Consider the following 57,671-nt stretch of genomic DNA (forward strand, 5'->3'; position numbering starts at 1 on the left):
AAGGGAGGGAACATTATGAAAAACTTGAAATACTCCCGTGTGATTATCAATGCTATTATCGTTGCTTCTGTCGTAATCGCTTTGACTTCCGGTTACAAAATCGGGGGCTAGTCACCGATAAGATAAAAAGGGAAGCACAGGCTCAACAAAACAGGCTGGATTCCGGCCTGTTTTTTCATGTGAAATTTTCGATTACAAAATTGTAAATTATCCCATTCACCCCTGGTAGCTTTGACATCAAGATACGACAAGGCAGGAGAAAAAATGATGAGTATATTAAAAAAGCTGCAAGAACGGGTTACCACGACGGGAATATACGTATTTTTCATGTGTATGGTAGGCCTGATCGTCCTCTTGTATACGAACCATTGGTCCTTTTTGCACTATTCAACGACAGAGTGGGTCACGATCTATTCCTTATTGGGAGCAGTTCTGATTTTGGAGCATTTTACATTCCAGTTGCCACCAGCCAGTAACAAGCAGTCCATGGATTCCTCCGTGTACCTCGCTTGTATTTTTGTGCATGGCACTGAAATTGCCATTTTGATTTTGCTGTTCAATGTGATTATTGCTGCGTTTCGGCATACAGAACTGTCCTGGTGGAAACATGCAGTCAATTTTTCCATTTACGCACTTTCCATTTTCGTATCGTCAACCGTATTCGAACTAAGCGGCGGAACGCAGGGAGCCTTAAACGAGGACCATTTTACTTCCTACCTGCTGGCATTGATCTGCTACTTTACGGTGAACACAATCACCCTCGGCATCTACTTCTATATCGCATATAAAGGGTCGTTCAATGAGCTCAAACAGGCTTTTTTGGCTGAATCCCTGCTTGTATACTTATGTACACTCATCCTGTCTTTGGTGTTGACCACGCTGATTTATTACAACGGAATTTTAGGACTTTTGCTGTTCCTGGGCCTAAGCATGCTCTTATCCCACGCGTTCAAGCAAATGTTCACGATGTATCGTGAGATTGAAGAAAAAGCCAACACGGATCGCAGAACAGGGTTGTACAATCACAGCTACTTTGAAAATACGCTTGAAGCTGAACTTAATATATCCAGATCGCAGAATATTCCCCTAAGTCTGGCGCTGATTGATATTGATGATTTCAAAAAATACAATGATCATTTCGGTCATCTCAAGGGTGATCAACTACTGGGGTTTCTCGGTGAGTTTCTGAAAAAGGAAACGTTCGGTACTCACATTACCGTATCCCGCTATGGTGGAGAAGAATTCACTCTGCTTATGCCCGATCATACCGCTGAACAAGCTTATGAAAAAGTCAATGCTATCCGAAAAAGACTGAATGATTCCCGTTACGAGGGAGTCGAAATTTTCCCACACGGGTGCCTGTCCTTTTCCGCAGGCATTGCACAAAGCCGCATTGACATCTACGACAAATCACAGCTGGTCGATCTGGCGGATAAAGCACTGTACTACGCCAAGAAACAGGGCAAAAATATCGTTCATACACACGGCAGTCTAAATGAAGTGGAACGCGAGGTCGATCTGGGACAAGATATCCGTGATCTTGAGCAGCAGCTCAATCTGTTCTTGTACAAGGATATTAACACCTTCAAGCATTCCAAACGGGTATTCAGGTATGCAGCGGACATGAGCGATGTGCTTCAGCTCGGTCCAAAGGATAAACGGCGTTTTTTACTGGGAGCACTCATTCACGATATTGGAAAACTGGAAATTCCCTGGAATATTCTTAATAAAAAAGAGAAGCTGTCCAGCGAGGAATGGCGGATGGTACAAGCTCATGTCATGTGGGGCAAACGTATTGTCGAAGCCAACGAAAGATTCATAGATTTAGTTCCTTTTGTGGAGCTGCATCATGAACGTTATGACGGGGGAGGCTATCCGTTTGGCTTCAAGGGCGAGCAAATCCCAAGGCTGTGTCGGATGCTGACAATCATCGACTCTTTTGATGCGATGACAACCGAGCGTCCCTATCAACCGACCAAAACATTCGAGGAGGCCATCGAAGAATTGCGTACTTGTTCGGGAAGCCAATTCGATCCCGAACTAACGGCTATTTTTATCCAATATATTCAACATAAGCAACCTGCTTTCACGCAGTCTATAGAAGCAGGCCTCTAATGTCTCATACACTATTCCTCTTTATCCCTACCGCGAATGAAATCCAGGCGATTTCATTCGCAGTAGGGATTTTTCATAGGATTCGCATTCTGCATGATGCTTATTATTTCAAATTTCATATAAATGTCATAATTCGTTCCATCTATTCACGCTATATGCACTATGATTAAGATAGAAATTGGTTTGTCCGTATAGAATGCTACAAATGAGGATATCCTCGCTTCAAGTAATCGAGAGAAGGTGACTTCACAGGCATGTTGTACCTGTCCAGACCAGCCCGTGTGGCTTGTCTTTTATTGCTGTGCCTCCCTCTTCTGCTCCTGTTTCCTCACTCATCGTGGGCTCATGCATTTGTCGTTGAATCCAGTCCGACCGAAAATCAGGTTTTGGACAAGTCTCCTTCTCAGGTGACTATCACTTTCAACGAAGATTTGCAATCTGCCTTCATGTCCATCAAAGTGACCGATGAAACAGGCAAGCGGGTCGACACAGGAAAAGCACAGCTCAACCCAGAGCACCCATCCACCATGGAAATCCAATTGATTCCGGGGATGAAAAATGGAATTTACACCATCACTTGGAGAGCTTTGTCCGCAGATGGACATCCAGTCAATGGAGTGATTCCATTTCAAGTAGGTAGCGGTTCCAATGCGTATACCGATCAAGCTACCCCTTCTGAAAGCTCTGGGACATCACGAATCGACTTAATCGCTGTCCGTTGGCTCCTTTACATAGGGCTATCGCTGCTTTTTGGAGCGATTTGTTTCCGACTGTTCCTCTTACCGAGCATAAACCGAGACAAGAATCGCAGTGAGCAGAAGATGCTTAGTCAGCAGCCCTCTGACACATTACCCCGTTGGACTAAGTTGCTATGGAGCGGCTATGGCATAACGTCTGCTGCCATTTTAATCAGCCTACCGCTTCAGGCGTCTTGGGATGCCGGAGTTTCCATCAGGGAGGGCTTCTCACTCCCCATTATGGGAGAAGCGCTTCAATTTACTGGAGCAGGGAAAATCTGGTTTGTCCAGATGATTCTCGTGCTGCTTCTGAGCGTAACGTTAATTTATGCGATTGATCCCAGCATTTCTGATCGCCAGCGCCGTGTATGGGGCTACAGCTCCGTTCTACTAACGCTGAGCCTCATGCTATCCAAGGCCTTTGTTGGGCATCCGGCAGCAGCTACCCATCCGGCTCCAGCCATTGTGGCAGATTTCGTCCACCTTGCAGCGTCAGCCTTTTGGATCGGCTCACTTACCGTCATGGTGGTGTGCCTGCCTGTTGCCGGATCGGAGCTGCCTGTATCCAAGCAGGCAGCTCTGCGACAAATCGCCCTGCGCCGCTTTGCTGGCTGGGGCATTGCTATGGTGGCGGCGCTACTCGCCACTGGTATTTATGGAGCGGTGCTGTACCTTCCATCTCCCTCCATGCTGCTGAACACGTCCTATGGACTCGTTCTGCTCAGCAAAGCAGCGCTACTGCTAGTTATGCTGGTCTTTGCAGCCAGCCAGTTCCGTAGCGCTCGACAAGCGGCAGCGAGCAAACGAGCCGCCGGAGGATTGCGTGTCGAGCTGTCCGTCGGCCTGCTCGTGATGCTGTTGGCAGCGGTGCTCACTCACATGTCACCTGGCCAGGCACCTGCTGTACCGTTTGAGGAGACTCACACTACTGGCGAATACAGCGTTACACTGGCAGTCAGCCCCAATGCTGTGGGCAGCAATGAATTTAAGGTATCCGTTCAGGATAGCAAGGGTACTGCCGTTTCAGGTATCCAGCAAGTCACATTGACGCTTACCCCAGCTGATCCTGACCAAGATCAACAGGAATTTGTTCTGCCCGTGAAGCAGCAACAGCCCTTCCGCAGTCAGGAATTGATAACCTCCGAAGGAACATGGGCGGTAAAAGTACATACCCTGACGGCATCACTCGATGCGGTTGATGCTGAATTTACTCTGCATGTAGGCGGTAAAAAATAATTATTTTATCTAATAAGGAGCGAAATGAAGATGAATATAACGATTCAAACAGCAAAATCCAGGTTTTCCAGGTTCACAACCTCTATAGGTATAATTGCGGCTGGTGCCTTGCTTTTTGCAGGTATGGCCAGTGCGCATGTGACGGTCAAGCCTTCCGTTTCACAACCTAATGCGTGGGAAACGTACACGTTGAAAGTGCCTGTGGAAAAAAACATTCCAACCACCAAAGTCGCTTTAAAAGTTCCTAAAGAGGTCGTTTTCAAACAATACGAGCCTGTACCGGATTGGAAGGTAGCCACCGAAAAAGACAGCTCTGGCAAAATAACCACCGTCACATGGACGTCTGAAAAAGACGGCATTCAAGCGGGACAGTACCAACGCTTCAGCTTTGTAGCACAAAATGCAGACCAGAATACCGCGGCAGCCTGGGACGCCTTCCAATATTACAGTGACGGAAGTATTGTGGAATGGACAGGCGATGAAGGAAGTAACAATCCTCATTCCATTACCAAAATTACGGCAGATGCCACACCCGAAACTTCTGCTCCTGCCGCAGACAGCGGACATGATTCGGCAGGCACCGCAGAGGGCCATGCGAGCACAGATACGGCCAAAGATAACAGCAGTGCAGCGCCGACCTCGGACAATGCTGCTGAGGCTACGCCTGCCGCTTCTGCTCCAGCCAGCTCTGCTGCACAAACAACAGCACTTGTCCTCTCGATCATCGCAGTCGTGCTTGGTGCCGCAGCAGTAGGCATTGCACTCAAGCGTCGCAAGTAATCTGAGTTACAAACAACAGAGCCTTACATGTAAAAAAGCTGGTGCCATTCATTCAGGCACCAGCTTTTTTTATCGTTATCTCATCCTATCATTTTACATTCACCTATCTATCATTTTTTTGGTAAAATGATAGAAACCTCACGATTCTAACATGATAGCATTGCAATCTATTGAGCATAGGAGATCATAGGATGAAAATCGTAAATAAGGCTCTGTTATCTAGCGTTATCTTTCTGAGTACCGCAGCGGGCATCTATAGTCCCTTGGCACAAGCGGAGGCGGGTAAGGTCAGCATCATGCTGGACGGATATCCATTGCCGTTCCCTGTACAGCCTGCCATGATGAACGGCACGACGATGGTTCCCTTTCGCGCTATTTCTGAGGCTCTGGGCATTACAGTGAAATGGGATCAAGCCAGCCAAAGCATCACCGCTACCAAAGCGCAAGGCAATGCAACCAAGCAGGTGGTTCTCAAAATGGGGAGCCGCAATGCCACCGTAGATGGACAAACGGTTCAACTAACAGCAGCACCGCAAACCGTACGCGGCAGCACGATGATTCCGCTGGGCTTTTTCGGGCAACAATTTGGAGCCACAGTGAACTGGAACCAGGGAACACGGACGGTCTCTATCACATCGCCACGTGAAGCTATGTACACTGTAGGCTTCTATGCACTGTCTTCCTTTGACCAAAAATCCAAAATACCGAATTTTAATGCCGTTGCCTTCGGCTGGAGCCGAATTGATACGAACGGACAGTTCACAACGACCGGCAAAGAATATAAATGGCCTCAAGCTGCTGGAGCTGTAACGCCCGAGTCTATTCTACAGGAGGCAGATAGCCAGGGGACTTCCCCTTACCTGATGGTTTATTCTGTCGACGGTAATCATGAGCTAACCAAGGTTTTGGAAAATGTGCAGCTTCAAGAACAGACCATTTCTCAAATCGTCAGCACTGCCACCGATAAGCAGTTCAAGGGCATTACGTTAGATCTTGAAGGATTAGGCTGGAGCGGTGATAAGGCCAAAGCTCGCTCCGACTACAACGCCTTTATTAAAAAGTTATCAGCCAAAGCACATCAAGCCGGGCTCAAGCTTACCGTCGTTCTGCATCCGCTGAATAGCTCTTACACTGGCTATGATTACAAGACGCTAGGCAATCTGGCGGACGATCTGATCATCATGGCCTATGATTACGGACAAAAATCTACGCCTGAGCCACTGGATAAAGTGGACGAAGCCATAAAGCTGGCGTTGAAGGAAACCTCGCGGGACAAGCTCATTTTGGGAATTTCAATGGGTAGCGAAAAAGACAGCACCATTAACGCCAAGATCGGTTTAGCCAAACGTTATGACCTCAAGGGAATCGCCATCTGGCGTCTGGGTATTATTGGAGAAACGGCCTGGGCGAAGATGAACGAATCGATCGAGTTTAAATAGTGTCCATTTTGTAAAAGGAATCCGTCCTTATTCCGCCCGCTAATGATTTTCATGTGTTTTCTATGAAATCATCGGTGGGCTTTTCTCATGTCTATCTTAGCAAAAATGCTTGCCTGACTTGGAAATTGTCGCCACAGGCTCGCATCCCTGTTCTCCGTAGAAGATCCCCCAGTCTCTCATAAAATCCAGCAACGGTCTTAACGTATCTCCCAACGGGGTAAGCGAGTATTCCACACGTGGTGGGTTCTCGTTATAAATTTCACGGTGCACAATGCCATCACGCTCCAATTCGCGTAGCTGCAAGGTTAGCATCCGCTGTGTAATATTAGGCAAGGTCCGTCGAATTTCATTATAGCGCCGCGGTCCTGTGGTCAAATGATATAAAATGACTCCCTTCCACTTGCCTCCAATCACCCCAACAGTTTTCGCTACCGGACATCCAAAATTAACGCTAACTGTATGTTCCATCTCCTGTGCCATGTATTCCCCTTCTTTCTACAGGATGTAGGCTAATAGCCTTCAGACCTATAACAAGGAACAAATATGTGCGTACTTGTTCCCTGCAAAAACTTTCTATATGATAACTATATATTCGATATTAGCTCTCAATATAGTAGCAGAAAACCCATAGAGTACCAACTAAACCCATATCAAAAGGAGTACATTTTATGTCCAATACATCAGCTAAAAAGCAGGAAATTCTGGATGCCTTTTTATTCAGACATGCCACGAAGGAATTCGACCCCGATCGCATCATACCTGAGGAAGATTTTCAATTTATTCTCGAAACCGGACGACTTTCCCCAAGCTCCGTAGGATTTGAACCGTGGCAGTTTGTGGTCGTGCAAAATCAGGCATTGAGAGAAAAGCTGGCGGCGGTTTCCAGTGGTGGTCAAAAGCAAATTCCTGCGGCCAGCCACGTCGTCCTGATCTTGGCACGTAAGGATGTTCGTTATGATTCTCCTTACGTGGAGTACATGTATAAAGAGGTTAAGGGGATGTCTGACGAAGACTTTGCCTCCCTACCAGGCCGCTATAAGATTTTCCAGGGTGAAAACCAACGCCTGCTGGAAAACGAACGCACGTTATTTGACTGGGCCTCCAAGCAAACCTATATTGCCTTAGGCAATATGATGACAGCGGCAGCTCAGATCGGCATCGATTCCTGCCCGATTGAAGGCTTTAACTATGATCAGGTACATGCCATTTTAGAGGAAGAAGGATTGCTTGAGAACGGACTGCTGGATATTTCAGTCATAGCCGCCTTCGGTTATCGTGCTCATGAACCCAAGCGGGAAAAATCCAGACAACCCCTGGAGAAGGTCACACGCTGGGTCCTGTAAATATTCGTCCAATACTGTTAGTCAATCTTTAAGTTTGACACAATTTGAACAGGCGGGCTTGCGATCACTCATCTTAACGATGGCCCATCGCAGCCCGCCTCTTTATTTAAATTTTTTTCTTCTACAACTGTTTGCTTATAGCCGTAGTCAAGTTATCCTATATAATAAGATGTATCTGCCTACAAAGGAGTACAGTACACGTGGAAAGATCAGAGATATTGACAAGGATTGTTATTGTCGATGATGAAGAGTTAGCTTTGGATTATATGAAGCGTCTGCTTGGCGAGTTACAAGGCATACATATTGCAGGAGCTTTTACGAATCCATTCGTGGCTAAGGACTATATTCTACTTGATGATATAGATATAGCTTTTTTGGATGTAAGACTTCCAGGGATCAGCGGAATTGAATTAGCACATCAAATTTTGGAGCACAAACCCCATATTCAGATCGTTTTTGTTACAGCTTACGATAAGTACGCTATTCAGGCCTTCGAGCTTAACGCACTGGATTATCTGCTCAAGCCGGTCACGACAGAACGTCTTATCAAAACCATGAATCGCATTCTGAAGCGTGACGATCAAGCTGCCTCCATGCCTGAGAATCAGCCTTCTGTTCTCCAGTTACAGGTTTTTCAATATGTCGTCTTTACATTACCGGATCAGCAACCCACTGTTATTCAGTGGAGGACTAAAAAGACCCAGGAGTTGTTTTTGTACTTGCTCCAGAATCATGACCAATGGGTTCGCAAATCAGCCTTGATTGAATTACTATGGCCAGAATATGAAGAAGATAAGGCCTACTCTCTTTTATATACAGCCGCTTATTACATTAGAAAAACGATAGCGCCGTATCATTCCTTTTTAGAGATTTCCAATACTAATGGCGGTTATATTTTGCACACGCAAAACGTTCTGTTAGATACAGAAAGATGGGAGTCTCTCCTGGCATCCGCTCCACAGATGAACAAGGAATCCATCCCATATTATGTAAAAATGATGGAGCTTTACAAAGGGGACTATTTACAGGAATATGATTTTTGGTGGGTTGAAAGTGAACGCCAAAGGCTGCATAAAATGTGGTTATCCATATCATTAAAAATGGCAGAATGGTATAGAGGGAACTCCCAGCCTGAAGAGGCGATCTCTATTTATGAGGGCATCTGTAGTCGTCACCCCCAAGAAGAGGAAGCCTACTGGGGATTAATGAAGACCTATGCTGAGATGAATAAAAATAGCTTAGTGATCAAATGGCATGATTTATTATCATCCGTCTTATGGGAAGAGCTTCATGAGAAGCCCAATGAACAAATTACAAATTGGTTTAAAGAGTGGCAAATGGCTCATGCCTAATTTCACGACTGGGAATCATTCTCCGTACCCGTAGAGTCCCCATTAGAAGCGTCACTTACTTCGCCTCGTTCTGTATAGAGGACCTACGGGACAGAGATATTATGTTCCTTATCTTTGTACCTGGGGAACATGGAAGCTTACCGTTGTACCCTGGTTGGGAAGACTGCTAATAGATAATCCTTTACCGTATACTTGCTTCAAACGTCGATCTGTATTCCGTAATCCAATCCCGCTATCCTGTTCTTGATGAGGACTCAGCAGACGGTCCAGTTCCTCTTGACTCATGCCCACACCATCATCAATGATCGCTATTTCTGTTCCATCCTCCCGCTGCTGAATACGAATGCACAATGTTCCTCCATCTATCCGATTCATGATACCATGCCTGATTGCATTTTCTGCAAGTGGCTGAATCGATAACGGTGGCAATAGCAAGTTTATCTGTTCGTCTACTTCCCATACAATATCTAGTCTATTGCCAAAGCGTTCCTTCTCTATATAAAGATAAGATTTCAGGAGAGCAAGTTCATATTCCAGTGATACGACTCTATCCAGATTTTGAGGGTTAAAGCTTGATCTTAAATATTTGCCGAATTCTTCAATAAGATTCACCATTCTGGTGTGATCCACATGACTTAAAGATGCAATGGTATTCAAGGTGTTAAACAAAAAATGAGGTTTGATTTGTGCCTGTAACCACGCAGCCTCCATCCAAAGCCTCTCCCTTGCGGACTTTTTAACATCAGTCAAGGCACGGACCCTTGATTTCAATTCCATAGAATCCACAGGCTTCATAATGTAATCGTTGGCCCCTGCAAGAAATCCCGTATATAAGTCCTCCTGCTGACTACGTGCTGTCAACAGCAACACAGGCAGCTCGGAAATGCTAAAGTATTCCCTCACACGCCGAGTTAACTCATAACCCGACATTTGGGGCATCATGACATCGGCTATAATTAAATCCCATTCCCGATGATCCAGCCTATGTAAGGCATCCTGGGCACTGGTTACAGTGACAAGTTCGTAAGGCTCCGACTCCGAGGCGAGAATGCCCTCTAACACTCTTAAATTGACCGGATCATCATCTACTGCGAGTATGGCAGATCGTGCAGAGCCTACCGCAACTTGCATCACAGCTTCATTCTGTAGAGCTATAAAATCAGTACCTGCTTCTTCATCCATACATACCTGCTCGTTATCTCGTGATTCGTCTGGGGTAGGTGAGGGATCGAGCGGTAGTGTGAAAGAAAAGGTTGAGCCTTGACCAAGTTCAGAACTTACACTCAAAGATCCTCCATGAAGCTCCACCAATTGCTTGCTGATACTCAACCCAAGTCCAAGCCCATCCCCAATAACCGTCAAATGAGAATTTCCTTGTTCATATGGACGAAATATTCGCTTTTGCGTCTCCTCATCTATCCCAACGCCAGTGTCACGCACCTGAATACTGGCCATTTCGCCTTGGATGTGTGCGTGAACGGAAATAGTCCCCTCAGCAGTATGTTTAACAGCATTGTGAAGGAGATTGAACAGGATTTGGATTACTCGGTTTTCATCCGCTAATACATTTGGAAAATCAGCAGGGATGTTAACTACCATGTTTAAAGGTTTCCCATCTGTCATGAATTGAAGCATATCCAATACACCCGAGGCTACAGCCTTGGGCTTCAGGCTTCTTTTTTCCAGAATAATATCCTTTTCACGTAGACGTGTAACATCCAGCAAATCATTCAATAATAAGGACATACGGCGGCCGACCGTAACAAGCAATTGCATGTTTCTCCTGTTGGGTTCATCCAGGGCGCCGCCCCGGTTCTCCAGCACAGTCTGTGCTATATTGATCATCCCATGTAGAGGATTTCGCAGCTCATGAGAGGTGTTGGCTAAAAATTCATTTTTCACCTGATCAGCGCGCTGCAATCTGTCCGACAGCCTTCTCAGTTCAGCATTCGTATTAAAAAAACGCTTGAACCAATAGGATGCAAATGCCACAAAAGCCAGCACAATATCCCAAGGGTAATAAGGGAGATCATTCGTCTTGAAAATGCCCCACAGCATGCTGGATGCGATGCTAATGGATGCTAGCAACAGAAAAACAGCCTCTTTTTGCCCTCTGAATGTTCTAAGAAAAGCAAGGGAGGGAACTGTAGCACATAGAGTAATAGCCGGTAATGCGATAAGAACCATAAGAAATGCATACAGGCTGGATGCAGGTGCAAGTAACACCAAAATCGCAAAACAACAGTGGCCTATAAAAACAATCTGAATGATTCGGGATCGAACCAACAGAGACTGCGCCAGCTTCAGTACACACATGCCTATTCCAATATAGGAAAGGGTGGTTATCTTTAACGAAAGACCCAGATTAATGGGGAACCAGTCCAATAAAAGCTTGTCATCGTCTGTCAGGATGGATAATACCGTGCAGATTACAATTCCCGTAAAATACAGAAGCGCCTTCTTTTGTGGATTCATAAAAAATATAACGACTATATATAACCCGTGAAGCAGCAAAATAATACATACCATAATTTGCATTGCGATCGTGAAGTTGGTTCGGCTATTCACAGCATCCGCGCTTCCAAAAATGATAGGCTTCATAATTCCTCCACTAGCAGAGAAATCAAAATTGGATACTTGGATGACAATCTCAATGGCCTGCCTGTTCGCATCAAACATAGCAGAGAATGGAACAGTCGATCCTATATGCTGTTCGACCTTGCTAGAGACCTGACCACTATGACTAATTAAACGACCGTTCACAAATATGTTGGATGCCGTACTGATCTTTCCAATCCGAAGTCCGTATAGAGTGTCCTCCGACCTGTCACTCAAAATAAGCAGCCGATAGGTTCCAACGCCATATGCCTTATGATCTACAGGAGATACCGACTCACTCCATAATCCTGGTACCTGAATGGTCTGGCGCTGCTTCTGCATAAGTAAGGATTTCAGTTCGGCAGGAGAAGATAAAGTCCCAGGATAAAACTCCCACTCCCCATTTAATGGCAGGGTCTTTATCTCCTGCAGATTCAAGCCCCTCAGATCCAGAATTCCCGCCTTGGCCCGGGGATAATCCTGATTGTGGTAATAATCAAACCACAACAAACGCAAGCCGATAATCACGATCAGAAATGACAGCGTAATTAAAAAAAAGTTCCGCTTATTCATCTACTGGTGATCCGGCACCATACATCAACGTACCGTTGCCGGGCTCTCATCTGAACCAGCAGCATTGGATGGTGACCAATCCTCATAGTTTCACAACCTTATCTACACAAATTTCATTTATCGTTCCTCAGATTGTCCGTGCTACTCAAGCAACATACGAACCCCAGTAAGCACAATTCCAATCAGAAAACCTGTAAGCGCACCGTTAATCCGAATCCATTGTAAATCCTGCCCCAGCTTGTCCTCCATTAAAGCGATCAGTGAGGTATCATCCATTCGATTTACATTTTCTCGAACCAGATTACCAATTTGGCTATGGTTTGCTTCCACTACTCCGGTAACACCTGCTACGATCCACGAATTGATCTTGTCCAGCAGCTCCGTATTTCTCCATAAATCAGACAGCATTTGATCCAGCAAAGGTACAATGTACACCGTTACATAACTGGCATCTTCCATGTAATCCAGCAGATTACGACGAAGCTCTTCGAGCTTATCGGATATAGCTGCATCACCTTCCCAAGAATCAATAAAGGTGTTTTTCCAGTGATTCAGCCCCTCCCTGACCGTATCTTTGGCTGCCAGATGAATCAGCTGTGTGTTGAACCCATCCAGGACGGCCTGACGACGCGGATGTCCTTCATCTCGAAGCTCCGCTACGCGGTCCAGCAAAAAGTGACGAATCATCTCGCCCATACGCTCCTCATTCAAATAGCCAAGGAAAGCGTTCAGGGCAAACTGCATAAGCCCGCTGACCTGCAAGCCGCTAACAGCCTGCATCCCCAAGGTGCCTAGCGTAACCCCGGTGTCTGACCGCATTAGCCAGGACTCCGTCTGCTCCAGCGCATAATCCAACGCCCGTTGGTCATACTTTCGCTCGCCAGCTTGCCGGGCAAGCACCTCTAGCAATGGTCCTATATCGAATTCAGTCGCCTGTCGCTTAACCCCGGTTGCGATGGCCGGGGCCAGCTCTGCCAGCGGAATCGAACGGACAAGTTGCTTGGCAAGAACATCTATAAAAGTGACCGCTTCGGGCGTACGTATTCCTTTTTCCACACTTTTCAGCACCAGCTCTGCCAGTCTAATCTCGGCAATTTTAGATGCAATACTTTCTTTATGAAGCAAATTATTCTCGACCGTGTTAACCAAGGCATCGGTCAGCTTTCCCCGATTTTTAGGGAGAAGCGCTGTGTGTGGAATCGGAATGCCCAGCGGATGACGGAATAACGCGGTTACGGCAAACCAGTCTGCCAATCCTCCTACAAGTCCGGCTTCAAAAGATCCGGCCAAAAGACGGGCCCAGCCAAATTGTTGAAAAGGTAACGTAGCAGCAAAGCCCGCTCCCATCATAACAAGTGACCAAGCTGCTGCGGTTTTTGTGTTTTTTGTTTTTCCCATCATGTAGTCCTCCAAACTAACTGTAAAATTTGTTTCATTACATCTGTAGTACCATCATATCATTGCCTGTGCAGATACCAAAGGTAACCATACTCTATTGTCAACAAATTGCATGATATTTAAAATTTGCACATTAGCTTAAATTGAGTTCGCATAACCACACTTATCCATACATTTTCGTGAACAAAATCACAACAATTAAGTTACAACTATTTCCTAACAAAATGAGCCCTTTGAATCATTTTGTCGAAATATAGTCCCATTTTTCCTGAAACCTAAAGGATATATGCCTCAAAAAGTGGAATTGCAAGATTACGATATATTCATTGAGGAAATTATTTATTTCCAACCTCATTCTTTATTACATCAATTTAAGGAATGAATTCCAGAAGGACCCTATCCTTTTCAAATAGGTGCTTTCTGGTTAATTTTGTTATATAATGTATAGCCTCAAATCGATACATGAATATACTTTAATGTGATAAAATAACCTTTGTAAATGGGAACTCCGGTTCTAAAAGGATATTCATGAAACAAACTACAATTGTCTTACTAAAATTGTTCTTTTGTAAAGGAATTGGATATGACAACAAACCAAAAAAATGCCCAGTATGTCTGGAGCGATGATCCAGTTGCAATTATATGTACACCCTCTGCTTTTGCTAAAAAATCCCTCTTTTATATACAGGAAATAGGCTATTTCAAAACAGATGCTTATGTAATGGAACGGCAAAAGCTCACCTCTTTTTTGCTCCTTTTTACTCTGTCCGGGAGAGGGGAATTACAATACCGGGGCAAGGATTATATATTGAAACCTCATGATATACTTTTTATTAATTGCGAAGAATATGTACAGTACAAAACTTCCTGTCAGAAGACATGGGAGTTTATTAGTGTGAATCTATATGGCAATCTTATTGACCATTTCTACGAACAATTCGATAAACACAATAAGCCCGTAATCTCACTAAAGGATTCAAGTACAGTACTGGACAAGCTGCGCACCTTATTACATGTACAGCCAGAACGAAGCTTATCATCTGAGCTGCTCTCATCCAGGATAATCGTTGACTTGTTAACGATTATTTTACAGCACCCCTACACCAATCCCAACGCGAATTCAGATGGGACTGCAGAGGTGCGCAAGGTAAAGCAATATCTGGATCAATCCTATTGCGAACGGATCACGCTGGATTCGCTAGCAGAAATGTTTGGTCTAAACAAGTTCAACCTGGCTAAAAACTTTAAAAAACAGATTGGTTTTTCCCCTATTGAGTATCTTATTAATGTTCGTATCACGGCTGCTCAAAGCTGGCTTAAAACTAGTGATGTAGCTATTGTGGACATCGCACAATATGTGGGCATTCCCAACACAAGTCATTTTATCAATCTGTTCAAAGAGCACATTGGAGAAACGCCTCATTCCTATCGCAAAAAATGGGGAAACCGTATAAAATAGGTCTTATGTATAATCTGCAAGCTTTCTTTGTCGATAAATAGCGAAAATCTGAGATTTAAACTTGCCTAATAGAGTACCTAACTGATAGAATAAAAATACAAGCTATTCAGGATAAATGGCAAACTTGTCGAAAGGCAAGGACGCAAAGCTACAGGGCCTTCTGTATGATGGCAGCCAGCTACCGGTTGAAGTGGCTTTTTGTCGTGCTTATTTTTCCCGAAAACTTTATACGAAATGGCAAACCTGTCGAAAGGCAGGGACGCAAAGCTATAGGGCCTTCTATTGATGATGGCAGCCTGGCCACCGAAAGGAAGTTTTTTATGGGGAAAATGATACTTTCCACACTTCTCCTATTTTTCATGCTGTCCGCAATTCTCTTAAATTCGACAATTTACGCTGCTGATAGTGTTGCATGGTTGGATCAAAACAATGTAAATCATGGGACGGTCAGTGTGCGCTACCCTGTTAAACCTAACGTTAAAACCAAGATTTTGGTTACCAAAGATGCACAAAAATACTCTTATAATCTAACACCCGGGAAATCCGAAGAAGTATTTCCTCTCCAAATGGGTAATGGGAACTATAACATCAGTATTTTGGAACAGCTTAGTGGTAATCAATATAAAGTGATAGGACAAGATACGATCGAGTTAAAGCTAAACGATAGCAAGGCAGTGTATCTTAATTCCATTCAAAATATTAACTGGAGTAGTACTAATCAAGCGATTCAAAAAGCCCGTGAGTTAACCCAAGGTGCAACAACCGATCGCGAGAAGCTGCAAAAAATCTATGACTACGTAATTAGTCATATCAAGTATGACTCCAATCAGGCCTTTGCCTTAACGACTGACTATTTGCCACAAATTGATCATACGTTAAGCTCTCAAAAAGATATTTGTTATGGTTATGCTTCACTGATGGCTGCTATGTTACGAAGTGTAGATGTACCAACCAAGCTGGTTATGGGCAAATCTTCCTACGTGGACACTTATCATGCCTGGAATGAGGTCTACATCGATAATCAGTGGGTGGTCGTAGACACTACAGTAGATGCAGCACTGTATATGGGTAAACAGAAATTCGAAATGGTCAAAGATCCCTCCAAATACATTAAAACAAAGCAATATTAATATCAATGTTTTTAATTCATATTTTTTAAAAAATGAAAAAATAGAACTACATTTCTTGAAGAGCCTTGATCACATGATCAAGGCTCTTTTTCTATCCTTGTTGAGAAATTGTTGAGATGTGGCATGTATTCTAGTCCAGGAAGACAATGAGATTTCCAACCATTATCTAATTTCGAGTCAAAAGGAGGAGGTTCATCCCCGAACATGAATTTTCATAAATTCTGAACAAGTAATTAATGCGGCTAACATAGCATCATATGAATGAATGATGAATATATAAATACAGTTCTCTCGACCTCGAAGGAATAACCATTAGCCGTTAAATAAGAGTATTTTAAGAATAGGAGATTTGTTTACCGTATGAGAAAAAAATGGAATGCAGCAACGGTTGCGCTATTGCTCTTTTTGCAGTGTTTGTTCAGCACAACACAAGCTTATGCACAAAATCCCGACTCTACTCTGCCAGTGACCCCAGGAACCGATCCGGTTCAGAGTGTGACTAACGATGTTTATCCAATGCCCTCAGAGCCAATTAACATCCCACCTGCTGTCCCGGCTCCAGTCCCTGAACCAACTGCTGGCTCAACTTCTGAAGTTAGGGCAACTCAAGAAAGTATTTTAACCAAGCTAACCCTTACAGATTCTACTGGAAGTGTTATTGATGCAGTGTATAATCCCGATAGCCGTATTGATATTGGTTCCGCCATCCATTTAGGCTATGAATGGGAACTGCCGAACCATACGTATAAAGCTGGAGACACCTTTACCTTTCAATTACCTGAGCAATTCCAAATTTACACAGATATTACGTCTCCTTTGACGAATACAGATGGAGAAGTAGGTCATTTTACCGTAGACCGTCAAGGTAAAGTGGTTATGACATTTAATGATTACGTAGAAAGCCACTCTAATGTCAGCGGTAAGCTAGAGATCAAAACTGAATTTAGCACACAAATAGAAAAAGGCAGTACACAAGTTATTATTGCGATCCCGATCAAAGGCGGCGAGCAAACGGCTATCGTAAATATTAAGCCTGCAGCTGGTCCTACAATGGAGAAACAAGGAAAGTTTGATGGAAAAGACCAAATTCATTGGACAGTTGACGTAAATAAACACTTGGATCCTATCAAACACGCTGTAGTAACCGACCCAACTCCCCAAGGACTAGAACTAGTCAAGGACTCCATCCGGGTAAACCATTTACAAATTAATGTGAACGGAACCACCGTGCTGGGGGACACTGTTAGCGCAGATAAGTATACAGTAGAGGCTGATCCGGTTGTGCCGGGCTTCAGAATCCGTTTTAACGAGGAGAATATTAACAGCGCCTACCGAATTCAATACTCCACAAACATAACAAGCGAGGATACTCGTTTCTCCAACACAGCCACTTTTTCAGGGGACGATGTGAAGGATACGTCCGCAACAGCTACAGTCACTGTTCAACGCGGGGATTTTTTAAGCAAAAAAGTGGAGAAATACGACCCAGTCACTCAAACGATCTCATGGGCAATCAAATATAATTTTGCCAACAAAAAAATTCCCGCAGCTAAAGCCGCGTTAAGTGACCGTTTTAATAACAGCCAACAACTCATCATAGATTCACTTAAAGTGTATAAAGGGGATACACAGGATGAGCTCCCTGCATCCCAATACAGCGTCACTCCAGTTATTGACGATCATGGTACCAATGGTTTCAATCTGCTTTTCAATACGGATATTGAAGCTCCATATACCATCCGTTATCAAACAAAGGCTATAGATCGTGTAGTTAAAAATAGTAAAATAAAGAACAGTGTAACTTCTGATGGGGTAACAAAAGAAACAACCACCGAACTGAAAAGTATAATTATCACCAAAGGCTATAAGGAACCGAACTATAACACCAAAACGATTCCTTGGGTCATTTCTATTAATGCGGATAAGTATACAATGGATCAAATCGTTATCGACGATGCCTTTCCGAATGGCGGCCTGGCCTTATTGCCGAACACATTGAAGATCCAAAGCGCGGACGGAAAAACAACACTAACATCACCGACAGACTACGAACTGATCCCTCTTACGCTGGATTACAAAAAAGGGTTCACTATACGTTTTCATAAAAAGATTCAAGACACGTACACCATTAACTATACAACTACCTTTAACAATGAATGGAAAATCGACAAAACCAAGCCGGACTTTTGGAATAAAGCCTCTATCACTTGGTTATACAGCGGAACAACACAAACTGCTGAGGCCGAAGCTCGATTATGGCCGGACAATATGACCCAGCAAAATGGGGCGAAGTCAGGTAGTTACAATGCCAGCTCCAAGCAAATTACATGGGACATTAAGGCCAATTATAACCGCAAAACTCTCAATTATGCTGAGATTAGAGATACCTTGTTACAGGGCCAAAAGTTGGTCCCAAATTCTGTTAAGGTATACGATATGACCCTGCTTGGATGGTGGAATGGCGTACAGAAAGGGGCCGAAGTACCTTCGAGCCAATATACTCTGGTTTTACCTTCCGCCGCTAACAACAACGAACTGCGCATCCAGTTTAACCAGTCCATCAACTCTCCTTACTGGGTCACTTTCCAAACAACATTGGAAGGAGAGCTTATTGATAAAGAGATTAACAATAACGCTCTGCTTATGGATGGAAAAAATGTAGATTCGGAATGGGCTGCCAAAGTGTCTGTACCCCACGGCGGAGAATACGTGACAAAGTCCGGTGCTCAGAATGGAAATAAAATCGACTGGAACATCCATATCAATGAAGGGCAATCCCATGTTTCCAATGCGAAGATCGTGGATACGCCCAGCAATAATCAAATTCTGATTAAAGATTCCTTTCATCTATACTCCACCAAAGTGTCTGCCAACGGAGAAGCTGTTAGGGACACTGAGTTAGTCAAGGATCAGGATTATAAGCTAAAAATAACAACGACTGCTCAAGGTCAGCAATCCTTTGAGCTTGCCTTTGCGAAGGCTATATCATCAGGTTATATTTTGCAATATCAATCCTTTCTTCAAGCTGAAGACAAGGCAAAAGTGAGCAATAAGGTTAATTTCGAGGGCGACCGTTTGACCACCGAAATCAGGGAAACAAGTAAGGAAATTACCGTGCGCACATCCTCTGGTTCAGGATCAGGAGGAGGAGTTACGGGAAGTCTGGAGATTACCAAAATTGATGAGGACGATCACAATAAGGTTCTATCCGGGGCACGTTTTGCACTCTATGACAAGAATCAGAAAAGAGCACCTCTTGTCCAAACTACCAATTTGGACGGGAAAATCGTATTTTCTTCATTGAGTTATGATGACTACATCCTGGAGGAGCTTACTGCTCCTGAAGGCTACAAAATAACAGCGCCAAAAACAGAAATCAAAATAGATACAACTATCAAACAAAGTTCAGGCATTAAACAAATCGTAATCACCAACAAAAAAGACACTCCTGTTGATCCGGGTCCGGGTACACCTACTGATCCAGGTACGCCTACAAACCCAGGTACGCCTACAAACCCAGGTACGCCTACCGATCCGGGTACACCTACGAGTCCGGGCTCAGGCAAAAAACATGATAAGGACCCTGAAATAACTGAACCTCCGGCGACGCCTGTTACGCCCGTAACAACCGAAGAGCCGAAAATTATCGAGGATGAGGATGTTCCGTTGGGCGTTCCGGTTATTGAACAGCCACCTGTAGAACCAGAGGCGCAACCATCCGCTGAACCAGGGGTGCAACCTGAGACACCGGAAGCCGATCCTCACCAGGAGCCTTCACCGCCCGTGAAGATTGAAGAAGACCCAGTACCTAAGGGTGTAATCCGTCTACCGGCAGAAAAACCAGAAGATCCAAGTGATCCGGGTCATACACCCAAGGTGGATACATTGCCAAAGACAGGAGAAAACAGTCCTGCTCCCTTCTATGTAAGTGGCATGTTCTTAATTCTTCTGGGGGCCTATCTGGGTTATAGACGAACGCATAAAAAATAAATAACATTTTATAATCAAAAATCCCCCTTCTCAACTCATCATTTCAGCGAGAAGGGGAATTATTTTACATGTCCGATCTATGGATTACTGTATTAGGAGGCTTTTCAATTGCGTAAGCTGGCATACGTGAGCATCATGTTAGGAATCATCATCATGTTATTTCCTACCGCTAATGAATGGTTGGAAGATCAAAAGCAAAAAGAGCTATTACAGGAAGCTGAATCATTATCAAATACAGATACATCGACACTGACTCCCGAAATGATGAAAGGCTATACAAATTTGTCCAATTGGCTGACAAATACTGCAGCAGCGGATGGGCCACAATTGTCACAAGCCACTCCCCCATCGTCGGCTTCAGAGCAAGCCCCAATCGCTACAATCCAGATTGATCGTATCGGGCTGGAACTTCCTGTACTCGAAGGTGCAACCCAACAGCATATGAGATATGCAGCCGTACATATGTCGGAAACTGCGACACTCGGCCAGGTGGGGAATGCTGCCATAGCCGCTCATCGCTCACGAACAACTGGACGTTTATTTAACCGGCTTAATGAGGTGAAAATCGGAGATCAGATTCTAATTCACACTCGGGGTGAAAAATACGTATACAAGGTCTACAACATTTCAGTCGTCACTCCTTCAAATGTCTCCGTTTTAAAAAGCATCAAGAAACAAAAGCTTCTCACACTAATTACCTGTGATCCTCTTGTAAATCCGACACATCGACTCATCGTTCATGCCAGACAACTAACCTAATGCCGCTAATAGAAGCGGAATAACCTATAAACTATATTGGTGGTGAACCCATTGAGTATATCTTTAACAGCCTTACTTCTAATCGGTCTAACTTTGGCGCTGTGGATATATACGTTAATTTTTTTACATTCTGTGATGATGGAAAGAAATTTGCTGCGGAAACTTGCCTATCAGGACCCTGTAACGGGTCTATTCAATCGGAATGCACTTGAGCTATTTTGGAAACGAAGCAACGGCAAGGAAGGCTTTGCTATTATGTATCTTGATCTGGATGGATTCAAAGCCATTAATGACACATATGGACATCAAATCGGTGATAAGCTGCTCAGACGGGTAAGCGATCATTTACTCCAGGTAACAAACTCCCATCAGAAAGCTTTTCGAATCGGTGGTGACGAATTTCTACTCATTATGAAGGATTATGATGCCGATCAGGTCACAGTTCTGGCAGAACTGCTGCTGCAAAAAATCAGCGTTCCTTATAACATCCAGGGAATCAATCTTCAGGTTACAGGTAGCATCGGGATTACTATGCATCCTTCTCCGAAGAAGCCCCTGCCTTCTTTACTGAAAGAGGCCGATATCGCCATGTACCAAGCGAAAGGAATGGGAAGAAACCGCTATGCTGTATACCAGAGGATCAAACAGAGGCCAAACGTCAGATCATATGGTACTGCACGAGTGATAAAGTTTGCAGCTGGTTTTCGAAAAAAAACAAAGATTCAAAGTATACAACAAATGGCAACTCTCTAACACTAACAAAAATACCCGTAACAACAAATCAGGCGGGTAAGTCCTGTTTATCCAGGATTATACCCGCCGATAAAATATTCCTACTCCACCTTACCCTTGGCAATCAGCTTGAAATCATCAAAGTGGAATCCTGGTGCAACAACACAGGTTACCAGCACAGGCTCATCCCCCAGCGGACGTGCCGTTTGCCATACAGTTCCTGGTACGAGTGCTTGTGGATGTTGTCCTGCCTCCACATCTGCACCAACGATAATGACCGTTTCTTCGCCAGGTTCTTCTCCGCTTCCACCCAATTTTAACTCTATAGGGCTTCCACTATGGTACAACCACAGCTCGTCAGAATGGACCACATGCCACTCGGAGAACTCACCCGGATGCAGCAAGAAATACGTAGACGAAGCTGCAAAGCGCGGACCGGAATACACATCCGGCAGTACAGGCTTCGGAATTTGAAAATTGGCCTTCCACATCTCTTTGTACCAGCCGCCTTCTGGATGGGGCTCCATGCCCAATGCCGTGACTAGCGGTGAAATAGCTTTCGTCATTGTCTATCCTTCCTTTACCCTAAATTCCTTCTTCCCTACTGTAAAACATAGCGCTGCTTTTGTCACGTTTCTCCCTCTGCATGTCGAGGTTTCATAGTTTATGTCAAACTAAATAACATTAAATTGTGGATATATATTCATTTTCATCATATAAATAACAGATAACTAGTATAAAAACAGCCAAAAACACTTTTCACGTAAAGTTTATTGACATAAAATCTTGTTTTTTATTGTAAGCTTATAGTATCATGAGAGAAATTTCGAAATTCTAATAGAACTGCATCTTGTCATTCCGTCTACTAAGCGATGTATTCAAGTCAAAAAAGGGGTGAGCTCTCTGATCCATTTTCGCAATGTCAACAAGCATTACGGTCACTTTCATGTACTTAAAGACATCAATCTTCAGATTAAGGAGGGCGAGGTCGTTGTCATCATCGGTCCCTCCGGCTCAGGTAAAAGCACCCTGCTTCGCTGCATCAATCGTCTGGAAACGATATCTGATGGGGAGCTAATCGTTAACGATGTCCCCGTGCATGACAAAAAAATTGATATTAACGCCTTCCGCCGCAATATCGGGATGGTGTTCCAGCATTTCAATCTGTATCCCCACAAAAAGGTGATTGAGAACATTGTACTTGCACCGATGAAGGTACTGGGCATCCCGAAAGAAGAAGCTATTCAAACTGCCCTCACCTATCTGAAGCGTGTCGGAATTGAAGAAAAGGCACAGAGCTACCCCGCCCAATTGTCCGGTGGACAGCAACAGCGGGTTGCAATTGCCCGTGGACTCGCAATGAATCCGAAAATTATGCTGTTTGACGAGCCGACTTCAGCTCTGGACCCCGAAACGATTGGAGAGGTGCTGGATGTCATGCGCTCGCTTGCCCATCAAGGCATCACGATGGTCATCGTCACTCATGAAATGGGCTTTGCTCGTGAAGTGGCTGACCGCGTGATTTTTATGGACAAAGGACAGATCTTGGAAGACAGCCAGCCTGCTGAGTTTTTTCAGAATCCGGGTGAAGAACGGGCTCGTTTGTTCCTGAGCCGTCTGATTCATCATTAAACGGACTATTATTAATGGAATAAAAATTGAAAGGGGATCATTGTAATGAGAAAAAGATTTCAGTGGAGTACTTTGGTGCTGGTTGCATTAACCTGTCTGCTCGTCTTGGCAGGTTGTGGAGGCAAACAAGAAGCAGCAACGTCAGGAAATGAAGCAGCAGCTCCCAACGGGCTGGAAGCCATCAAACAGCGTGGCAAACTGGTCGTTGGGGTGAAGTACGACACCAAGTTATTCGGACTAAAAGATCCGGCTAGCGGGAAAGTCGAGGGCTTTGATATCGACATCGCCAAGGCTGTAGCCAAGCATATTTTTGGTGATGAAACCAAGCTCGAACTCAAGGAAGTCACGTCCAAAACACGAATCACCTTACTGCAAAATGGGGACATCGACGCTATTATCGCCACGATGACCATTTCGGATGAGCGCAAAAAACAGGTCGATTTCAGCGATGTCTACTTTAATGCAGGTCAATCCCTACTCGTGAAAAAAGGAAGCCCGATCACCGGTCTGGAGTCCCTGACACCCGATACCAAGGTACTCGCTGTTAAAGGCTCTACCTCCGCAAAAAATATCCGCGAAAAAGCGCCCAAAGCAACGATTTTAGAGTTCGAAAACTATCAAGATGCCTTCAACGCCCTCAAGGCAGGTAAAGGGCAAGCGCTGACGACCGATAACTCTATTCTGCTTGGCATGCAACAGCAAGATCCGAATTATACCCTAGTAGGTGGGAACTTCACAGAGGAACCTTACGGTATTGCAGTGAAAAAGGGGCAGACCGAACTGCTGCAAGCCATTAATGATACGATCAAGGAACTGAAAAGCAATGGTGAATACGATAAGCTGCATGAGCAATGGCTTGGGGTTAAACCCGAATAATGATCTTGTGAAGGAGCCGCGATTGCGTGCTCCTTCCTTTCTTAGCTCTGGATAAGGAGGTATACCCGTAGATGCTAACTTTTGATATCAACGTACTTTTCGATCATGGCGACCGTTTCAGAGAAGGCTTGCTTCATACCGTTCAAGCTAGTGTTATTGCCTTGATCGGAAGCTTCATTCTGGGGGCAATCATTGCCATCTTCCGAATTGCGCCTTTTAAATGGCTAAACTGGATCGGTACTGTCTATGTAGAGGTCATCCGCAATATTCCATTGCTGATTGTTGTACTGTTTTTTTATCTCGGTCTTCCCACTCTGGGCATCCCCTTGGACGGCTTTGTATCTGGAACGCTTGGATTGACTGTGTACACAGCCTCTTTTATTGCAGAAGCTATACGTGCCGGCATTCAATCTGTACCCAAGGGACAATTTGAAGCGGCAAGGTCCTCCGGGTTGAATTACAACCAGACGATGATCAGCATTATTTTACCGCAAGCCATTAAAATTGTACTGCCTGCAATCGGCAACCAATTCATCAATCTGGTCAAAAACTCTTCCGTGCTGGCCATTGTGGCTGGACTGGATCTCATGTATTACTCGGACCTCATTAACTCAGATACCTTCCTGCCCATCACAGTCTATGCGATCACGGCGCTGCTGTATCTTGTATTGACGGTTCCACTCAGCTTTCTTGTGCTATATATGGAGCGACGCTTTTCCAAAACATCCTAAGGAGGGAAGCCCGTATGGATTTCGGTGGATTGTTTGCATGGCCTAATGTGCGTTTTATACTGGAGGGCTTCCTGCTCACGCTGGAGGTCGCTATTTACTCTATCATATTCAGCTTCGCTCTCGGTATTGTGTTCGGCATCCTGCGCTATACCCGTATACCTGTCCTTTCACAGGTTGCAGCCTTTATCATTGATCTGATTCGCAACCTGCCCTTATTGCTCATTATTTTCTTCATCGGCATGGTTTTGCCATCCATCGGATTATCGATTTCCCTCAAGTGGGCAGCCATTACAGGACTGTCGATCTTCGAGGGAGCCATGATTGCCGAAATTGTACGCAGCGGTCTCAATTCGGTTCATAAAGGACAGCTGGAAGCCGCACGTTCCTCCGGTCTAAGCTATTCTCAAACCTTATGGCATATCATTCTACCCCAAGCGCTTCGTCGCATGGTACCTCCTATTGTCAGCCAGTTCATTTCCCTATTCAAGGATACCTCACTGGCTGTCATTATCAGTTTGCCGGAGCTGACGCATAACATTCAGATCGTCGGTGGACAAAATCAATCTTTTGTCATTCCAGCTCTGCTGTTCGCCGCTTTCCTGTACTTTGCCGTTAATTACAGTATGTCACTGATTGCACGCAGGCTAGAAGTTCGTACACATTAAAGCACGTAGTACTCATCAGGGTTGCCACTAGTTGGAACACTCTGTTAGTACAGCTTGTATCTTTTCAATCAATCGCTTCACTGCTTCTCCCTGGTAACGGTCAGACCGATAAATCAACTCTAGCTGACCTTGGGGCACGCCACGCAAAATAGGTACCGTGCAAAAAAGTGAACGATCCAGTTCGGCCGCAAGGGACTTCGTCTGTAGGGTTACGGCAAGTCCCTCCTGCACCCAGCGCAGGATTGAAGGTATAGAATTTGTTTCCAGGACGGTTGCAAAGGGATACCCGCGATCACGGAAGCATTTCTCAATCAGCTTCCTGCCGGGATGGCACTCTGGCTGCATCGCCCAGGGTACATGCCTCAATTCGTCCAGCATAAGGGAAGAACGATTGGAAAATGCATGATTTACGGGGACAATAAGACAGTAGTTCTCTGTGCGAAGAGGAAGCTGGACAAGCCTTTCATCTGTACCCGAATGTAGGGTGATGCCAACGTCCACACGGTTATCCAGCAGCTGTTCTGTTAAATCAAAGGATGGACAGATGTGCAAGCTGATTTTAGAAAATGACCGATGAAAGTGGGCAAACATCTCTTGCAACGACTCCTCTAGCTCCGGTAATGCGATACCAATCCGTAAACTGCCGCGTTGCTCGGTACGCAGTTCCTCAATAGAAGCCTTCGCTTGCTGTAAATCTTTGAGCGCATGCGCACTGTGTTGCAGCAGCAGTTTCCCGGCATCTGTCATTTTGATTTTCTTGCCTGCACGGTCAAAGAGCGTCATGCCCAGTTCCTCTTCCAGCGCCTTAATTTGCAAGCTAAGCGTGGGTTGAGAGATACCGATCTTTTCCGAAGCCTTCGTAAAATGCAGTTCCTCGCATACGGCTATGAAGTATTGAAGCTGACGTATTTCCGTCTTCCTTCTCTCCCTTCGAGAATCCCCAGAATGTTTGCATGAACAGGTCAAAAGAAGCGCGAGATCGGATCAATCCGGTTCGCGCTTCTTCAGGCTATTGCGCTTTTTTTAGATTATTGGGCTACTTCTGCTTTTTCCGCGGTCAACGTAATATTCGCAAACGCGTCTGCATCGTACTCCTTGCCGCGGGTAATATCGTAATTGGCTACCCGATTATTTACTGCCTCCAACGAGTAACGGAATAACGTCGGTACAATCGGCGCCTCCTCGCTCATATACGCCTGCCACTGATTGTATATATCTTTACGATAATTGTCGTCAAAGGCTTTCACAGACACCCCTTCCTGCAACAGCTTATCATTCTCTTCACTGGTAAAGCGCGAGTAGTTAAAGCTGGCTCCGCGTCCATACAGCCCACTAGGGTTTACATCTGTACCTGTACTCCATGCGCCGCCAAAAATATCAATGCCCGGGTCATCCTTCTGCACACGGTCATAGAAGGAATTGAACTCCAGTAGACGACCGTCCACCAGTTCGACATGAAGCCCGACATCCTTCCAATTTTGCAAATAAAACTTAGCCAGCGATTCGGCCGTCGCATCCCCGCTCATTGCTGCATAATGGAGCACCAGTTCCTTGCCCTTAGGGTCTTCACGGTATCCATCTCCATTGGTATCCACATATCCTGCCTCGTCCAGCAGCTTTTTCGCCTTGTCTGGATCATACGCAATGCCCTTCGCATTCACATCATGGTATCCCTTGAAGGCGGGCGGGATCAGGGATGTCGCAGGAGTCCGAAGCCCATGATAGAGCTGCTTGCCAACCTGCTCATTATTCAGCGCGTAGCCAAGGGCCTGACGCAATGACTTGTTCGCCAGCTTGGCGTTCGGGTCCATGATATTTAGACTCTTGGCCTGATCGAATTTACCCAGCTTAAAGCCTACATAACTATAAGATAATTCCTCCTGACCGAGAAACTGTACATTTTTCGGATTACTGGCCTCATTGTAACGGGTAGTTGGATAGCTGGCCCAATCGATTTCTCCGCTTTTCAGCGCCTCAGTAATGACATTCGGATTCACAACCTTCAGATGAAGGCCATCCAACTTGGGCGCACCGCGGAAATAATCTTCATTTTTGACGAATTCCACAGATTCACCTGTGACCATAGATTTAATTTTGAATGGCCCATAGCCAATCGGATGTTTACGGACAGGGTCAGATCCAGCCATATCCTTTACGGGAATGTTCCGGAATACCTTCTTCTCCAGTGGTGTGGACCAAAGTCCCGACTTTACCGAAGGATTAGGTTCCTTAAAATGAATGGTAACCTCTTTCTCATTCAGCACCTTGACGCCAGAAATGGTCTTGGCCTTGCCGGCGTGATAATCTTCCATACCTACAATGTTGGTCATAAAACTATCATAACGTGGACCTTCATAGTCTTTGTGGCCAATCACTTCATAGGAAAAAGCATAGTCCTCTGCCGTTACGGGATTACCATCTGTCCAGTTCAGTTTGGGATCAATTTTGACAGTCACTGCCTTATTGTCTGCGGAAAAGGAAATCGTCGCAGCTCCTTTATCGTCAATATTCAGATTGGAATCAATCGAAAACAGGGAAGGGTAGAAAAACTGGAAGACTTCAAAATCCGGATTTCCATCATAAAATACAGGATTCAGAATACCTTCAAAAGGGGTATCGGACACGAGTGCATAATTGATGATGCCGCCCTTAATCGGGGGGTTATCGTTCTTGACCGCCTTTGCCAGCGCAGTCGCATTCACCTGCTTGCTGTCGGCCCCTGATCCACCTGTACCGTCAGACGATTTTGCTCCATTCGAAGCGGAAGGCGAGCCGCTGCATGCAGCCAAAGAAAGCACCAAAATGGCAGATAGAACAGGCAGAATTCCTTTTTTCCAGCGTTTAACCATTGTAAACCCCTCCTTGTTGTTGTCCTTATCCTTGAATTTCGGTTTAACCCAATCGTTGTTTGGCATCCGTGGCACGTTTGAGTGCCTGACCGATAAAGTTGATTGCCAGCATTAGCACCAATATAAGCAGTGAGGCAGGCAACCACATCCACCAGTTGTTCTGCAATACATCCGGGTCATTCGCATAACTCACCAGTGTCCCCAAGCTCGGAGTAGATTCCGGCAAGCCAAAGCCGAGATAGGAAAGCCCGGTCTCGATCCCGATATTTCCCGCAAGACTGAGCGTCAGATTAACAATCACAACAGAGCTGAGATTGGGCAGCACACCCAACCAGATGATCTTCCAATTGGGTGTGCCAAGGGTTTTGGAAGCCTGCACGTAGTCCAGTTCCCGCTCAGACAGCACCTTGGCCCGGATCAGGCGCGCTTTTCCAATCCATAAAAAGGAAGTCATAATAAAAATAAAGGAACCTATGCCGCTTTTGGGCACAATGCTGACAAATACGATAACCAGCATCAAGAATGGAAGCACCAGGATAAAGTCAATGATTCGCATGATGATGTTATCAACCAGTCCTCCATAAAACCCAGCCAGTAAGCCCAGCGTCAAGCCGATGGCGGCGGATAACAAAGTAATCGTAAAGCCAATGGTAAAGGAATTGCGGGCCCCAATGACCAGCTGGCCGAATATATCCCTGCCCGCTCGGTCCGTACCCAGCCAATGCACTGAACCGGGAGCTTCGCGGATCGCGCCCAGATCGACCGTCGTGACTACATCCTGATTGACAAACAGGACAGAGGCATATATAAAAATCAAGAACAGAGCCACAAATCCAATGGAAATCAAGGCCATTTTGTCACGTACGAGTTCACGACGCAGTACAGACCAGCTAGACGGTGATTTACGAATGATTTCCGGCGAGAAGACTTCCTCCACCTGCATAGACACCATAATCCCTCCTTTTCTCTAGACTTGTTCTCTATTCAATTCGAATGCGGGGATCGACCTTGCTTAGGATGACATCAGATAAAAGGGTCCCTAATAGTGCCAAGAAGCCGGAGATCATGACCAGTGCGTTCACAACTGAAAAGTCCCGTTGGGTGATGGACTGAAGAAATAGCTGTCCCAACCCCGGATAACCAAAAATAGATTCTAGGAAAACGTTGCCCGCAATCACACCCGTCAGGTCGTAGCCCAAGAAAGCAGCAATAGGTAATAAAGAGTTTTTGAAAATATGACGGGAATAGATCTTTCCTTCGGGTACCCCCTTGGAACGCGCCGTTTTCACAAAATCCTTCAGACGTGTGTCAATGACCTCATTGCGCAAATACTGAATCGTAGCCGTTGTACTGAGTAATGCGCCTGTAACCGCCGGTAGAATGAGGTGATATGACTTATTCATGTAATATGACCATGTCCCCGGCTCTACACCTACATCCACACTGCCGCTGGTTGGAAACCAGCCAAGCCTGAACCCAAACACGTACAACAACAGCAATGCGAGTATAAATAGAGGTGTCGCAAAGCTGAGATAGGTATACCCGACCACGGTTTTATCCAGCAGACTATGCTGATAACGACCGCTGAGTACTCCCAGCGGAATGGCGATCAGATACGTTAGAACCAGAATCACAACACCCAGAAAGAACGTGTTCCCCAAACGACTGCCAATCAAATCGGTAACGCTAATTTTATGTACGTAAGATTTGCCCAGATCCCCATGAGCAAGCTGGACGAGCCAGTTCCCATACTGCACCCACACCGGGTCATTCAATCCCAGTCTTTGCCGCTGTTCTTCCAGTGCAGCCGGATTTAGATTGGGAGTTGAAGTGATGAGCCCTGTCAGGGCATCCCCTGGCATAGCCTTAGCTAGGAAAAATATAAGCACACTCAGTGCAAAAAGTTGAGGGATCATAACCAGCAGCCGGCGCATTGTAAATTTCCACATATCCTGTCCCCCCTTATGGTAGCGCGACTTGATGGGATGAACTTACTGACTTTAGTGCAAACGGCTTTCCACTCGGGTCTAGATGTTTGGGCAGCTCTGACTTGTAAGAGGATAAAAGCTTTTGCCTTTTTTGAGCATTTTCCAGCCGTTTCGCAGGATCGATACTGGGAATGGTGGCAATAAGCCGTTGGGTATACAAATGCTGTGGACGCTCATAAATATCTTGCTCGCTCCCCTGTTCCACTAAGCGACCTCGGTACATGATGCCGATTTGGTCGCACATATGGCGGATAATCCCCAGGTCATGACTAATGAACAAATACGTCAATTTGAACTCCCGCTGCACATCCTTCATAAAATTAAGCACCTGTGCCTGCACAGAAACGTCAAGCGCTGATACGGGCTCATCTGCAATAATCAGTTTTGGGTTTAATGTCAGCGCACGCGCAATCCCGATCCTTTGCCGCTGTCCCCCGGAAAATTCATGCGGATATTTGTAGGCCGCATCAGCGTTCAAGCCAACCTTTTCCAGCAGCATCTGTACTTTCCGCCGTTCTTCCTCATTACTCAGCCTTTCAAAGTTTCGCAGTGGTTCAGCAATGACATCCAATACGCGCTTGCGCGGGTTAAGCGAAGAATAGGGGTCCTGAAAAATCATCTGAATGTCTCTACGCAGCGGATGGCGGTTATTACGACTCAGAGCCGTAAGATCCTTGCCATTAAAAAGAATCTGTCCGCTCGTCAGCTTATTCAGGCCGATAATCGTTCTTCCTGTCGTCGTCTTTCCACAGCCGGATTCTCCTACTAGCCCGTATGTTTGGCCTGCCTCTATGCTGATCGACACGCCATCCACTGCTTTTACCTGATCAACGACACGCTGGAAAAAACCGCCGCGCACCGGATAATGAACCTTTAAATCATTTAGCTCTAGTAGTGCCATGAGCAGCCTCTCCCTTTGTCTCATCTTCAAAATGAAAATGCTGGTAACATGTACAGCGGACCCAATGGCCGGGAGAAATTTCACTTAATCGGGGATGGTCTTCATGCATTCTCTGCTGAATCCAAGGAATACGCGAAGCAAAGCGACAGCTATTGCGAGGAATATCTTGCAAGGAGGGAACAATACCACCGATGACATGCAGCGGTTCTCCCTTGGTATGCGATCCCGGCATGGAGGCTAGCAAGGAACGCGTATACGGATGCTGCGGATGCCGAAATAATTCAAAAACATCTGCGCTTTCCACGATTTCTCCGGCATACATGACCACCACACGGTCGGCTACTTCGGCCACAACGCCAAGATCGTGCGTAATCAGAATAATTCCGCTTCCGGTCTCCTGTTGAAGCTGTTTGAGCAAGTCAAGAATTTGCGATTGAATGGTTACATCGAGCGCAGTCGTCGGCTCATCTGCAATAATAAGAGAGGGTCGGCAAGCTATGGCAATCGCGATCATCACACGCTGGCGCATCCCTCCTGAAAGTTCATGCGGATACTGTTCATACACACGTACGGGGTTGGGTATATCCACGCTTTCCAGTAGCTCCAGTACACGTTCCCTTTTTTGCTTCGTAGATAGGGACGTATGATAATCGAGATTTTCCTCGATCTGCTTACCAATGCACATTAACGGGTTAAGTGCTGTCAGCGGGTCCTGAAAGATCATGCCAATGCCCGCTCCGCGGATTTTATTCATTTGCCCTGAGGAGAGACGGATCAGATCCGTGCCTTTAAAAAGAACCTTTCCTTCGACACGTGTTCGCTCCATGTCATGCAGTTGTGGGATCGAAAGCGCCAGCGCGCTTTTGCCACAACCGGATTCTCCGACCACAGCCAGCACTTCATTGGGATTGACCGTCAGATCCAGATGGTCGACTGCGGGGTGATATTGATCCTTGATGCGAAAAGATACGGATAATCCCTTAATCTCCAACACGGGTTTGATATTCAATGCGCGCTTCCTCCATTCTCCATGGTCTTGTCCCGCTTATTCTCACCATGTTTGATGTTTAAAACCTCTCATGAACATTACATACCGTTTTTGTCGGAATAATTTGAATACATCCTATCACCAGTATATGGATATATCAATTAAGATTATGCTATCAACATCATTTAAAAAATCAATGATCCAGCAGTAGCGCGACTTTCCTGGCACAAAATGTAATCAAATAACCAACCACAGGTTAATTTTCATCACAAAAAAGCCGTTTGATCCCCTACAGAGGATCAAACGGCTAACTAGCACCCAACCACTCACACTGAATTCTTTACGTTTATTACGAAGCCGCTCCATAGGAGCCCGACTTGAACGTTTTTGGATCGTACCATTTGTAGCCTGCTGCTGGAGCAGACCAAGGCTCGGGTTGCGGTTCTGTGGAAGCCGCAGGCTCCTCAAACGGCAGAAGCTTCGTCGGTTGATCCAGCGTTAAACCTGCCACATCGGATAATTTGGTGTAGTCCTGCTTCCACGCAAGCCATTGGACCGTTTGCACCAGGAAGGTGGCATCGTCCACTTCCTTGAAACCATCATATGTCTTTTTCGACTGTCCGTTTTCTTCACGCGCATATTTCGGTGTAGCATCTTCTACAGGGGATGAATCACCGATAAATGCTGCCTTGCCTTGACCCACCTTGGAGATCGCAGCATAAGGCCCTTCCGCACGGCCTCCACCGTTATAGACACCTTGGTCTACAGCATTACCCCATTTTTTCGTACCTGTAGGGATATAGGCAATTCCTTTGGCTTTGGTAGGATCAATAATAGCCAGCGTAGATCCCGCATGCATGGCAATCGAGCGTACACCCTTGGTAATGCCAAAGGATTGATCTGCGGTTACAATGTCCGTAGCATTCACGTCGCCAAGCGCATTATAACGGAAACGAACACCAAAGTTGGTTGCCAGCCAATCGGAGCTAGTTAACCCCTGCATCGCCGGTGATGCTGCTTCTTCTGTAGTCATCCCTTTGGCCGGATTAGTATAGGCTCCACGACGGTAGCCATTCATAACCTCAGAGGAATCCCAACGGTTTTTGTTACGGTCCGCATTATAGTGGTCGGAGATGAAGAAGACACTTCCCCCGTTATTCACATATTGCAGCAGGGCAGCCTGCTCGGATGCCTTAAAGGCAACATTCGCCTCACCGATGATGAACACATCATATTGGCGCAGCTTATCATAGGTTATGGCCTGTTCTCCATAAGTAAAAGGAATGGGACGGTTCAGTTGGTCCACTGTAAAACCTACATTACGCAATCCATTGGCAAAGTCGGAGAAGGCGCCTTCAATAACCCAATCTGCTGCCCCAGCCGTCTGTGCGTGCGTATTATCGAACAGCACCTTTTTGCCTTTGCCATCCGGCAGTGTAGTACCGGGTTGACCCGGATTTCCAGGTTCAGGTTCGCCAGGTTCACCTGGTTCCCCCGGCTCGCTTCCGTTCACCAGTTCAACAGTGCTTGGACTTTTCACTCCACCAAAATTATTGTAGGCGCCAAGTGTACCCGTCACACGGATTTTGCTGCCAATCAGCTCAGGATGGCCTGTTAGCCCAAATTGCCCTCTGTACGCTGATGTCAGCTGTACATCCAATAGATTAGACGTGCTTCGTTCATTGGCCTGGTCGGCAATCAGTACGTTAAAATCATTCGCAAACGGAGAAGAAAAATTAGCCGTTTTCGATCCGGTAGCATGTCCGACGATGTAACCTTCCACCGTCACTGTGCCTCCACTGCCTTGGCGCTGGAGTGCCTCGGCTACTGTCAGTGCTCCCTCCGCTTTGACCTGACCGAATGGAACGAAGATCCCGATCAGCAGCGATACGATCGCTGCCAGATGCAGCACCCCTTTCAAACGTGAACCTGTGAACCGCAAGCCTTTTACCATACGTCAATATCCCTCCTATAATTCCATAAATGTAATTGTCCTCTATCAGATTAGCTATCAATCTTCTAATTCCTTCCTGATTTCATCCATAATTATGTAAATTTTATTCTTATTTATCGGAAACTCACTTGTTTATGTAAAAATTGAACCCTGCGATTGACACCGAGCACAGCATACATTACGCTAAGAAAGATATGTAGAACGGTATACGCGAATGAAGATGACGGGAGAGTCTGTCCAGGGGCTTACACGCTGGCGGCACCGAAGGAGCAAGACGCCAACACCCGGCTGGCGGATAATCTCTCAGGTCCATGTATCGTCATCTGACGCAACTCTGGAGAGAGCGCAAGCCACCCAAGGGGTAAGGCGGTAAGGACACCGCACGAAACTCTCAGGTAACGAGGACAGAGATAAGGGAAACTTCCTTATCCTGTCCTTTTTTGCGCTCACATTGTACGTCAGCATTAGGAACCGTCATAGCCGCGCAAAAACGCGGAAATACCATATACTATGGTACTAGAACATACAGGGGGCCACACCATGCGTTTCAAAGATGTATTTTCCATTATCGGTCCGGCCATGACCGGACCTTCCAGTTCACACACTGCAGGCGCGGTGCGGCTTGCACGCGTTGCCCGTCACTGGCTCGGGACGCAGCCTGACCGTGCCCGCATGACACTGTACGGCTCCTTCGCCGACACATACAAAGGACACGGTACAGACCTGGCGCTCATCGCAGGACTGCTCAATTACGATACAGACGACCACCGAATTCCAGATGCCGAGCAATGGGCGGAGCAGGCCGGTATGGCCGTAGAATTTGCCGTAAGCGGACTACCCGCCCCCCATCCGAACACCGTCCGTTTTGAGCTGTGGAAGGGTGAGGATCAGCGTACACTGCTGGGTTCCTCCATCGGCGGTGGCAGCATCCATGTCCAGCAGCTCAACGAATTCCGAGTCAACCTGACCGGAGAGCTGTCTACGTTGGTGCTTCTTCACTCGGATAAGCCCGGTACATTAGGTGCAGTGACTTCAGCGCTCGGCGCTGCTGACATTAACATTGCCTATATGCACGTGGATCGCAAAGGTCGGGATGGAGAAGCACTTACCGCCATCGAAACGGACAGTCCTCCTACGGCTGAATTAATCGCAAACCTACGATCCTTACCACATATGTACGAAATTAAAATGATTAATTTGAAAAAAGGAGCTGAATCTGATGCGATTTAGCCATCTGCATGAAATCAGCGCTATATGCGCTGAGGAATCCACCACGATTGGCCGCCTGATGATTCAAGAGCAGGTACAAGAGACGAATTCAACGGAAGAAGAAATCTTCCGCCAAATGTCTGATTATTATGAAGTCATGAAAGAGGCTGTTCATCGCGGTCAGACGCAAGACACCGTATCCCGCAGTGGATTAACGGGCGGCGACGGCAAGCGCTTAGCCGAATATCTGCGGACTGGGGAAACCTGCTCCGGCGATGCCTCCGCGCTCGCCATGGCTTATGCGCTCTCCGTGTCGGAGGTTAATGCGTCCATGGGGCGCATTGTCGCCACGCCCACTGCAGGTTCATGCGGAGTCATCCCCGGTGTGTTCATTAGTGCGCAGGAGCGGTTCGGCTGGGATGATGAGCATATGGTGCACGGCTTGTTCGCAGCCGGAGCCATTGGCTACGTCATCGCCAACAATTCCTTCATTTCCGGCGCGGAGGGAGGCTGTCAGGCTGAAATTGGTTCAGCCATCGGGATGGCCGCTGGCGCTATGGTCGAGCTACGCGGTGGCACACCTGAGCAGGCCGTTCACGCCGTAGGCCTAGCGCTCAAGAACACGCTCGGTCTGATATGCGACCCCGTCGCCGGACTCGTCGAGATTCCGTGTATCGTGCGCAACGGGCTGGGAGCCGTGACTGCGCTAGCCGCAGCGGATATGGCTTTGGCGGGTGTGCGCAGCGCCATTCCGTCTGACGAAGTCATTGACGTGATGCTTGAAGTCGGCAGCGCAATGCCGTCAAAGCACCGCGAGACCGCCAAAGGCGGCTTGGCCCAGACACCGACCGGCAAGCGTTTGACCGAATCCCTTACTCGCAACACATCGGTCAAAAAGGATAAGCCATAATTGGGGTAATCTCCTCTGTTTTAAGAAGCGAGTACGTCCCTTAAAAATAAAAGAGCAAGCATGCCGTCCCTAGACGTATGCTTGCTCTTTTTCTTTTCAGTCGGTTACAGATTACTGAACGGTTACCTGTACCTTCGTCATTTTACCAGCATATTTTACTGTAATTACAGCTTTTCCCTTACCCTGTGCTTTAATGTTACCGTCTTTGACGGTCGCAACGATAATTCTGGATGAGGACCAGACAGCCGGCTTGGAAACATCCTTCTCCGACTCATCCTTATACGTGGCTGTAGCCGTAACCTTAGCCAGCTGCCCTGCCTTCAAAGTCAAGGCGACTTCGTCCGTTTGCAGATATTTAAGCGTATCAACATCAACAGGCACGCTGATCACCTTACCGCCGAACTTCGCCTGAATGTTAGCTTTACCGTAGCTGATCGCGGTAACCTGACCTTTTTTGACGGTGGCTACCCTGTAGTTGGACGTTTTCCATTCAGCTTGGGTTGTAACATCCTTTTCTTTACCATCACTGGATTTAACCACAATCGCAATCGTTTTTTGATCCCCGGATTTCAGTGATAACGTAATGGCATCCGCTTCAATCTTTTGTGCTACGTCTACTTCTACCGTAAATGTAATGGTTTGCTTGCCATATGAAGCAGTGATCGTTGCCTTACCGCTAGCATTAGCTTTGATCAAACCTTCGCTAACTTCAACTACTTTTACATTGCTAGTAGTCCAAGTGGCGTCCTTGGTTACGTCTGTTTTTGTACCGCCACTCTTAACGCCTGTTACTTTCAGTTGCTTCGTTTCCTGAGCACCGAGTGCAATTACGCGCGAGTCTGTTTCCAAACGGTCTACAAGGCCCACTTGTACGTTTATCGTCAGTTTTTTGCCGTTATAGGTTGCTGTAATAACCGCTTTACCGGCCGCTTTACCCGTAATCGTTCCCTTGGACACAGAAGCAATATCTTCCGCACTTGAAGTCCATTCTGCATCCTTTGTAACATCTTCCTTACGCCCGTCCGCATAAGTAGCCGTCAGAGTCGCAGTATAGTCCTCATTAATATCTATCGTTGCCGTTTTAGAGGACAAAGATAGATCACCAGGTACGTTTACGGATACGGTAGCTGTGGCTGTTTTGCCGCCATAAGAAGCTGTGATCGTTGCCTCACCTGTTTTATAACCTGTGACTTCTCCCCCGCTGACAAAAGCGATATCTTCATTACTGGACTTCCACTCTGCTTTACTTGTGATATCTTCTTCCGTCCCTGTTACATAGGTTGCGGTCAGCTTGAGCTTTTTGGATTCCTTAGCATTCAAGCTAAGCTTGTCCTCGCTTAAATCCAGAAATCTAGAGGTTTCAACATCTGTCTTGATCGAAACCGTCTTATCTCCGTACTTAGCGGTCACTGTAGCCGACCCCGCTCCAATGGCCATAATCGTTCCTTTATTCACTGTTGCAATTTTTTCATCGCTTGATGTCCAAGCAGCTTTATCTGTGATATCTGTTACCGTACCATCCGGGTACACAGCAGATACCTGTATTTTTTTTGATTCATCCAAACGGAGAAAAATATTGGTTTCGCTGGCTTTCAGCTTATTCGTCTGATCCACATCCACCGCAATCGTAGCGGACATCGTGCCATATTTACCTGTGATTGTCGCCTTCCCTGTGCTATAGCCGGTAATAGTGCCTTTCAGAACATCTGCCACGGCTGTATTGCTGGAGCTCCACTCGGCAGACTCTGTAACATCCTGAGTCGATCCATCCGGGAACGTGGCTGTCAATTTAACCTTCTCCGTATCTTTTAACAAAAGAGAAACCTCTGATGTACTGGCATCCAGCCGTTTAACCTGCTCTACCTGTACAGCAATCGTTACGGTCTGTTGTCCATATACAGCCTTAATATTAGCTGAACCTGCTCCCTGAGCAGTAACTAATCCGTTGACTACAGTCGCTACCTTCTGATTATCCGAAGTCCAGGTCGCATCACCTGAAACCTGAGCTGTTGTATTATCACTGTAAGTCGCTGTCAGATCAATCTGTCCTGTGCCGCTTGAACGCAGGCTCAGGCTTTGTACACTGGATGTCAGCGCCTTAACCTTTTTCGTTACATGTACCTGAACTGATTGTACCTTCTCCTTATAGGTCGCAATCACGGTCGCTTCCCCTTCAGCTTTGGCTGAAACCGTACCGTTATACACCGTAGCGATAGCTGTATTATCACTTTTCCAATCCGTGCTTACGGTTACATTCGAAGTTGTCCCATCGCTAAAAACGGCCGTAGCCGTCAATGCAGCTGTATCCCCCTGTTGCAAAGTTACCTCGTTAGACGAAAGGACAATCTTGGAAAGCACTGCTTCTGCTGCAGATGCAAACCCTGCATATGATGTAAAACTTGAAATCAGGATGACCAACGCCAGAAAACCGGACCATCTATTCTTCAAAATCTAATTCCCTCCCATTTCAAAGCTAAAAATTAAGGATTTCGCAAAATCCCTACACCTACGTTTTATGTCGTCATATGGAAAAGAATAGTTTAGACTTTAGAGAAAATTTGGTCCTTATTAACTAGAATCGGTACTTTTACAGACAGCTGTAAGCTGCTGCACGAATTCTTAAATGGTGGTACTCTTCCATATTGGGATCAAGCTGATGCATATAAACGACGGAGAACTGTTCGCTCGGATCTATAGAAACCCAGGTGCCTGCCATTCCCGTCCAGCCAAATTCTCCAATCGAGCTGTTTGCATGCCCAGCCGCTTTATCCATTAACGTGCGTACACCCAGTCCATAGCCATAACCTGTATGGTATGAATTGGTGAAATCCGATAGTTGAGCTGTATTCAGATGATTTGTACGCATTAAATCAATGGTTTTTCTCCCCAATAAGTTCACACCGTTTACCGTGCCGCCATTTGACATCATTTGTGAAAATGTGAGGTAATCTTTGACTGTCGAATATAAACCTGCGCCTCCACCTTCATATATAGCATCTGGCTGATGATATTCATCCAGGAAACCCTCAATTTTTTCAAGTTTTCCGGCGTCTGTCCGTTGATACATGGAAGCCATCCGCGATTCAATATCTCCACGATAACGGTAACCTGTATTGTTCATTCCAAGCGGATCAAAGATTTCATCCTTCAAAAATTGCCCTAATGATTTACCTGAAATGACTTCAATAAGACCAGCAACAAGATCATGGCCATATCCGTATAACCATCGTGTTCCTGGTTCAAATGCAAGCGGAACTTCAGAAAGCGCTTTAATTTCTGTGCGCAGGTCATATTTCCCCTGCTTCTCCTTTAATGCTGTAATGACCTTATGCATAGCTTTTCCTGTTTCTGAAAACTCAGAAGCATACGGAATTCCTGCACTCATATTGAATATATGCTTAATCAAAATAGGGTTATCCGCCTTATCAATGTAGGTGTGTCCGTTAGGAGCAGTTTTGAATACATACGAATTACGATACTCAGGTAAATATTCATACAAAGGCTCATTCAATAAAAATTGTCCGCGTTCGTATAGCATAAGTGCAGCCGCACATACAACGACCTTTGTCATAGAAAACAAGCGATACACGGTATCTTCAGTAATCGGTTTCCGAGTTTCCACATCAGCATATCCATGATACCCTTCATACAACACTTGACCATTTTGTGCAATGGCACAACCACACCCTGCCGGCCCATTTGCTAAGAATCGTTGCAATAGCTGATCTACCTTGTCAAAACGAGACATTTTCATCCCTCCTATTTTCCTTCAAAAGAAACAAGCTTCCCCTCACGCTCTAATTCCTGTTCCAACAAGCTCAACCTGACTCCTTGTAAGCGCTTATTCCCTTGCATCTATTTTAACGGTAAACTTGGTAATTACAAAGATGATTTGTCATAATCAGATAGCTTTATACCAACAACTCTGCCACCGTCTCTTTCCAGCGATTGATCACCGATTCCGGCTCCTTGAGGCGAATTGTGACACCTGTCAAGATATCCGCATATTGAGCCGAATCTTCTCTGGCTGCAAAAACATGGGCCGCAAATCGCTCACGTACATGCTTGGCTCCGGGTAAAGCAGGCAGATGTTTCAGCGACAACCGCACATAATGCGCCTTTCCCCCGGTGAACACCGCAAGCGTTGCCTTCCCAGTACGGATCATGTTGCCTGTCGTGGTCGTACCCGGCCATAGGGCCAGACGCAAATTCCCCTCGTCCAGCGCTACAACCTCGCCCACACTAATCATCGCTATGTGCGGCCACTGATCTTCTGTAACCGTCAACAGCATCATTGCTTCTTGTTGCTTGTGCTCCAACTCCTTGCCGTTCAGCAGCGTGAACAGCTCCTTATCGATCCTTGGCGTCTGCATGAAGTATAATCCCCTTTACATTTGGCCTATAACTTCAAAATACCATAATTTACGGCTACTTACGAACGACCCTATATCCGCTCTGGAATAGGAGGAACATGAGCAGCATCCGGAATATCTTGGGGGTTTACCTTGAACGCCGATTTATACTTTGCTGGATCAGTAATGCTATCCGGTTCTGAGGTTCGCCATGTGAACAGGCATACAGGGCACAACAAAACCTCCCAGGCACCTTTAACCGGCGAATGGGAAACGACTTCTGAACGATTGGACTCACAACGGGGACAAATATGCATCTGTCAGCACTCCTTTAATCTTTCTTTGTTTTTAAAAATATTTAGCGAAGCATTTGACTCAACTTTTTCTCCCATTCCGCTACACCCAGCGGGGAATCGAGCGGCTGCGAGTAATGGCCTCTAATATCCGGTGCTACAGGTGTCGTCGCATCCAGTATCATTTTGTGCGTCATACCTGCCGGATCAGAGCCGGGGTCAAGCGGTAAAATAGACAAGCCAGGAACAATGACAGCATCATGCTTTGGATGAAGCTTGGTGGATAAAGCCCACATGACTTGCGGCAGATTGAACGGATCGACCTTCTCATCCACCACAATCACCAGCTTGCAATACCCCAATCCATGCGGAGTCGTTAACGCACGCATTCCCACAGCCTTCGCAAAGCCGCCATACCGGGTTTTCGTGGAAATAATAGCGACCAGCCCATGCGTATACATGGCATTAACAGCTACGATTTCATTAGGAAAAGCATCCTTAAGCTGCTGAAACAACGGTACACTTGTATTCACACCGATCATATAATCCGTTTCCGTCCAAGGCATCCCGATGTACAGATGCTCAAAGATAGGCTGTTTGCGGTGATATACACGATTAATCTGAATGACTGGCATCGCGCGACCGCCGGAATAGTGACCTGTGAATTCACCGAATGGACCTTCATACTCACGTTCACCTGCTAACACTTCGCCTTCCAAAATGACCTCGGCTCCCCAAGGCAGATCCAGGTCTGCATCCTTCGCTTTGACCACACGATAAGGCTCACCCTGAATGGCGCCCGCCATCTCATATTCGGATTGATCGTACAGCAGCGGCGTAGAAGCAGCCGTTGTAATCACAGGCTCACATCCGAGGGCAATAGCCACCTTCAGATTTTCGCCACGCTCCTCAGCCTGACGGATATGGATCGCAATATCATGCTGTGGTACAGGCTGGATGCCCAAACGGTTCTTGCCTTTCACCTGCATCCGGTATAAGCCGACATTTTGCTTACCGTAGGTGTCCGGGTCATCCAGATCGCGTGAAATTAGAATTGCTTTATCCAAATAAAACCCTCCGTCCCCCTGATTCAAACGAAACAACGGCAAAATATCAAACAAATTAATATTCTCCGTAATCTCGACTTCATGAAAAGGAGCGGCGTCTTCCCGCTTCACGGGCACCGGAAATTGTTCATAGCGTCTGGCAAATTCAAAAAACTGCTCCTTGAGCGGCGTATTTTTGGGCATTCCCATCATGAGGGCATGATTGGGCCAGGAGCCCATCACATTCATTGCAATACGAGCATCCGTATATCCATAGATGTTGTTGAAAAAGAGAGCAGGCGTCTTATCTCCAAGATTGTTTAATGCTCTGTTAGCTGCTGCGAGGTCCGGCTCCGGCTTTACCTCATCGCTGATCGTGAGTAATTGTCCCTCCTTTTCCAAGGTGTGTAGAAAATCGCGAAAGTCTTTATAAGCCATCATTCATTCTCCTTCGTCTTTCGATTTCTCAATTCTGGTGCAGCCTGGAGTCATTCTGCTTCATCCCATCCCAGCGTTTGGCTGCGGTTGTGACAATACCGAACTGATCCAATGCGCGAAAAACAATATGATCCACTAATTCCTCGATACTTGCAGGATGATTATAAAAGGCAGGCATCGGCGGCAGGATCATCACGCCCATACGTGACAGCTCCAGCATATTTTCCAGATGGATACTGCTTAATGGTGTTTCTCTGGTCATGAGCAGCAGCTTCTTTCGCTCCTTCAGTATCACATCCGCTGATCGGGTAAGCAGGTTGTCCGCCATACCGATACGAATAGAGGCAAGAGTCTTCATACTGCAAGGAGCGACGACCATACCATCTACCCGGAAGGAGCCGCTAGAAATACGTGCGGCCTGATCCTTATACGAGTAGACTGCATCCGCCATTGCCTCCACTTCCTTCACCGTGTAGCCTGTCTCATAGGGAATGTTGGCAATAGCCCACGGGGATAGCACCAGATGGCTTTGGACTCCAGCCTCCCGTAATTGTTGCAATATACGGATACCAAAGATTGACCCTGTCGCTCCCGATATTCCTACAATGATTTTCTTCATATGTCCCCTCCTTCCACCCCATCGTTTTATGTTCACCCATGCATTACTGTCAAAAATTATACGCCCGTTCCCTGCACACGAAAAATATATATAATATATGTAATGCATACTTTAAAAGTATTCAAATCGGAGCGTTGTTTAGAAATGAGGAGGAATCCCCAATGGACTTGAAGCATCTGCATTACTTTTGCGTCATCGTGGAGGAAGGGCAAATCACCAAGGCCGCCAGAACGCTCAACATGGCCCAACCTCCACTGAGTCAACAACTCAAAAATATGGAGGACGAGCTTGGTGTAAAGCTGATTTACCGTGAAGGAAAGAAGTGGGAAGTTACCGAGGCCGGATATACACTGTATACACGCGCCAAACGATTATTGGCTGAAATGGAGGACACCTGTAGAGAAATTGGGGAGTTTGAAAACAGAGTAACCGGCACACTTGCCATAGGCACGTCATCCGCCTGTATGTCTCTGATTACTGAACAACTCAGTCACTTTCATCAGGTTTATCCAGAGGTATACGTTAAAATAGGACACGGAGACACACATCATCTGGAAGAGCTGCTGCATCAAAATAAAGTCGATCTGGCCCTGCTGCTGCTTCCGGTAGACGACAAATCGTACCATACGATTGAACTGGAGGGCGTTTCTTTTGTTGCGGTTCTTCCGTGTGAATGGGCAGATCGCCATCCCAGTGGGGAAATTACATTACAGGAAGCTGCCAGCTATGACCTCTTGTTGGGACGCCGAACAGAAGGACACGGACTATACGAAACCGTCATCCGCAAATTTCAGGAACACCATCTTATTCCGCGCGTCGTATTGGACTGTCCAGAAATATCGACCATTCTCTCGCTCGTTTCCACAGGCATGGGAATTACCATTATTCCAGACGCTGGCTTGGGACAAGAATACGGGGACAGATTTCGCACACTCTCCATTAAGGAGCCATTCCCCTTCACACAGCCTGCCGTCGTATGGCGCAAGGATCGTTATTTATCCAATGCAGCTCGCAAATTTGTTGAACTGCTACAAGCTGGAGACACGAAAAAGACTGTTCCCGAGTAGATGCTCTACCGCTCTACTCCTGAAACAGTCTGATGCTGGATGAACTTCCTTCATTCGGTCGTTGATACCAACTTATTTAACTCCTTGATGCCGATACTCGGTCGGAGTCATTCCACATTTGCGCCGAAACACCTGTGTAAAATGCCTCATATCTTGATAGCCGATCCGCTCGGAAATATCAGCCAGCCGCAGATGAGGATCATTTAGTAGCCGCTTCGCCTCTTCCATACGCAAGGAAATGACGTAATCCTTATACCCTTGTCCCGTCTTTTGCTTGAATAGCTGGCTGAAATATACTGGATTTAAAAATACGATTGAGGCCACTTTTTCCAGTGACAGCTCCTCTGTAAAGTGAGCCCGAATATACTGCAATGCTACATCAACTGTATGCATGCCCTTGCGGAGACATTCTCCTGTATCCGCTGCTGCGGCTGCAATCTCCTCTGGCGTTCGTCTTAGTCGCGCCACCTCTTCAGGTATGGATGAGAAATTGTGATGGACACCTGAACGTGTAATTTGCAGAGGCACTCTGACATAACGCTTTAAATGGGATTCAAGCAACATCTCTAACCGTGCAGCCTCTGCTTCATCCCTTAGCCTTGCAATCCCCAGCAGACTATGGCGGTCTAGACTGACGACAAAACCGCTGCCTCCAGCCTCAATGAGCTCAGACAGTACATTTTCAATCATAAAATGCTCCAAATGTGTCTGCTTGTGATCAGGTTCCATGCGAACCATAAAAAGATGGAATTCTGGATAATTCTCGACGAAAGGCTGTATATCCAGCTTCCCCGTATCCAATCCGAGTGCATAACGTTGGAAAACAGCTTCACGTAAATAAACCATATTGGATTTAAGAAGCCTGCCCTCGTTCGCCTGTTGCGAGGCCACGAGCGCTTCGGCTGCTAACATTTCAATGCATTCCAGTAGCTTCTTTTTGCCGATTGGCTTTAACAGGTAGTCTTTGGCACCCAGCTTTACTGCTCTTTGCGCATATTGGAAGTCGGAATGGGCCGAAATGACAACCCACTGCAGATGAGGATGCTTTCGCTTGGAAATACGCATGAACTCCAGACCATCCATACCGGGCATCAGGATATCAGTCAATACAATATCCACAGGATGCTCCGCCAGAATGCCTGCTGCTTCCTCGGTGGAAGCAGCGAGATGAATGCCGCAGGTTGGTAGAGCTTGGCCAATAGTGCGCCGAATCCCCTGTCGAATCATATTTTCATCGTCAGCTATCAGAATATTCATGTTTCTCCTCCTTCTGTGGCAGAGGCACACTTACAGTGACTGTCGTTCCGGCCCCTGGTGTGCTGGAGATCCGTAGGCCGTACTCTTCTCCGAACATGTGCCGTAGCCGTAAATTTAGGTTTTGCAGGCCGATGCCTCCCGCCTGCCCGCTGCCCGCCTGTTTGCCGGGTTCTGCCAAAGCGACCTGGACCACCTCCCATCGTTCATATTCCATCCCTACACCATTGTCTATGATATGCAGACTCAATACACCGCCATACTCCTCCGCTCTGACGAGCAGTTTGCCACCTGTATCTGCATGAAGAGGCTCCAGCCCGTGTTTCACCGCATTTTCAATTAACGGCTGTAAGGTCATTTTGGGCAAACGGATATCCAGCCATTGTTCCTCAATGTTGACGTCAACAGATACCCTGCCCTCCAGCCGAGCTTGGATAATGGTGAGGTAGTGGCCGACTTGCTCTACTTCTTCTCGAAGACTTACATCGGCTCCCTCTTCCCAGTGACTGCTGTAACGGAACATATGGGATAAGGAGAGAACCACCTCACCGAGCTGATCCTGTCCCTTTTCATCCAGCATCCAATAGATCATATCCAGCGTATTGTACAGAAAATGTGGATTAACCTGCGTCTGTAGAGCGTGCAGCTCCGCATTTTTTTCGCTGACCGATGATATACGCACTAACTCAATCAGTTCTGCAATCTGTCTTACCATATGGTTGAAAGAAGTGGCCAACTGGTTGATTTCTTCATAGGATTCGATGTTTACCGTGTGACGAAAATTGCCTGTCTCTACCCGTTTCATTTCCCGAATAACTCGTTTGAGCGGATGGGAGATGCTCCTAGAGACGATGGACGCAATTAGCGCTGACACCATAATGAGTATAGGTGCCACGATAAATAAGTATCTTTGATTTTGCGCCAGTTCCACGTTCAGATCCTCACTGGGTGTCACACTAATCACCGACCAATCGGCAAACGGAAGTTTGGAAGCGATTACAACTTTCTCATTATTCCGATCTACAATTACATCCTCCTCCGGGACCTGTTGCTGTAGATTTCGCAAATCTGGTGGCGGATCAGAAGAAGTAGCCGATACAATTCGATTTTCATGGCCCAACAGATATACCTGACTATTAGTGCTCAGCCGCAAATTGTGGAGAGCGGACAATACTGAACGTGGTTCAGCCTCAAACAGAACAATACCAATCGGCTTGTGTTCATCCAGATCATAGAGCTGCCGTCCGAATGCAAACACAGGTCTGGTTTCCACTTGGTCGATGACAGAGTGAGGATAAACACCCAACCATGCAATTTTGCCCGCCGATCTTCGAATTTCCCTGTACCATTCCGTATGCTCGTAATGAGTATCAATGACATTCATATAATTGCCATAATTGTATACCTTGCCTGTGTCTGTGATGACATGAATGCCGATTAGATCCTCCCGCGAATAGTAAATGGCTCCAAGGATATTCGTAATCGTACGTTCATTGATGTAATTGACAGCAGGTAAATCACTATGATCTGTCGTCAACAGACGAACCAAATCCATATTGTTGCTGATCGACTTGGAAAGACTGTTATAGCTGTCGAGCAGCAATTCGAACAGTCCTGCTGTCTGAGATACATTTTTACGTGCAAGCTCGCTGATCTTATCATGGAACTGCACTGTAGTACGGTTGTAAAATAATAGACTGACCGCCAGCACAATGCTGGACATGCTCAATAGGAACAGAACAAACAAGCGGTATTGAATGGATTGAAAACGGCGCATCATACCTCCGTGCGCTCCTTTCGCATCGGCCGCCTATCCTTTAACCGCTCCTGCAACCATGCCCTTGGTGATTTTTTCGGACAGGACAAAATAAATAATAATGACCGGTAAGGCTCCCATAACTAGAAAAGCACCAATATTGCCGTAGTTCACAGAATACTGGCTGACAAACGTATAAACGCCGAAAGGGAGAGTTTTTAGCTTTTCGGACGAGATAAAGGTGGCAGCCATAATGTATTCATTCCAGATATTAATGAAAGTTAAAATACACACTGTCATGATAGGCGGAATCGAGATGGGTAAGATTACACTGCGGAAGATACGATAAATGCTCGCTCCGTCAATGTAGGCGGATTCTTCAATTTCGTGGGGAATGGACCGCATAAAGCCGGATAGGATGAAGACCGCAATCGGTGTCTGAAAAGCAATGTAGGGTAAAATCAGCGAGAAATACGTATTCAGAATATGGACGTTTTTAAACATCACCATCAGCGGTAGCAGTGTAGCTTGCATGGGGATCATCATCCCGACCAAAAACAACGTCAGTACAACAGCCCCGAAACGCCAGCGAAAACGTGTAATTGCATAAGCAGTCATCGAGCTTAATACAATGACGAATATCATCGTAACCCCAGTCACCAGCACACTGTTTCCTAAATAACGCAAGTAGCTCCCTGATTCATAGGCTTCCTGATAGTTGTGCCACTGGGGCACTTGAGGGAGTGCAAAGAAGCTTGAACTTAATATCTCTTCATTCGTCTTCAACGAATAGGTCAACAACCAAAAGAGTGGATACAGCTGCGTGACCACTAAGACAGCCAACAGGGAGAAGACTCCCGTTTTTTTCAAGGCGTTCAACAGTCCCATCTCCTTTAGCTTACCTTATTTTCGATCCGTTTGAAAACAAAATTTATCACAATTGTAAATGACAAGCAGATTACTACGAGAAACGAAGCCAATGCACTGCCATACCCGTTTTTCATAGATAAAAAGGACATATTGTACATATACGTGGATACTGTATCCGTCGCATGGGCCGGTCCTCCACCCGTCATCACCCAGATCAAATCAAACGATTGCAAGGACCCGATAAAGGCTAATACAATAGATATTTTGAAAATAGGCACAATGAGTGGCAACGTAATGTAACGGTCTGCTTTGAATCCTTCTGCCCCATCAATTTTAGCTGCTTCATACAGCTCATTGGGTATATTTTGTACACCGGTAAACTGGATAAGCAAATGGTAGCCAAAATATTGCCACAACGATACAAAATATAGAGCATACATCGCTATCTGCGGTTCCGTCAGCCAAGAGCGTGTCCAGCTTTCCAGCCCGACCGCCATCAAAATACCGTTCAGCATCCCACCCATCGAGGCCGGATTATAGATCGTTTTCCACAACTGCCCGATAATGACCACCGATAGAATGACCGGCAGAAAATACATCGTTACCAATGTATTTGCCTTACGCACATAACGATTGAGTAAAATCGCCAGCAGCAGACAGAGTGGAATTTCCAGCATGGAAAATACAGCGAACATCATCGTCCGCTTCACGGACGGCCAGAACACTGGATCGGCTGTAAAAATTCGTTTGAAATTAGCTAGCCCCACAAACTTCGCCTCTGCAATTCCGTTCCAATCTAGCAACCCGCAATACACAGATACCAGAATCGGAACAAATACCATACAGGTATACAGCAACAGGCAGGGCAGCACGAAAACGGCAATCGTGCGTGCCGGCACCTTCAGTACATTCATGCTCTAATCTCCTTTGTGTTGATTCGGAGTATCTTCTGGGGATGCTTAACCATATGTGATTCCGAATCAGGGAAGGGTACTTTCGCTCCCTCCCCTAGAGTCCGCTACTTCAGGATTTTTGCAAAATCCTCACTTATTTATTGGCTTCAAAAGTGTTCTGGTGTTCCTTCGCAACTTGCGCAGAGTCTTCTTGTTGCACAAACAGGTTTTGAATGCTACTTAGATGCGCCTGCGCAATAGCCGGATTCATCGTATTATCAAAAGCGAGGTCTCCTCCTTTTACATTTTTGAACAGCTCATTGAGACTAATGGCTAATTCGGAATAACCAGCTTCCTTCAGATCGCCTTTCATTTTCTGACCACTGCCAATTGCATTTTTCAGATCAAACTGAATCTTGGGCATCTCTGTAATAAAATAGTGCAGAAAGTCCTTCGTCTCCTGTAAATGTTCACTATTCGCAGATACCGCAAACGCGCTACCTGGCGCGATGACATACTCATTTACATTCCCTTTGCCATTCACCGTAGGGAACTGAAACGCTCCGACCTTACCCGCTACCGGGGAAGCATCAATAGAACCTGTTTCCCAAGTGCCCATGATATACATCGCAGCTTTTCCTGTTTTAAAAATATTACCGCCTGCATTATAGTCAATAGATGTGGCTCCATCCGGGAAAGCCCCAGCCTGCACCAATTCCTGGAACGCATCCACAGCTTCCACAAAAGCCGGGTCGTTAAACGTCTTTTTGCCATCCAGCACATCATTGAGGAAGTTTGGTCCTTCATTCGTACGCAACAGAATATTCATAAAAAGGAGGGAACCGGTCCATGAATCCTTTTCCCCAATAGCAATTGGAGTAATTCCCTTCGCTTTTAGTGTCTTGACCGTCGTAATCAGCTCATCAAAGGTAGTCGGCAACTTTTGAATTCCCGCTTGCTCGAACAGCTCTTTGTTGTAAAAGACCACTTCTATATTGTTACCATCCGGAAAAGCATAAAGCTTATCATCGAAGCTATAGTAATTAAGAAGACCATCCTGAAACGTATCTTTTAACCCCTCTTTATCAGCTACATCATTTAATGGTGCCAATAGCCCGGCATCTACGAATGGCTTCATCTGTGCAGCCGGATTTACAATCGTAATATCCGGTACTTCCTTCGCTGCTGCTTGTGTTTTTAGCTTGAGCTTTTGCTGATCTGTATTTAACGAATCCAATTCAATTTTGACATGAGGATGATCCTGCTCGTATTGACTTACAATCTGCTTAATCATTTTGTACGAAGGGGTGCTCGGATCAGGATTGATGTTTTGAAAAGTAATCGTCACATCCTTCGTTACATTGCCTCCACCCTTTTCCCCTGAATTTCCCGGACCTACGCTCTGTCCGTTATTACAAGCTGCCAGCGTCAATGCCAAGGCGCCCGCCGCCACAACAGCAAACGCTTTCATCTTTATTCTGCTCATGTTCCTATTCCTCCTCTGGTTGAAGCATTGCGCAATTTATCCTCCTAGTCGGTGGACACTCAATGCCCGCTTGTTCTTTTCATTATGTTCCATAGAAAAGACGTGAACAATGCGTGAACTTAAGGAGAAGGGTTTGTTTTTTTAAGCCCTCATTTGCGTGCTTCAAAATTCATTCATATCATAACTTGCAATTTATCTAGAAGACAGGCATAATATGAATAAGATCATAGTTTGATAATGATTATCATTATTAAATAATAAATACACATAGACTTTAAAGGAGGCAGGACCGCAGTGAAAGAAGCTTTTAGTAAAACCTCCCTGCATATCGATGATTATTTGGATCTTCTCAATCTTGCCGTACAAGTCGGAGATACAAAGTGGCAAAAGGAAATTACCCGTAAACTTCAAGCCTTAAGTGCCCTCCAGGCAGAACAGGTTGAAATAGATTAACATCGCCCAGTGCTGGATGTCAGTTGAAACAGCACGTCAGGCAGCACTATACAAGGACAACCAGAATATTGTAGTGCTTTTAACCAAAGGCATGTCATGAGCCCTTCATGTGAACGATAAAATGAATCGGATATACAAAAAGAACACAGCCATTAAGGCTGTGCTCTTTTTTTTGTGCTTGGCAACGTCCTACTCTCCCAGGACCCTGCGGTCCAAGTACCATCGGCGCTGGAGGGCTTAACGGTCGTGTTCGGGATGGGTACGTGTGGAACCCCTCCGCTATCGCCACCAAACATGAATTTGCCTCGCAAATTCTAACTTCAAGGTTACACCCTGAAAACTGGATCCGAAACTTCCTTGCGTCTTATCTTTAGGATAAGCCCTCGACCGATTAGTATTGGTCAGCTCCATGCATTACTGCACTTCCACCCCCAACCTATCTACCTCGTCGTCTTCAAGGGGTCTTACGAATTGGGAAATCTCATCTTGAGGGGGGCTTCACGCTTAGATGCTTTCAGCGCTTATCCCTTCCGTACATAGCTACCCAGCGGTGCTCCTGGCGGAACAACTGGTACACCAGCGGTACGTCCATCCCGGTCCTCTCGTACTAAGGACAGCTCCTCTCAAATTTCCTACGCCCACGACAGATAGGGACCGAACTGTCTCACGACGTTCTGAACCCAGCTCGCGTACCGCTTTAATGGGCGAACAGCCCAACCCTTGGGACCTACTTCAGCCCCAGGATGCGATGAGCCGACATCGAGGTGCCAAACCTCCCCGTCGATGTGGACTCTTGGGGGAGATAAGCCTGTTATCCCCAGGGTAGCTTTTATCCGTTGAGCGATGGCCCTTCCATGCGGTACCACCGGATCACTAAGCCCGACTTTCGTCCCTGCTCGACTTGTAGGTCTCGCAGTCAAGCTCCCTTCTGCCTTTGCACTCTTCGAATGATTTCCAACCATTCTGAGGGAACCTTGGGGCGCCTCCGTTACTCTTTAGGAGGCGACCGCCCCAGTCAAACTGCCCACCTGACACTGTCCTCGCACCGGATCACGGTACCAAGTTAGAACCTAGATACGATCAGGGTGGTATCCCAAGGATGCCTCCCTTCAAGCTGGCGCTCAAAGTTCTACGGCTCCCACCTATCCTGTACAGATCGTACCCAAATTCAATATCAAGCTGCAGTAAAGCTCCATGGGGTCTTTCCGTCTTGTCGCGGGTAACCTGCATCTTCACAGGTATTAAAATTTCACCGGATCTCTCGTTGAGACAGCGCCCAAGTCGTTACGCCATTCGTGCGGGTCAGAATTTACCTGACAAGGAATTTCGCTACCTTAGGACCGTTATAGTTACGGCCGCCGTTTACTGGGGCTTCGGTTCATAGCTTCGCCCCGAAGAGCTTACCACTCCCCTTAACCTTCCAGCACCGGGCAGGCGTCAGCCCGTATACTTCGCCTTGCGGCTTCGCACAGACCTGTGTTTTTGCTAAACAGTCGCTTGGGCCTTTTCACTGCGGCCCCCTCGGGCTATTCACCCTACCGAGGCACCCCTTCTCCCGAAGTTACGGGGTCATTTTGCCGAGTTCCTTAACGAGAGTTCTTCCGCGCGCCTTAGAATTCTCTTCTCGCCTACCTGTGTCGGTTTGCGGTACGGGCACCTTCTCCTGGCTAGAGGCTTTTCTTGGCAGTCTGAGATCATGACCTTCGCTACTACAATTTTCGCTCCCCATCACAGCCCAGCCTTAACGATGTGCGGATTTGCCTACACATCAGCCTCACTGCTTAGACGGACATCCATCAGTCCGCGTCACTACCCTACTGCGTCACCCCATCGCTCATAGCGGATTACGGTGGTACAGGAATTTCTACCTGTTGTCCTTCGACTACGCCTATCGGCCTCGCCTTAGGTCCCGACTTACCCTGAGCGGACGAACCTTCCTCAGGAACCCTTAGGCTTTCGGCGGATCTGATTCTCACAGATCTTTTCGTTACTCATACCGGCATTCTCACTTGAATGCAGTCCAGCGCTCCTTCCGGTACACCTTCAACCCGCATTCAACGCTCCCCTACCCCTGATGCAAAGCATCAAGCCATAGCTTCGGTGGTGTGTTTAGCCCCGTTACATTTTCGGCGCAGAGTCACTCGACCAGTGAGCTATTACGCACTCTTTCAATGGTGGCTGCTTCTAAGCCAACATCCTGGTTGTCTGTGCAACTCCACATCCTTTCCCACTTAACACACACTTGGGGACCTTAGCTGATGGTCTGGGCTGTTTCCCTTTCGACAATGGATCTTAGCACTCACTGTCTGACTCCCGGAACTAAATCCATGGCATTCGGAGTTTGACTGAGCTTGGTAACCCTTGCGGGCCCCGCACCCAATCAGTGCTCTACCTCCACGATTCTTCTTTCCGAGGCTAGCCCTAAAGCTATTTCGGGGAGAACCAGCTATCTCCGGGTTCGATTGGAATTTCTCCGCTACCCCCACCTCATCCCCGCATTTTTCAACATGCGTGGGTTCGGGCCTCCAGTGCGTGTTACCGCACCTTCACCCTGGACAGGGGTAGATCACCCGGTTTCGGGTCTACGTCCACGTACTCATTCGCCCTATTCAGACTCGCTTTCGCTGCGGCTTCAGCTCTTCACCTTAACCTTGCACGGGAACGTAACTCGCCGGTTCATTCTACAAAAGGCACGCCATCACCCCTAAAATGGGCTCTGACTTCTTGTAAGCACACGGTTTCAGGATCTATTTCACTCCCCTTCCGGGGTGCTTTTCACCTTTCCCTCACGGTACTGCTTCACTATCGGTCGCCAGGGAGTATTTAGCCTTGGCAGATGGTCCTGCCGGATTCATACGGGGTTTCACGTGCCCCGCACTACTCGGGATCCGTCTCGGAGGGAACAAGTTTTGAACTACAGGGCTTTTACCTTCTCTGGCGGGCCTTTCCAGACCTCTTCATCTAACCGGTTCCTTTGTAACTCCATGTGAGACGTCCCACAACCCCAAGGAGCAAGCTCCTTGGTTTGGGCTAATCCGCGTTCGCTCGCCGCTACTGACGGAATCACTATTGTTTTCTCTTCCTCAGGGTACTTAGATGTTTCAGTTCCCCTGGTCTGCCTCTCACTCACCTATGAATTCAGTGAGTAGTGACTGTCGATGAAGACAGCCGGGTTTCCCCATTCGGACATCCCCGGATCAAAGCTTGCTTACAGCTCCCCGAGGCTTTATCGTTGTTCGCCACGTCCTTCGTCGGCTCCTGGCGCCTAGGCATCCTCCGTGTGCTCTTTGTAGCTTAACCTAGTATCTACATTGTAAATACAATATGCTACCTTTATTTCACTTGTTTACACAAGATCAGCTTAAAGGAATATTCTAAAACGCAATTTCGTTTCGGTATCCAGTTTTCAAGGTGCAATTTGAGAGTTTGAACTCTCAAAACTGAGCAACGAGTGAGTAAGTTTGAAGCTTATGCTTCATATTTGAATGTTTCCATTGCAGGAAACGATTCTCCATAGAAAGGAGGTGATCCAGCCGCACCTTCCGATACGGCTACCTTGTTACGACTTCACCCCAATCATCTACCCCACCTTCGGCGGCTGGCTCCTTGCGGTTACCTCACCGACTTCGGGTGTTGTAAACTCTCGTGGTGTGACGGGCGGTGTGTACAAGACCCGGGAACGTATTCACCGCGGCATGCTGATCCGCGATTACTAGCAATTCCGACTTCATGTAGGCGAGTTGCAGCCTACAATCCGAACTGAGACCGGCTTTTCTAGGATTGGCTCCACCTCGCGGCTTCGCTTCCCGTTGTACCGGCCATTGTAGTACGTGTGTAGCCCAGGTCATAAGGGGCATGATGATTTGACGTCATCCCCACCTTCCTCCGGTTTGTCACCGGCAGTCTGCTTAGAGTGCCCAGCTTGACCTGCTGGCAACTAAGCATAAGGGTTGCGCTCGTTGCGGGACTTAACCCAACATCTCACGACACGAGCTGACGACAACCATGCACCACCTGTCTCCTCTGTCCCGAAGGAAAGGCCTATCTCTAGACCGGTCAGAGGGATGTCAAGACCTGGTAAGGTTCTTCGCGTTGCTTCGAATTAAACCACATACTCCACTGCTTGTGCGGGTCCCCGTCAATTCCTTTGAGTTTCAGTCTTGCGACCGTACTCCCCAGGCGGAATGCTTAATGTGTTAACTTCGGCACCAAGGGTATCGAAACCCCTAACACCTAGCATTCATCGTTTACGGCGTGGACTACCAGGGTATCTAATCCTGTTTGCTCCCCACGCTTTCGCGCCTCAGCGTCAGTTACAGCCCAGAGAGTCGCCTTCGCCACTGGTGTTCCTCCACATCTCTACGCATTTCACCGCTACACGTGGAATTCCACTCTCCTCTTCTGCACTCAAGCTCTCCAGTTTCCAGTGCGACCCGAAGTTGAGCCTCGGGATTAAACACCAGACTTAAAGAGCCGCCTGCGCGCGCTTTACGCCCAATAATTCCGGACAACGCTTGCCCCCTACGTATTACCGCGGCTGCTGGCACGTAGTTAGCCGGGGCTTTCTTCTCAGGTACCGTCACTCTTGTAGCAGTTACTCTACAAGACGTTCTTCCCTGGCAACAGAGCTTTACGATCCGAAAACCTTCATCACTCACGCGGCGTTGCTCCGTCAGGCTTTCGCCCATTGCGGAAGATTCCCTACTGCTGCCTCCCGTAGGAGTCTGGGCCGTGTCTCAGTCCCAGTGTGGCCGATCACCCTCTCAGGTCGGCTACGCATCGTCGCCTTGGTAGGCCATTACCCCACCAACTAGCTAATGCGCCGCAGGCCCATCCACAAGTGACAGATTGCTCCGTCTTTCCTCCTTCTCCCATGCAGGAAAAGGATGTATCGGGTATTAGCTACCGTTTCCGGTAGTTATCCCTGTCTTGTGGGCAGGTTGCCTACGTGTTACTCACCCGTCCGCCGCTAGGTTATTTAGAAGCAAGCTTCTAAATAACCCCGCTCGACTTGCATGTATTAGGCACGCCGCCAGCGTTCGTCCTGAGCCAGGATCAAACTCTCCATTAAAGACCAACCGAAGTTGGTTTATAGAAAGAGCGATTAGCTCATTTTGAAACTGACGAGATAAAATATCTCATTGTTGATTTTGCGAACAAAATCAATTTACTCACTCGTTGTTCAGTTTTCAAAGATCAAATTCTTTTTCGCTGCGTTTTTCAGCAGCTATAAGATCATATCATGTTCGTCCCAAAAATGCAAGAGTTATTTTTTCTCTTCTTTTCGAAGATTGTTTCGCCCTAGTTATTCTTTTTCGAAACGGCTGTTTTGTTGTCAGCTCAAATAATATACCATTTTCAACTACAGAATACAACTTGTAATATTTTACAAATGTCCAATATCTGAATTTTATTTGCTAATAGTCAGCTATTTCAACATGTACTACTTTTAAAAAAAACTATATCGTTGATTTGCCGCTAAACGCGTCGTCGATTTTTTTGATATTTATAATACTCGTTCCTTTTATTTGCTTATTGTCAGAAGACTTACAATTAGACGGAGTCTTTTAGCCCCCCGCCTAACGATGCTCATCATTTTATAACCTACAAACCTCATGGGCACATTGGCCATACGAAGGACAACAGCACATGGCACGCAACACCTTCAGGTCATGAATGACGATTTTTCCGTCTCTCGTATCCAAGGTTCTCTGCTCTTTTAGCGAGCTCAGCATCCGATTCACACTTTCGCGCGTTGCTCCAATCATCTCGCCCAGTTCGGAGTGACTTAGCTTCATGTTCAGTAAAATGCCATCCTTCACAGCTACACCACATGTATTACTTGCACGGATCAGTGTAGACGCTAGTGCCCCTGTTTTACCATACAACAGTAAGTCCCGAAACCGTGATTGCATAATTCGTTGCTTCATTGCCATCCACTGTATGAACTGAAGCGCCATTTCCCCGTTCTTAGACAGGAGTGACTCCAGATCCTTAACAAGCACGACACCTAACTCACACACATCGGCTGTTTCTGCAGTACAACTATACTCTTCCCCATCTATCCCACTAAACTCCCCGATCAAATCGCCTTGGTGCTGAATAGTCAGAATCAATTCTTTACCGTCTTCTGTCGATTTACGGAGTTTAACATGACCCGAATGTATATAATAAAGCTGCTCCGCATCATCACCCTCTCGAAAAAGCATAACGCCTGCCTTTACCTTCTTCCACGACATGATATCTTTTAACAGCTCAAAATGCTCTTCCGTCAGAAAAAGCTGAATCCCCGTGCGCTGCGTTTCGTCCCTAAACCGTTCCATACAAGTGGCTTGCATATTAGCGTCCTCCTCGTGTTTACCTGATATCTTTATCATAATGTTTTAATTCCTGGGTTGTTATCGGGAGAACACCTGATTTTGCACCTCCCTACTCCCTGATTTGCAGTGATAAATATCACTTCCAGGATTATCTAACGCCCCATTTATCGCCCCGCCTCTTATTGATTACCCAGTCTAATGAAAAGTCAGTGTTTCCTGCGCCTATAGATCAGGGGGTTCCCTGAATTACTTTTGTACCTGTCGGAATTACAATAAATTAGAGCTACAGTTGGTTAAGATAAAGGATGTGTCTTCTATGCTACAAATAACGGATGAAATGCGAAATGAACTGAACCAGTTGCGAAATCATGTTTATGGGGATCTCACTGCACTTGCATTTATGTCCAGGTCAGGGGGTAAGTTGCATTGGTATTATGCCTCCGGCAGCCGAAACAATCGCTATCGCCTTATCTCTTTTAA

The 57,671-nt window shown here is 46.5% G+C and carries 43 protein-coding genes, 3 rRNA genes, 1 pseudogene and 3 riboswitches (1 of these 50 only partly in view); of the genes and pseudogenes, 20 read left to right on the plus strand and 27 right to left on the minus strand.

Annotated features, from left to right (window positions below):
- Nucleotides 1-264: 264 nt before the first annotated feature.
- From BN1546_RS09260 to BN1546_RS09275, 4 genes are all read left to right on the plus strand, one after another.
- Entirely contained in the window at nucleotides 265-2,115 is a 1,851-nt protein-coding gene (locus tag BN1546_RS09260) for a bifunctional diguanylate cyclase/phosphohydrolase (RefSeq protein ID WP_058831371.1), read from the plus strand.
- Between the two features lie 254 nt (nucleotides 2,116-2,369).
- Nucleotides 2,370-4,088: a copper resistance CopC/CopD family protein gene (locus BN1546_RS09265; RefSeq protein WP_090737226.1), complete on the plus strand. Its 1,719-nt coding sequence runs from the start codon at nucleotides 2,370-2,372 to the stop codon at nucleotides 4,086-4,088.
- A 30-nt stretch (nucleotides 4,089-4,118) separates the two neighbouring features.
- Nucleotides 4,119-4,868: a YcnI family copper-binding membrane protein gene (locus BN1546_RS09270; protein WP_058831369.1), complete on the plus strand. Its 750-nt coding sequence runs from the start codon at nucleotides 4,119-4,121 to the stop codon at nucleotides 4,866-4,868.
- 191 nt (nucleotides 4,869-5,059) lie between these two features.
- A complete protein-coding gene (locus BN1546_RS09275; RefSeq protein WP_090737228.1) occupies nucleotides 5,060-6,307 on the plus strand; it encodes a stalk domain-containing protein in 1,248 nt (415 codons plus the stop codon).
- Nucleotides 6,308-6,403: 96 nt separating this feature from the next.
- Here the strand turns inward: BN1546_RS09275 and BN1546_RS09280 are convergent, their stop codons facing one another.
- Entirely contained in the window at nucleotides 6,404-6,787 is a 384-nt protein-coding gene (locus tag BN1546_RS09280) for a winged helix-turn-helix transcriptional regulator (RefSeq protein WP_025679610.1), read from the minus strand.
- A gap of 188 nt (nucleotides 6,788-6,975) precedes the next feature.
- On the opposite strand from BN1546_RS09280, the gene BN1546_RS09285 reads away from it, so the two are divergent.
- Entirely contained in the window at nucleotides 6,976-7,650 is a 675-nt protein-coding gene (locus BN1546_RS09285; protein ID WP_040102305.1) for an NAD(P)H-dependent oxidoreductase, read from the plus strand.
- A 200-nt stretch (nucleotides 7,651-7,850) separates the two neighbouring features.
- Nucleotides 7,851-9,002: a response regulator gene (locus tag BN1546_RS09290; RefSeq protein ID WP_090737230.1), complete on the plus strand. Its 1,152-nt coding sequence runs from the start codon at nucleotides 7,851-7,853 to the stop codon at nucleotides 9,000-9,002.
- Between the two features lie 108 nt (nucleotides 9,003-9,110).
- Here BN1546_RS09290 and BN1546_RS09295 read toward each other — a convergent pair whose 3' ends face one another.
- Nucleotides 9,111-12,173: a hybrid sensor histidine kinase/response regulator gene (locus tag BN1546_RS09295; protein ID WP_090737232.1), complete on the minus strand. Its 3,063-nt coding sequence runs from the start codon at nucleotides 12,171-12,173 to the stop codon at nucleotides 9,111-9,113.
- Between the two features lie 141 nt (nucleotides 12,174-12,314).
- Nucleotides 12,315-13,571 (minus strand): DUF445 domain-containing protein, encoded by a 1,257-nt coding sequence (locus tag BN1546_RS09300; RefSeq protein ID WP_090737234.1) that lies wholly within the window; start codon nucleotides 13,569-13,571, stop codon nucleotides 12,315-12,317.
- 583 nt (nucleotides 13,572-14,154) lie between these two features.
- On the opposite strand from BN1546_RS09300, the gene BN1546_RS09305 reads away from it, so the two are divergent.
- From BN1546_RS09305 to BN1546_RS09325, 5 genes are all read left to right on the plus strand, one after another.
- A complete protein-coding gene (locus BN1546_RS09305; protein WP_090737236.1) occupies nucleotides 14,155-15,030 on the plus strand; it encodes a helix-turn-helix transcriptional regulator in 876 nt (291 codons plus the stop codon).
- A 107-nt stretch (nucleotides 15,031-15,137) separates the two neighbouring features.
- A riboswitch (cyclic di-GMP riboswitch) is annotated at nucleotides 15,138-15,216 on the plus strand.
- Between the two features lie 40 nt (nucleotides 15,217-15,256).
- Nucleotides 15,257-15,338: riboswitch (cyclic di-GMP riboswitch) on the plus strand.
- Between the two features lie 12 nt (nucleotides 15,339-15,350).
- Complete coding sequence (locus tag BN1546_RS09310) at nucleotides 15,351-16,160, plus strand: transglutaminase-like domain-containing protein (protein ID WP_090737238.1); 810 nt, start codon at nucleotides 15,351-15,353, stop codon at nucleotides 16,158-16,160.
- 360 nt (nucleotides 16,161-16,520) lie between these two features.
- Complete coding sequence (locus BN1546_RS09315) at nucleotides 16,521-20,150, plus strand: LPXTG cell wall anchor domain-containing protein (protein ID WP_090737241.1); 3,630 nt, start codon at nucleotides 16,521-16,523, stop codon at nucleotides 20,148-20,150.
- Between the two features lie 108 nt (nucleotides 20,151-20,258).
- A complete protein-coding gene (locus BN1546_RS09320) occupies nucleotides 20,259-20,909 on the plus strand; it encodes a class D sortase (RefSeq protein WP_231124515.1) in 651 nt (216 codons plus the stop codon).
- A gap of 42 nt (nucleotides 20,910-20,951) precedes the next feature.
- Nucleotides 20,952-21,662, plus strand: coding sequence for a GGDEF domain-containing protein (locus tag BN1546_RS09325; protein WP_255305573.1), 711 nt, complete (start codon nucleotides 20,952-20,954; stop codon nucleotides 21,660-21,662).
- A gap of 80 nt (nucleotides 21,663-21,742) precedes the next feature.
- Here BN1546_RS09325 and BN1546_RS09330 read toward each other — a convergent pair whose 3' ends face one another.
- On the minus strand, nucleotides 21,743-22,207 hold the full coding sequence (locus BN1546_RS09330; protein ID WP_013369054.1) for a cupin domain-containing protein: 465 nt from the start codon (nucleotides 22,205-22,207) through the stop codon (nucleotides 21,743-21,745).
- A 328-nt stretch (nucleotides 22,208-22,535) separates the two neighbouring features.
- Here BN1546_RS09330 and BN1546_RS09335 point away from each other — a divergent pair, with 328 nt between their 5' ends.
- The 4 genes from BN1546_RS09335 to BN1546_RS09350 all read left to right on the plus strand — a co-directional run bounded on the left by BN1546_RS09335 (nucleotide 22,536) and on the right by BN1546_RS09350 (nucleotide 25,545).
- Nucleotides 22,536-23,273, plus strand: coding sequence for an amino acid ABC transporter ATP-binding protein (locus BN1546_RS09335; RefSeq protein ID WP_017427181.1), 738 nt, complete (start codon nucleotides 22,536-22,538; stop codon nucleotides 23,271-23,273).
- A gap of 45 nt (nucleotides 23,274-23,318) precedes the next feature.
- Entirely contained in the window at nucleotides 23,319-24,149 is an 831-nt protein-coding gene (locus tag BN1546_RS09340) for a transporter substrate-binding domain-containing protein (RefSeq protein WP_090737245.1), read from the plus strand.
- 71 nt (nucleotides 24,150-24,220) lie between these two features.
- On the plus strand, nucleotides 24,221-24,880 hold the full coding sequence (locus BN1546_RS09345; RefSeq protein WP_025679585.1) for an amino acid ABC transporter permease: 660 nt from the start codon (nucleotides 24,221-24,223) through the stop codon (nucleotides 24,878-24,880).
- A 14-nt stretch (nucleotides 24,881-24,894) separates the two neighbouring features.
- Nucleotides 24,895-25,545, plus strand: a complete 651-nt coding sequence (locus tag BN1546_RS09350) for an amino acid ABC transporter permease (RefSeq protein WP_013369049.1) — start codon at nucleotides 24,895-24,897, stop codon at nucleotides 25,543-25,545.
- A gap of 27 nt (nucleotides 25,546-25,572) precedes the next feature.
- Here the strand turns inward: BN1546_RS09350 and BN1546_RS09355 are convergent, their stop codons facing one another.
- From BN1546_RS09355 to BN1546_RS09385, 8 genes and pseudogenes are all read right to left on the minus strand, one after another.
- Nucleotides 25,573-26,328 carry a LysR family transcriptional regulator substrate-binding protein gene (locus BN1546_RS09355; protein WP_255305574.1) on the minus strand — a complete coding sequence of 252 codons (756 nt, stop codon included), beginning with the start codon at nucleotides 26,326-26,328 and terminating at the stop codon, nucleotides 25,573-25,575.
- A gap of 6 nt (nucleotides 26,329-26,334) precedes the next feature.
- Nucleotides 26,335-26,511: pseudogene (locus BN1546_RS27820) on the minus strand (LysR family transcriptional regulator); the annotation flags it as partial.
- 62 nt (nucleotides 26,512-26,573) lie between these two features.
- Nucleotides 26,574-28,394, minus strand: a complete 1,821-nt coding sequence (gene opp4A / locus BN1546_RS09360; RefSeq protein WP_090737247.1) for an oligopeptide ABC transporter substrate-binding protein — start codon at nucleotides 28,392-28,394, stop codon at nucleotides 26,574-26,576.
- A gap of 43 nt (nucleotides 28,395-28,437) precedes the next feature.
- Nucleotides 28,438-29,346, minus strand: a complete 909-nt coding sequence (locus tag BN1546_RS09365; protein ID WP_058831362.1) for an ABC transporter permease — start codon at nucleotides 29,344-29,346, stop codon at nucleotides 28,438-28,440.
- A gap of 28 nt (nucleotides 29,347-29,374) precedes the next feature.
- Complete coding sequence (gene opp4B, locus BN1546_RS09370; protein ID WP_090737249.1) at nucleotides 29,375-30,343, minus strand: oligopeptide ABC transporter permease; 969 nt, start codon at nucleotides 30,341-30,343, stop codon at nucleotides 29,375-29,377.
- A 13-nt stretch (nucleotides 30,344-30,356) separates the two neighbouring features.
- Nucleotides 30,357-31,283 carry an ABC transporter ATP-binding protein gene (locus BN1546_RS09375; protein ID WP_090737251.1) on the minus strand — a complete coding sequence of 309 codons (927 nt, stop codon included), beginning with the start codon at nucleotides 31,281-31,283 and terminating at the stop codon, nucleotides 30,357-30,359.
- The gene (locus tag BN1546_RS09380) at nucleotides 31,261-32,292 is read right to left on the minus strand and encodes an ABC transporter ATP-binding protein (RefSeq protein ID WP_064962201.1); all 1,032 of its coding nucleotides are present in this window, start codon (nucleotides 32,290-32,292) and stop codon (nucleotides 31,261-31,263) included. Before BN1546_RS09380 ends, BN1546_RS09375 begins: the two co-directional genes overlap by 23 nt.
- Nucleotides 32,293-32,620: 328 nt before the next feature.
- Nucleotides 32,621-34,225, minus strand: coding sequence for a DUF6359 domain-containing protein (locus BN1546_RS09385; protein WP_090737253.1), 1,605 nt, complete (start codon nucleotides 34,223-34,225; stop codon nucleotides 32,621-32,623).
- 214 nt (nucleotides 34,226-34,439) lie between these two features.
- A riboswitch (glycine riboswitch) is annotated at nucleotides 34,440-34,554 on the plus strand.
- A 211-nt stretch (nucleotides 34,555-34,765) separates the two neighbouring features.
- Here BN1546_RS09385 and sdaAB point away from each other — a divergent pair.
- Nucleotides 34,766-35,455: an L-serine ammonia-lyase, iron-sulfur-dependent subunit beta gene (sdaAB, locus tag BN1546_RS09390; RefSeq protein ID WP_058831360.1), complete on the plus strand. Its 690-nt coding sequence runs from the start codon at nucleotides 34,766-34,768 to the stop codon at nucleotides 35,453-35,455.
- Nucleotides 35,445-36,344, plus strand: a complete 900-nt coding sequence (gene sdaAA, locus BN1546_RS09395) for an L-serine ammonia-lyase, iron-sulfur-dependent, subunit alpha (RefSeq protein ID WP_090737254.1) — start codon at nucleotides 35,445-35,447, stop codon at nucleotides 36,342-36,344. The genes sdaAB and sdaAA overlap by 11 nt, the downstream gene beginning before the upstream one ends.
- A gap of 111 nt (nucleotides 36,345-36,455) precedes the next feature.
- Here the strand turns inward: sdaAA and BN1546_RS09400 are convergent, their stop codons facing one another.
- From BN1546_RS09400 to BN1546_RS09425, 6 genes are all read right to left on the minus strand, one after another.
- A complete protein-coding gene (locus tag BN1546_RS09400) occupies nucleotides 36,456-38,792 on the minus strand; it encodes an Ig-like domain-containing protein (RefSeq protein WP_090737256.1) in 2,337 nt (778 codons plus the stop codon).
- Between the two features lie 139 nt (nucleotides 38,793-38,931).
- Complete coding sequence (locus BN1546_RS09405; RefSeq protein ID WP_025675772.1) at nucleotides 38,932-40,092, minus strand: serine hydrolase domain-containing protein; 1,161 nt, start codon at nucleotides 40,090-40,092, stop codon at nucleotides 38,932-38,934.
- 163 nt (nucleotides 40,093-40,255) lie between these two features.
- Nucleotides 40,256-40,717 (minus strand): pyridoxamine 5'-phosphate oxidase family protein, encoded by a 462-nt coding sequence (locus tag BN1546_RS09410; protein WP_025675771.1) that lies wholly within the window; start codon nucleotides 40,715-40,717, stop codon nucleotides 40,256-40,258.
- A 71-nt stretch (nucleotides 40,718-40,788) separates the two neighbouring features.
- Nucleotides 40,789-41,013 carry a non-oxidative hydroxyarylic acid decarboxylases subunit D gene (locus BN1546_RS09415; RefSeq protein ID WP_016818874.1) on the minus strand — a complete coding sequence of 75 codons (225 nt, stop codon included), beginning with the start codon at nucleotides 41,011-41,013 and terminating at the stop codon, nucleotides 40,789-40,791.
- A gap of 41 nt (nucleotides 41,014-41,054) precedes the next feature.
- Nucleotides 41,055-42,473, minus strand: coding sequence for a non-oxidative hydroxyarylic acid decarboxylases subunit C (locus BN1546_RS09420; protein ID WP_090737258.1), 1,419 nt, complete (start codon nucleotides 42,471-42,473; stop codon nucleotides 41,055-41,057).
- Nucleotides 42,474-42,501: 28 nt separating this feature from the next.
- Nucleotides 42,502-43,092, minus strand: a complete 591-nt coding sequence (locus BN1546_RS09425; RefSeq protein WP_013369033.1) for a flavin prenyltransferase UbiX — start codon at nucleotides 43,090-43,092, stop codon at nucleotides 42,502-42,504.
- Between the two features lie 161 nt (nucleotides 43,093-43,253).
- On the opposite strand from BN1546_RS09425, the gene BN1546_RS09430 reads away from it, so the two are divergent.
- Nucleotides 43,254-44,159 (plus strand): LysR family transcriptional regulator, encoded by a 906-nt coding sequence (locus tag BN1546_RS09430; protein WP_016818877.1) that lies wholly within the window; start codon nucleotides 43,254-43,256, stop codon nucleotides 44,157-44,159.
- Between the two features lie 72 nt (nucleotides 44,160-44,231).
- Here BN1546_RS09430 and BN1546_RS09435 read toward each other — a convergent pair whose 3' ends face one another.
- The 5 genes from BN1546_RS09435 to BN1546_RS09455 form a co-directional block, all read right to left on the minus strand.
- A complete protein-coding gene (locus BN1546_RS09435; RefSeq protein WP_013369031.1) occupies nucleotides 44,232-45,416 on the minus strand; it encodes a response regulator in 1,185 nt (394 codons plus the stop codon).
- On the minus strand, nucleotides 45,397-47,193 hold the full coding sequence (locus tag BN1546_RS09440) for a sensor histidine kinase (RefSeq protein WP_025675766.1): 1,797 nt from the start codon (nucleotides 47,191-47,193) through the stop codon (nucleotides 45,397-45,399). Before BN1546_RS09440 ends, BN1546_RS09435 begins: the two co-directional genes overlap by 20 nt.
- 30 nt (nucleotides 47,194-47,223) lie before the next feature.
- Nucleotides 47,224-48,048, minus strand: a complete 825-nt coding sequence (locus tag BN1546_RS09445; RefSeq protein WP_090737260.1) for a carbohydrate ABC transporter permease — start codon at nucleotides 48,046-48,048, stop codon at nucleotides 47,224-47,226.
- A 14-nt stretch (nucleotides 48,049-48,062) separates the two neighbouring features.
- Complete coding sequence (locus BN1546_RS09450; RefSeq protein ID WP_090737262.1) at nucleotides 48,063-48,953, minus strand: carbohydrate ABC transporter permease; 891 nt, start codon at nucleotides 48,951-48,953, stop codon at nucleotides 48,063-48,065.
- Nucleotides 48,954-49,086: 133 nt separating this feature from the next.
- On the minus strand, nucleotides 49,087-50,418 hold the full coding sequence (locus BN1546_RS09455; RefSeq protein WP_090737264.1) for an extracellular solute-binding protein: 1,332 nt from the start codon (nucleotides 50,416-50,418) through the stop codon (nucleotides 49,087-49,089).
- A gap of 294 nt (nucleotides 50,419-50,712) precedes the next feature.
- On the opposite strand from BN1546_RS09455, the gene BN1546_RS27275 reads away from it, so the two are divergent.
- The gene (locus BN1546_RS27275; protein WP_013369026.1) at nucleotides 50,713-50,871 is read left to right on the plus strand and encodes a hypothetical protein; all 159 of its coding nucleotides are present in this window, start codon (nucleotides 50,713-50,715) and stop codon (nucleotides 50,869-50,871) included.
- Nucleotides 50,872-51,047: 176 nt separating this feature from the next.
- Here BN1546_RS27275 and rrf read toward each other — a convergent pair.
- The 4 genes from rrf to BN1546_RS09475 form a co-directional block, all read right to left on the minus strand.
- A 5S ribosomal RNA gene (gene rrf / locus BN1546_RS09460) occupies nucleotides 51,048-51,164 on the minus strand.
- Nucleotides 51,165-51,242: 78 nt separating this feature from the next.
- Nucleotides 51,243-54,171: ribosomal RNA gene (locus BN1546_RS09465) — 23S ribosomal RNA — on the minus strand.
- A gap of 217 nt (nucleotides 54,172-54,388) precedes the next feature.
- Nucleotides 54,389-55,942 (minus strand): 16S ribosomal RNA (locus BN1546_RS09470).
- The 16S, 23S and 5S rRNA genes sit together here, the layout of an rRNA operon.
- 526 nt (nucleotides 55,943-56,468) lie before the next feature.
- Nucleotides 56,469-57,209, minus strand: a complete 741-nt coding sequence (locus tag BN1546_RS09475) for a Crp/Fnr family transcriptional regulator (protein ID WP_090737266.1) — start codon at nucleotides 57,207-57,209, stop codon at nucleotides 56,469-56,471.
- A gap of 298 nt (nucleotides 57,210-57,507) precedes the next feature.
- Here BN1546_RS09475 and BN1546_RS09480 point away from each other — a divergent pair, with 298 nt between their 5' ends.
- On the plus strand, nucleotides 57,508-57,671 hold the beginning of the coding sequence (locus tag BN1546_RS09480; RefSeq protein WP_090737267.1) for a GAF domain-containing protein. 286 nt of this gene lie beyond the right edge of the window; 164 of the gene's 450 nt are visible here — the first part of the coding sequence; it begins with the start codon at nucleotides 57,508-57,510; its stop codon lies off the right edge, out of view.

It is taken from the genome of Paenibacillus sp. Mc5Re-14 (assembly GCF_001049835.1).
In the GTDB taxonomy this organism is placed as follows: Bacteria; Bacillota; Bacilli; order Paenibacillales; family Paenibacillaceae; genus Paenibacillus; species Paenibacillus polymyxa_C.

Bases quoted from the DNA above. Each gene is read 5' to 3' on its own strand.
- BN1546_RS09260 (WP_058831371.1), top strand. From the start codon at position 265: ATGATGAGTATATTAAAAAAGCTGCAAGAACGGGTTACCACGACGGGA.
- BN1546_RS09265 (WP_090737226.1), top strand. From the start codon at position 2,370: ATGTTGTACCTGTCCAGACCAGCCCGTGTGGCTTGTCTTTTATTGCTG.
- BN1546_RS09270 (WP_058831369.1), top strand. From the start codon at position 4,119: ATGAATATAACGATTCAAACAGCAAAATCCAGGTTTTCCAGGTTCACA.
- BN1546_RS09275 (WP_090737228.1), top strand. From the start codon at position 5,060: ATGAAAATCGTAAATAAGGCTCTGTTATCTAGCGTTATCTTTCTGAGT.
- BN1546_RS09280 (WP_025679610.1), bottom strand. From the start codon at position 6,787: ATGGCACAGGAGATGGAACATACAGTTAGCGTTAATTTTGGATGTCCG.
- BN1546_RS09285 (WP_040102305.1), top strand. From the start codon at position 6,976: ATGTCCAATACATCAGCTAAAAAGCAGGAAATTCTGGATGCCTTTTTA.
- BN1546_RS09295 (WP_090737232.1), bottom strand. From the start codon at position 12,173: ATGAATAAGCGGAACTTTTTTTTAATTACGCTGTCATTTCTGATCGTG.
- BN1546_RS09300 (WP_090737234.1), bottom strand. From the start codon at position 13,571: ATGGGAAAAACAAAAAACACAAAAACCGCAGCAGCTTGGTCACTTGTT.
- BN1546_RS09305 (WP_090737236.1), top strand. From the start codon at position 14,155: ATGACAACAAACCAAAAAAATGCCCAGTATGTCTGGAGCGATGATCCA.
- BN1546_RS09310 (WP_090737238.1), top strand. From the start codon at position 15,351: ATGGGGAAAATGATACTTTCCACACTTCTCCTATTTTTCATGCTGTCC.
- BN1546_RS09315 (WP_090737241.1), top strand. From the start codon at position 16,521: ATGAGAAAAAAATGGAATGCAGCAACGGTTGCGCTATTGCTCTTTTTG.
- BN1546_RS09330 (WP_013369054.1), bottom strand. From the start codon at position 22,207: ATGACGAAAGCTATTTCACCGCTAGTCACGGCATTGGGCATGGAGCCC.
- BN1546_RS09340 (WP_090737245.1), top strand. From the start codon at position 23,319: ATGAGAAAAAGATTTCAGTGGAGTACTTTGGTGCTGGTTGCATTAACC.
- BN1546_RS09345 (WP_025679585.1), top strand. From the start codon at position 24,221: ATGCTAACTTTTGATATCAACGTACTTTTCGATCATGGCGACCGTTTC.
- BN1546_RS09350 (WP_013369049.1), top strand. From the start codon at position 24,895: ATGGATTTCGGTGGATTGTTTGCATGGCCTAATGTGCGTTTTATACTG.
- BN1546_RS09355 (WP_255305574.1), bottom strand. From the start codon at position 26,328: ATGACGCTCTTTGACCGTGCAGGCAAGAAAATCAAAATGACAGATGCC.
- opp4A (WP_090737247.1), bottom strand. From the start codon at position 28,394: ATGGTTAAACGCTGGAAAAAAGGAATTCTGCCTGTTCTATCTGCCATT.
- BN1546_RS09365 (WP_058831362.1), bottom strand. From the start codon at position 29,346: ATGGTGTCTATGCAGGTGGAGGAAGTCTTCTCGCCGGAAATCATTCGT.
- opp4B (WP_090737249.1), bottom strand. From the start codon at position 30,343: ATGTGGAAATTTACAATGCGCCGGCTGCTGGTTATGATCCCTCAACTT.
- BN1546_RS09375 (WP_090737251.1), bottom strand. From the start codon at position 31,283: ATGGCACTACTAGAGCTAAATGATTTAAAGGTTCATTATCCGGTGCGC.
- BN1546_RS09385 (WP_090737253.1), bottom strand. From the start codon at position 34,225: ATGGTAAAAGGCTTGCGGTTCACAGGTTCACGTTTGAAAGGGGTGCTG.
- sdaAB (WP_058831360.1), top strand. From the start codon at position 34,766: ATGCGTTTCAAAGATGTATTTTCCATTATCGGTCCGGCCATGACCGGA.
- sdaAA (WP_090737254.1), top strand. From the start codon at position 35,445: ATGCGATTTAGCCATCTGCATGAAATCAGCGCTATATGCGCTGAGGAA.
- BN1546_RS09405 (WP_025675772.1), bottom strand. From the start codon at position 40,092: ATGTCTCGTTTTGACAAGGTAGATCAGCTATTGCAACGATTCTTAGCA.
- BN1546_RS09410 (WP_025675771.1), bottom strand. From the start codon at position 40,717: ATGCAGACGCCAAGGATCGATAAGGAGCTGTTCACGCTGCTGAACGGC.
- BN1546_RS09415 (WP_016818874.1), bottom strand. From the start codon at position 41,013: ATGCATATTTGTCCCCGTTGTGAGTCCAATCGTTCAGAAGTCGTTTCC.
- BN1546_RS09420 (WP_090737258.1), bottom strand. From the start codon at position 42,473: ATGGCTTATAAAGACTTTCGCGATTTTCTACACACCTTGGAAAAGGAG.
- BN1546_RS09425 (WP_013369033.1), bottom strand. From the start codon at position 43,092: ATGAAGAAAATCATTGTAGGAATATCGGGAGCGACAGGGTCAATCTTT.
- BN1546_RS09430 (WP_016818877.1), top strand. From the start codon at position 43,254: ATGGACTTGAAGCATCTGCATTACTTTTGCGTCATCGTGGAGGAAGGG.
- BN1546_RS09435 (WP_013369031.1), bottom strand. From the start codon at position 45,416: ATGAATATTCTGATAGCTGACGATGAAAATATGATTCGACAGGGGATT.
- BN1546_RS09440 (WP_025675766.1), bottom strand. From the start codon at position 47,193: ATGATGCGCCGTTTTCAATCCATTCAATACCGCTTGTTTGTTCTGTTC.
- BN1546_RS09450 (WP_090737262.1), bottom strand. From the start codon at position 48,953: ATGAATGTACTGAAGGTGCCGGCACGCACGATTGCCGTTTTCGTGCTG.
- BN1546_RS09455 (WP_090737264.1), bottom strand. From the start codon at position 50,418: ATGAGCAGAATAAAGATGAAAGCGTTTGCTGTTGTGGCGGCGGGCGCC.
- BN1546_RS09475 (WP_090737266.1), bottom strand. From the start codon at position 57,209: ATGCAAGCCACTTGTATGGAACGGTTTAGGGACGAAACGCAGCGCACG.